The sequence below is a fragment of the Pseudomonas sp. LBUM1641 genome, assembly GCF_059716235.1.
On sequence record NZ_CP166815.1, the window covers coordinates 2,969,542 to 3,027,212 of the forward strand.

47 protein-coding genes and 4 pseudogenes (2 of these 51 only partly in view) are annotated in these 57,671 nt (G+C 60.6%); 30 read left to right on the forward strand and 21 right to left on the reverse strand.

From position 1 onward, the window contains the following. From ACA046_RS13565 to ACA046_RS13605, 9 genes and pseudogenes are all read left to right on the forward strand, one after another. A protein-coding gene (locus ACA046_RS13565; protein WP_063029368.1) for a sugar phosphate isomerase/epimerase family protein crosses the window boundary here: on the forward strand, nt 1-413 show its end. Its footprint begins 448 nt before the window's first position; the window shows 413 of its 861 coding nt (coding positions 449-861); its start codon lies beyond the left edge, outside the window; its stop codon occupies nt 411-413. Between the two features lie 67 nt (nt 414-480). Beyond that, the gene (locus ACA046_RS13570; protein ID WP_497676761.1) at nt 481-1,521 is read left to right on the forward strand and encodes a Gfo/Idh/MocA family protein; all 1,041 of its coding nucleotides are present in this window, start codon (nt 481-483) and stop codon (nt 1,519-1,521) included. 365 nt (nt 1,522-1,886) lie between these two features. Further along, complete coding sequence (locus tag ACA046_RS13575; RefSeq protein WP_010173158.1) at nt 1,887-2,822, forward strand: sugar ABC transporter substrate-binding protein; 936 nt, start codon at nt 1,887-1,889, stop codon at nt 2,820-2,822. A 63-nt stretch (nt 2,823-2,885) separates the two neighbouring features. Then, on the forward strand, nt 2,886-4,439 hold the full coding sequence (locus ACA046_RS13580; RefSeq protein WP_459028452.1) for a sugar ABC transporter ATP-binding protein: 1,554 nt from the start codon (nt 2,886-2,888) through the stop codon (nt 4,437-4,439). Between the two features lie 60 nt (nt 4,440-4,499). Then, a complete protein-coding gene (locus tag ACA046_RS13585) occupies nt 4,500-5,537 on the forward strand; it encodes an ABC transporter permease (protein ID WP_003214704.1) in 1,038 nt (345 codons plus the stop codon). An 18-nt stretch (nt 5,538-5,555) separates the two neighbouring features. Further along, a pseudogene (locus ACA046_RS13590) lies at nt 5,556-5,645 on the forward strand (outer membrane lipoprotein carrier protein LolA); the annotation flags it as partial. Between the two features lie 285 nt (nt 5,646-5,930). Then, the gene (locus ACA046_RS13595) at nt 5,931-6,335 is read left to right on the forward strand and encodes a TraR/DksA family transcriptional regulator (RefSeq protein ID WP_010173153.1); all 405 of its coding nucleotides are present in this window, start codon (nt 5,931-5,933) and stop codon (nt 6,333-6,335) included. A gap of 619 nt (nt 6,336-6,954) precedes the next feature. Next, a complete protein-coding gene (locus tag ACA046_RS13600; protein WP_497677079.1) occupies nt 6,955-8,175 on the forward strand; it encodes a methyl-accepting chemotaxis protein in 1,221 nt (406 codons plus the stop codon). 124 nt (nt 8,176-8,299) lie between these two features. Continuing rightward, nucleotides 8,300-8,503, forward strand: coding sequence for a hypothetical protein (locus tag ACA046_RS13605; RefSeq protein WP_003214710.1), 204 nt, complete (start codon nt 8,300-8,302; stop codon nt 8,501-8,503). Between the two features lie 4 nt (nt 8,504-8,507). On the opposite strand, the gene ACA046_RS13610 is transcribed toward ACA046_RS13605, so the two are convergent. The 3 genes from ACA046_RS13610 to ACA046_RS13620 form a co-directional block, all read right to left on the reverse strand. Then, nucleotides 8,508-8,744, reverse strand: a complete 237-nt coding sequence (locus ACA046_RS13610) for a DUF2789 domain-containing protein (RefSeq protein ID WP_076016222.1) — start codon at nt 8,742-8,744, stop codon at nt 8,508-8,510. A gap of 83 nt (nt 8,745-8,827) precedes the next feature. Next, the gene (locus ACA046_RS13615; RefSeq protein ID WP_076016221.1) at nt 8,828-9,058 is read right to left on the reverse strand and encodes a hypothetical protein; all 231 of its coding nucleotides are present in this window, start codon (nt 9,056-9,058) and stop codon (nt 8,828-8,830) included. A gap of 143 nt (nt 9,059-9,201) precedes the next feature. Next, nucleotides 9,202-9,405, reverse strand: coding sequence for a hypothetical protein (locus tag ACA046_RS13620; protein WP_459028459.1), 204 nt, complete (start codon nt 9,403-9,405; stop codon nt 9,202-9,204). A 465-nt stretch (nt 9,406-9,870) separates the two neighbouring features. Between ACA046_RS13620 and ACA046_RS13625 the strand changes: the two genes are divergently transcribed. The 3 genes from ACA046_RS13625 (at nt 9,871) to ACA046_RS13635 (ending at nt 11,656) form a co-directional block, all read left to right on the forward strand. Then, a complete protein-coding gene (locus ACA046_RS13625) occupies nt 9,871-10,320 on the forward strand; it encodes a hypothetical protein (protein ID WP_178124270.1) in 450 nt (149 codons plus the stop codon). Beyond that, the gene (locus ACA046_RS13630; RefSeq protein ID WP_258345193.1) at nt 10,320-10,517 is read left to right on the forward strand and encodes a hypothetical protein; all 198 of its coding nucleotides are present in this window, start codon (nt 10,320-10,322) and stop codon (nt 10,515-10,517) included. Before ACA046_RS13625 ends, ACA046_RS13630 begins: the two co-directional genes overlap by 1 nt. Before the next feature lie 122 nt (nt 10,518-10,639). Further along, entirely contained in the window at nt 10,640-11,656 is a 1,017-nt protein-coding gene (locus ACA046_RS13635; RefSeq protein WP_497676762.1) for an ABC transporter substrate-binding protein, read from the forward strand. Between the two features lie 156 nt (nt 11,657-11,812). On the opposite strand, the gene ACA046_RS13640 is transcribed toward ACA046_RS13635, so the two are convergent. Beyond that, nucleotides 11,813-13,939: a TonB-dependent receptor gene (locus ACA046_RS13640; protein WP_497676763.1), complete on the reverse strand. Its 2,127-nt coding sequence runs from the start codon at nt 13,937-13,939 to the stop codon at nt 11,813-11,815. Between the two features lie 94 nt (nt 13,940-14,033). Next, nucleotides 14,034-14,423 (reverse strand): DUF2946 domain-containing protein, encoded by a 390-nt coding sequence (locus ACA046_RS13645; RefSeq protein WP_003214719.1) that lies wholly within the window; start codon nt 14,421-14,423, stop codon nt 14,034-14,036. A gap of 93 nt (nt 14,424-14,516) precedes the next feature. On the opposite strand from ACA046_RS13645, the gene ACA046_RS13650 reads away from it, so the two are divergent. Next, nucleotides 14,517-14,954 carry a DUF3995 domain-containing protein gene (locus ACA046_RS13650; RefSeq protein WP_076016215.1) on the forward strand — a complete coding sequence of 146 codons (438 nt, stop codon included), beginning with the start codon at nt 14,517-14,519 and terminating at the stop codon, nt 14,952-14,954. A gap of 88 nt (nt 14,955-15,042) precedes the next feature. Here the strand turns inward: ACA046_RS13650 and ACA046_RS13655 are convergent, their stop codons facing one another. Together ACA046_RS13655 and ACA046_RS13660 are read right to left on the reverse strand one after the other, a co-directional pair. Continuing rightward, on the reverse strand, nt 15,043-15,453 hold the full coding sequence (locus tag ACA046_RS13655) for a DUF6896 domain-containing protein (RefSeq protein ID WP_497676764.1): 411 nt from the start codon (nt 15,451-15,453) through the stop codon (nt 15,043-15,045). Next, nucleotides 15,450-20,095: pseudogene (locus tag ACA046_RS13660) on the reverse strand (RHS repeat-associated core domain-containing protein). Before ACA046_RS13660 ends, ACA046_RS13655 begins: the two are co-directional and overlap by 4 nt. A 366-nt stretch (nt 20,096-20,461) precedes the next feature. Here ACA046_RS13660 and ACA046_RS13665 point away from each other — a divergent pair. The 7 genes from ACA046_RS13665 (at nt 20,462) to ACA046_RS13695 (ending at nt 27,905) form a co-directional block, all read left to right on the forward strand. Continuing rightward, nucleotides 20,462-21,865 carry an amidase gene (locus tag ACA046_RS13665; protein ID WP_459029274.1) on the forward strand — a complete coding sequence of 468 codons (1,404 nt, stop codon included), beginning with the start codon at nt 20,462-20,464 and terminating at the stop codon, nt 21,863-21,865. A 212-nt stretch (nt 21,866-22,077) separates the two neighbouring features. Continuing rightward, entirely contained in the window at nt 22,078-22,836 is a 759-nt protein-coding gene (locus tag ACA046_RS13670; RefSeq protein ID WP_459028468.1) for a DeoR/GlpR family DNA-binding transcription regulator, read from the forward strand. After that, on the forward strand, nt 22,814-24,094 hold the full coding sequence (locus ACA046_RS13675) for a M20 family metallo-hydrolase (protein ID WP_497676765.1): 1,281 nt from the start codon (nt 22,814-22,816) through the stop codon (nt 24,092-24,094). The genes ACA046_RS13670 and ACA046_RS13675 overlap by 23 nt, the downstream gene beginning before the upstream one ends. 8 nt (nt 24,095-24,102) lie before the next feature. Then, nucleotides 24,103-25,059 carry a phosphotransferase gene (locus ACA046_RS13680; protein WP_497676766.1) on the forward strand — a complete coding sequence of 319 codons (957 nt, stop codon included), beginning with the start codon at nt 24,103-24,105 and terminating at the stop codon, nt 25,057-25,059. Next, nucleotides 25,056-25,991, forward strand: a complete 936-nt coding sequence (locus ACA046_RS13685) for a choline kinase family protein (RefSeq protein WP_177026401.1) — start codon at nt 25,056-25,058, stop codon at nt 25,989-25,991. The genes ACA046_RS13680 and ACA046_RS13685 overlap by 4 nt, the downstream gene beginning before the upstream one ends. A gap of 130 nt (nt 25,992-26,121) precedes the next feature. Further along, nucleotides 26,122-26,376, forward strand: a complete 255-nt coding sequence (locus tag ACA046_RS13690) for a hypothetical protein (protein WP_439855303.1) — start codon at nt 26,122-26,124, stop codon at nt 26,374-26,376. Next, nucleotides 26,373-27,905 (forward strand): sodium:solute symporter family protein, encoded by a 1,533-nt coding sequence (locus tag ACA046_RS13695; protein WP_459028476.1) that lies wholly within the window; start codon nt 26,373-26,375, stop codon nt 27,903-27,905. Before ACA046_RS13690 ends, ACA046_RS13695 begins: the two co-directional genes overlap by 4 nt. Nucleotides 27,906-28,039: 134 nt before the next feature. Here the strand turns inward: ACA046_RS13695 and ACA046_RS13700 are convergent, their stop codons facing one another. After that, complete coding sequence (locus ACA046_RS13700) at nt 28,040-29,872, reverse strand: sigma-54-dependent Fis family transcriptional regulator (protein ID WP_459028478.1); 1,833 nt, start codon at nt 29,870-29,872, stop codon at nt 28,040-28,042. A gap of 338 nt (nt 29,873-30,210) precedes the next feature. On the opposite strand from ACA046_RS13700, the gene ACA046_RS13705 reads away from it, so the two are divergent. From ACA046_RS13705 to ACA046_RS13740, 8 genes and pseudogenes are all read left to right on the forward strand, one after another. Further along, a complete protein-coding gene (locus tag ACA046_RS13705) occupies nt 30,211-31,305 on the forward strand; it encodes an ABC transporter ATP-binding protein (RefSeq protein ID WP_003218524.1) in 1,095 nt (364 codons plus the stop codon). After that, nucleotides 31,305-32,402, forward strand: coding sequence for an ABC transporter ATP-binding protein (locus ACA046_RS13710; protein ID WP_167664801.1), 1,098 nt, complete (start codon nt 31,305-31,307; stop codon nt 32,400-32,402). Before ACA046_RS13705 ends, ACA046_RS13710 begins: the two co-directional genes overlap by 1 nt. Continuing rightward, the gene (locus ACA046_RS13715; RefSeq protein WP_010173085.1) at nt 32,399-33,265 is read left to right on the forward strand and encodes a carbohydrate ABC transporter permease; all 867 of its coding nucleotides are present in this window, start codon (nt 32,399-32,401) and stop codon (nt 33,263-33,265) included. Before ACA046_RS13710 ends, ACA046_RS13715 begins: the two co-directional genes overlap by 4 nt. 10 nt (nt 33,266-33,275) lie before the next feature. After that, entirely contained in the window at nt 33,276-34,076 is an 801-nt protein-coding gene (locus ACA046_RS13720; protein WP_003218530.1) for a carbohydrate ABC transporter permease, read from the forward strand. A gap of 10 nt (nt 34,077-34,086) precedes the next feature. Continuing rightward, a complete protein-coding gene (locus ACA046_RS13725; RefSeq protein WP_010173082.1) occupies nt 34,087-34,359 on the forward strand; it encodes a DUF2160 domain-containing protein in 273 nt (90 codons plus the stop codon). Between the two features lie 35 nt (nt 34,360-34,394). Next, nucleotides 34,395-36,137 (forward strand): ABC transporter substrate-binding protein, encoded by a 1,743-nt coding sequence (locus tag ACA046_RS13730; RefSeq protein WP_076014890.1) that lies wholly within the window; start codon nt 34,395-34,397, stop codon nt 36,135-36,137. 203 nt (nt 36,138-36,340) lie between these two features. Next, nucleotides 36,341-36,601, forward strand: a pseudogene (locus ACA046_RS13735) (carbohydrate ABC transporter substrate-binding protein); the annotation flags it as partial. 203 nt (nt 36,602-36,804) lie between these two features. Continuing rightward, nucleotides 36,805-37,065 (forward strand): annotated as a pseudogene (locus ACA046_RS13740) (carbohydrate ABC transporter substrate-binding protein); the annotation flags it as partial. A 174-nt stretch (nt 37,066-37,239) separates the two neighbouring features. On the opposite strand, the gene ACA046_RS13745 reads toward ACA046_RS13740, so the two are convergent. The 8 genes from ACA046_RS13745 to ACA046_RS13780 form a co-directional block, all read right to left on the reverse strand. After that, complete coding sequence (locus ACA046_RS13745) at nt 37,240-38,880, reverse strand: BatD family protein (RefSeq protein ID WP_497676767.1); 1,641 nt, start codon at nt 38,878-38,880, stop codon at nt 37,240-37,242. Continuing rightward, complete coding sequence (locus ACA046_RS13750) at nt 38,877-40,619, reverse strand: tetratricopeptide repeat protein (RefSeq protein ID WP_497676768.1); 1,743 nt, start codon at nt 40,617-40,619, stop codon at nt 38,877-38,879. The genes ACA046_RS13745 and ACA046_RS13750 overlap by 4 nt, the downstream gene beginning before the upstream one ends. Continuing rightward, nucleotides 40,616-41,704: a vWA domain-containing protein gene (locus tag ACA046_RS13755; protein WP_063029404.1), complete on the reverse strand. Its 1,089-nt coding sequence runs from the start codon at nt 41,702-41,704 to the stop codon at nt 40,616-40,618. Before ACA046_RS13755 ends, ACA046_RS13750 begins: the two co-directional genes overlap by 4 nt. Further along, complete coding sequence (locus ACA046_RS13760; RefSeq protein WP_497676769.1) at nt 41,697-42,191, reverse strand: DUF4381 domain-containing protein; 495 nt, start codon at nt 42,189-42,191, stop codon at nt 41,697-41,699. Before ACA046_RS13760 ends, ACA046_RS13755 begins: the two co-directional genes overlap by 8 nt. Continuing rightward, nucleotides 42,188-43,120, reverse strand: a complete 933-nt coding sequence (locus ACA046_RS13765) for a DUF58 domain-containing protein (protein ID WP_003218540.1) — start codon at nt 43,118-43,120, stop codon at nt 42,188-42,190. Before ACA046_RS13765 ends, ACA046_RS13760 begins: the two co-directional genes overlap by 4 nt. Before the next feature lie 5 nt (nt 43,121-43,125). Further along, entirely contained in the window at nt 43,126-44,085 is a 960-nt protein-coding gene (locus ACA046_RS13770; RefSeq protein WP_003218556.1) for an AAA family ATPase, read from the reverse strand. Between the two features lie 309 nt (nt 44,086-44,394). Further along, entirely contained in the window at nt 44,395-44,751 is a 357-nt protein-coding gene (locus ACA046_RS13775) for a hypothetical protein (RefSeq protein WP_459028492.1), read from the reverse strand. 83 nt (nt 44,752-44,834) lie between these two features. After that, nucleotides 44,835-46,556 (reverse strand): ATP-binding cassette domain-containing protein, encoded by a 1,722-nt coding sequence (locus ACA046_RS13780; RefSeq protein ID WP_497676770.1) that lies wholly within the window; start codon nt 46,554-46,556, stop codon nt 44,835-44,837. A 571-nt stretch (nt 46,557-47,127) separates the two neighbouring features. Here ACA046_RS13780 and ACA046_RS13785 point away from each other — a divergent pair. Next, complete coding sequence (locus tag ACA046_RS13785) at nt 47,128-51,987, forward strand: NAD-glutamate dehydrogenase (RefSeq protein ID WP_459028498.1); 4,860 nt, start codon at nt 47,128-47,130, stop codon at nt 51,985-51,987. Between the two features lie 87 nt (nt 51,988-52,074). Here the strand turns inward: ACA046_RS13785 and ACA046_RS13790 are convergent, their stop codons facing one another. From ACA046_RS13790 to ACA046_RS13800, 3 genes are all read right to left on the reverse strand, one after another. Further along, the gene (locus ACA046_RS13790; protein WP_459028500.1) at nt 52,075-52,758 is read right to left on the reverse strand and encodes a GntR family transcriptional regulator; all 684 of its coding nucleotides are present in this window, start codon (nt 52,756-52,758) and stop codon (nt 52,075-52,077) included. Nucleotides 52,759-52,775: 17 nt separating this feature from the next. Further along, a complete protein-coding gene (locus ACA046_RS13795; protein ID WP_003212959.1) occupies nt 52,776-53,480 on the reverse strand; it encodes a FadR/GntR family transcriptional regulator in 705 nt (234 codons plus the stop codon). Between the two features lie 145 nt (nt 53,481-53,625). After that, nucleotides 53,626-54,936, reverse strand: coding sequence for a C4-dicarboxylate transporter DctA (locus ACA046_RS13800; RefSeq protein ID WP_459028502.1), 1,311 nt, complete (start codon nt 54,934-54,936; stop codon nt 53,626-53,628). A 232-nt stretch (nt 54,937-55,168) separates the two neighbouring features. On the opposite strand from ACA046_RS13800, the gene ACA046_RS13805 reads away from it, so the two are divergent. Then, a complete protein-coding gene (locus ACA046_RS13805) occupies nt 55,169-55,798 on the forward strand; it encodes a DNA-3-methyladenine glycosylase I (RefSeq protein ID WP_497676771.1) in 630 nt (209 codons plus the stop codon). A 49-nt stretch (nt 55,799-55,847) separates the two neighbouring features. On the opposite strand, the gene ACA046_RS13810 is transcribed toward ACA046_RS13805, so the two are convergent. Together ACA046_RS13810 and pdxR are read right to left on the reverse strand one after the other, a co-directional pair. Then, nucleotides 55,848-56,249, reverse strand: coding sequence for a cupin domain-containing protein (locus ACA046_RS13810; RefSeq protein WP_076014881.1), 402 nt, complete (start codon nt 56,247-56,249; stop codon nt 55,848-55,850). An 84-nt stretch (nt 56,250-56,333) separates the two neighbouring features. Beyond that, a protein-coding gene (gene pdxR, locus ACA046_RS13815) for a MocR-like pyridoxine biosynthesis transcription factor PdxR (RefSeq protein ID WP_497676772.1) crosses the window boundary here: on the reverse strand, nt 56,334-57,671 show its 3' portion. Its footprint extends 96 nt past the window's final position; the window shows 1,338 of its 1,434 coding nt (coding positions 97-1,434); its start codon lies off the right edge, out of view — the gene reads right to left on this strand; its stop codon occupies nt 56,334-56,336.

A 57,671-nucleotide genomic window follows, 5' to 3' on the forward strand; every position in this document is an offset into this window, starting at 1 on the left:
TCTGCGAGCGCAACAACGAGTCGGTGGACATCATTCGCGGCCTCGACCGCGACTGGATCAACTACCTCTACGCCGCGCCGCACACCTTCTTCTACGACGACGGCAAGGGCGATATCGCATCAATGCTCAAGTACGCGGGTTCCAAGCTCAGCCACTTGATCATCGCCGACACCTACAACCACCGCGCTTCGTCGAACCTGCGTTACATCGTCAACCCGCCAGGCGTGACTGCCACCGTGCACCAGCACCTGGACATCGGCCAGGGCGAGGTCAACTGGGAGGCGTTTTTCGGCACCCTGCGGGAAATCAAGTTCGACGGCATCGCCACGGTGTCGGTGTTTGCCTGGGAAGACCGGCCGGATGAGTCCAACCGGATGATGCTGGAGCGGGTTACCCGCGAGTTGTGCTGTTAGACCGTTGTGGCTTGCCCTGTGGCGAGGGAGCAAGCTCCCTCGCCACAATTAACCAAGGAGTATTTGTATGCGAATCGGACTGGTTGGATACGGCAAAGGTGGCCGAGTATTTCATGCACCCCTGATTGCCAGCCTGCCGGGGGCGACCTTTGTCGGCGTGGTGACACGGTCACCCGAACGTCGCCAGCAACTGGCGACGGATCACCCCGGTGTGAAGGCCTTCGACAGTATCGGGCAGATCACTGAGGCCGGTGTCGACGTGCTGGTGATCTCCACCACCCTCAAGGGTCGCCCGGCCTTGGTGCTGGAGGCCATTGAACGCGGTGTGGCGGTGGTCAGCGACAAACCCTTCGCGAGCAATGCCGAACAGGCCCAGGCCTTGATTACCGCCGCCGAGCGTCAGGGCGTGCTGCTTAGCGTCTATCAGAACCGCCGCTGGGATTCGGACTTCCTGACCCTGCGCAAACTGATCGACGCCGGTGCCCTGGGGACCGTCACCCGCTTTGAATCCCGCGTGGAGCGCTACAACCCGGGCTCCGTGGGCAACGCCAGCGGCGGCGGATTCCTGCGGGACCTGGGCAGCCATCTGGTGGACCAGGCCATGCAGCTGTTCGGCCCGGTGGCCCGGGTGTTCGCGCAGTTGCACTACACCGCCGACGAGCCCAACGTGGATCACGGCTTCTTTGTATCGCTGACCCACGCCAACGGGGTGATTTCGCACCTGTGGGGCAGTGCCCTGCAAAACAGCCAGGCCCCGCGTTTTCGGGTGAACGGCACCGCCGGTTGTTACACCGTCGAAGGGCTGGACGGCCAGGAAGACGCGCTGCTGGCCGGCAAGACCCCGAAAACCGAAGGCGAGCACTGGGGCGCCGAAGAACACCGACGCTGGGGCTGGTTTGAGCAAGGTCCGGATCGTGAGCGGGTGCCGTCGGAAAAGGGTCGCTGGAATCAGTTCTACAGTCAGTTGCAAAGCGCCGTGCACGGTCATGGCGAGTTGCCAGTGAACGTCCTGGATGCGCTGGCAACCACCCGTGTACTGGACGCGGCACGCCTCAGTTCCGAGCGTCAGCAGGTGGTGGAAATGGCGGCTGTGGAGGCTCACAGATGAAAAATAGAATAAAATTCTAAAACAGGTTGATATGGAAATTATTTTCCAATAAAGTCATTCCAGGTTGCATAAAGTACGTTCGGACTCGATTCGGGCGACTCGACAAAAACAAGATCAAAACAACCAGGTACCGTCAGATGAAAATCTTCAACGCTGTACTGCGAGTTTTACGTCCTGCCCTCAAGTCTCGCGGTCTGCCCCGCGCCCGGCCGTTTTACTTCTCCCTCCTGAATGTCCTGTGCGTCGAAAGCAAGGGTTCCCTGGTGTGCTGCATTCCGGGGGCGCCGATCGTTCGACTGCCGACCGCTTCGCTCTGAAAAACGCAACGTCCACAAAACCAACAAGAAATTGGAGACAGACCGTTCATGAAGACCCCGATCCGTTTTACCGCGCTGGCCCTGTCCATGATGCTCGCCAGTGGTTTCGCCACGGCGGCCGATATCAAGGTGGGGGTGAGCATGTCGGCGTTCGATGACACCTTCCTGACTTACCTGCGCGAGGACATGGACAAGCAAGCCAAGTCCTACCCCAAGGGTGACGGCGTGCAGCTGCAGTTCGAAGACGCCCGCGCCGACGTGGTCAAGCAACTGAGCCAGGTCGAGAACTTTATCAGCCAGAAAGTCGACGCCATCATCGTCAATCCGGTCGACACGGCATCTACCGCCAACATCAGTAAAGCGGCGCTCGCGGCGGGCATTCCGCTGGTGTACGTCAACCGTCGTCCCGACCAGACGGATCTGCCCAAAGGCATCGTGGCCGTGACCTCCAATGACGTCGAGGCCGGTCGCCTGCAAATGCAGTACATCGCCGAAAAGCTCGGCGGCAAGGGCAAAATCGTGATCCTGCTGGGTGACCTGGCGAACAACTCCACCACCAACCGCACCAAGGGTGTTAAGGAAGTGCTGGCCAAGTACCCGGATATCAAGATCGAGCAGGAACAGACCGGCATCTGGCTGCGCGACAAGGGCATGACCCTGGTCAACGACTGGCTGACCCAGGGCCGCGAATTCAACGCAGTACTGGCCAACAACGATGAGATGGCGATTGGTGCGTCCATGGCGTTGAAATCGGCGGGGACCAAGCCGGGCACCGTGTTGATCGCGGGGGTGGATGGCACGCCGGACGGCCTGAACGCGATTACCAAGGGTGACATGGCCGCCTCGGCGTTCCAGGATGCCAATGGCCAGGCCGTGGGCTCGGTGGAAGCGGCACGCAAGATGGCCAGGCACGAGCCAGTCGAGCAGAACGTGGTGATCCCGTTCAAGCTGATCACCCCGGACAACGTCAAAGACTTCAAGTAGTCCTTAATAACAACAATAAACCGGCAGGGCAGCCACGGCGGCCCTGCTGACGGAGTACCCGATATGTTTGCTCAAGCGACTGCTTCCCAGCCTCCCGGTATCCAGCCCCTGGTACTGGAAGAACCCTATCTGCTGGAGATCTCCAACATCAGCAAAGGCTTTCCCGGCGTCGTGGCCCTGGCCGATGTGCAACTGCGGGTGCGCCCCGGTTCGGTGCTGGCGCTGATGGGAGAGAACGGCGCGGGCAAGTCGACGCTGATGAAGATCATCGCCGGCATCTATCAGCCCGACGCTGGTGAAATCCGCCTGCGGGGCAAGCCGATTGTGTTTGAGACACCGCTGGCGGCGCAGAAAGCCGGCATCGCGATGATCCACCAGGAACTCAACCTGATGCCGCACATGAGCATCGCCGAGAACATCTGGATCGGCCGCGAACAGCTCAACGGCCTGCACATGGTCAACCACCGGGAAATGCACCGCTGCACCGCCGAACTGCTGGCGCGGCTGCGGATCAACCTAGACCCGGAAGAACACGTCGGCAACCTGAGCATCGCCGAGCGGCAGATGGTCGAGATTGCCAAGGCCGTGTCCTATGACTCCGACATCCTGATCATGGATGAGCCCACCTCGGCGATTACCGACAAGGAAGTGGCCCACCTGTTTTCGATCATTGCCGACCTCAAGTCCCAGGGCAAAGGCATCATCTACATCACCCATAAAATGAACGAAGTGTTCGCCATCGCCGATGAGGTGGCGGTGTTCCGCGATGGTGCGTACATCGGCCTGCAACGGGCCGACAGCATGGACAGCGACAGCCTGATCTCGATGATGGTGGGGCGTGAGCTGAGCCAGCTGTTCCCGGTGCGCGACAAACCCATCGGTAATCTGCTGCTGTCGGTGCGCGACCTGCGCCTGGACGGGGTGTTCCAAGGCGTGTCGTTTGACCTGCACGCCGGGGAGATTCTCGGCATCGCCGGGTTGATGGGCTCCGGTCGTACCAATGTGGCCGAAACCATTTTTGGCATCACTCCAAGCTCCGGTGGCGAGATCCAGCTGGACGGCAAGACCGTGCGCATCACCGACCCACACATGGCCATTGAGAAGGGCTTCGCGCTGCTGACCGAAGACCGCAAGCTCAGTGGTCTGTTCCCGTGCCTGTCGGTCCTGGAAAACATGGAGATGGCCGTGCTGCCGCTTTACTCCGGCAACGGCTTCATCCAGCAAAAAGCCCTGCGGGCCCTGTGCGAAGACATGTGCACCAAGCTGCGGGTGAAAACCCCGTCGCTGGAGCAGTGCATCGACACCTTGTCCGGTGGCAACCAGCAAAAAGCCCTGTTGGCCCGCTGGCTGATGACCAACCCGCGGCTGCTGATCCTCGACGAACCCACTCGCGGTATCGACGTGGGGGCCAAGGCCGAGATCTACCGGCTGATTTCCTACCTGGCCAGCGAAGGCATGGCCGTGATCATGATTTCCTCGGAGCTGCCGGAGGTGCTGGGCATGAGCGACCGGGTGATGGTGATGCACGAAGGCGAACTGATGGGCACCCTGGACCGCGCCGACGCGACCCAGGAAAAAGTCATGCAACTGGCTTCCGGTATGACGGCGGTCCACTAACGAACAGACGGCGCCGGCCCGTTGCGGCCGGCGCAATGCGATAAAAAAAGGTGAGTGGTTATGAACGCGATACTGGAAAGCAAACCCGAGGAAAAGAAGCCCGCCGCGGCGCCGGTCAAGCACCGTCGACGCATGCCCACCGAGCTGAGCATCCTGCTGGTGCTGATTGGCATCGGCCTGGTGTTTGAGTTGTTCGGCTGGATCGTGCGCGACCAGAGCTTCCTGATGAACTCCCAGCGCCTGGTGTTGATGATCCTGCAAGTGTCGATCATCGGCCTGCTGGCAATTGGCGTGACCCAGGTAATCATCACCACCGGGATTGACTTGTCCTCGGGATCGGTACTGGCCCTGTCGGCGATGATCGCTGCCAGTCTGGCGCAGACTTCCGACTTTTCCCGTGCGGTGTTTCCGTCATTGACTGACCTGCCGGTGTGGATACCGGTGGCGATGGGGCTGGGTGTCGGGCTGCTGGCGGGGGCAATCAACGGCAGCATTATTGCGGTCACCGGGATTCCACCGTTTATTGCGACCCTCGGCATGATGGTCTCGGCCCGTGGCCTGGCGCGTTACTACACCGAAGGCCAGCCGGTGAGCATGCTCTCGGATTCCTACACGGCGATTGGCCATGGCGCGATGCCGGTGGTGATCTTCCTGGTGGTGGCGGTGATCTTCCATATTGCCCTGCGCTACACCAAATACGGCAAATACACCTACGCCATCGGCGGCAACATGCAGGCGGCGCGCACCTCGGGGATCAACGTCAAGCGCCACCTGATCATCGTCTACAGCATCGCCGGCTTGCTGGCCGGCCTGGCCGGTGTAGTGGCCTCGGCGCGGGCAGCCACCGGACAGGCGGGCATGGGCATGTCCTATGAGCTGGACGCGATTGCCGCCGCGGTGATCGGCGGCACCAGCCTGGCAGGCGGAGTAGGGCGCATCACCGGAACCGTGATCGGCGCGCTGATTCTCGGGGTGATGGCCAGCGGGTTTACCTTCGTCGGCGTGGATGCGTACATCCAGGACATCATCAAGGGCCTGATCATCGTGGTGGCGGTGGTGATCGACCAGTATCGCAACAAGCGCAAACTCAAGCGCTAACGCCCTGTAGGAGCGAGCTTGCTCGCGAAAGACGTCAACGATAACGCGCGTAGCCTGACGAAACGCGGTGTCTTGAAGTTCTTCGCGAGCAAGCTCGCTCCTACAGTGGTTTAACCGTTTGTCTTCTATATAGCTCCACAACACTGAATTTCTTGCTATAAACGCACTCCGATGACCGTTCGCCGAGCCCGTCCTGGTGCCTTTGCGGGTTATCTTGGAAAAAATGCCTGTCATTTCAGTTGCTGAGCCCTCAAGTCGGCCTTAGACTGCCGCCCCTCGTAAATTGAGTGCCGGGTGGCGCTTGAAATGGACGGCGCCTTTCCGAGACCTGCTGAGGTCGGCCGGAACGCTCCCTTATTCGCCTTAATGCACGTATTTTTTATAGAGAAATCAATGACAAAGGAAAAGTTGCTGGCCATGCCGGCGGATGACTACATGAATGCCGAGCAGCACGCTTTTTTCGAGCAGTTGTTGCAAGACATGAAAGTGGAACACCACGAGCGCATCGAGCAGAACCGCATCGCCATCGAAAGCCTGGACACCCCGGCTGACCCGGCTGACGCCGCTTCTGTCGAAGAAGAGCGCACCTGGCTGGTGAATGCCATCGACCGCGACCAGCGCATGCTGCCGCAACTTGAGCAGGCCCTGGGCCGTATCAAGGAAGACTCCTTCGGCTGGTGCGATGACAGCGGCGAGCCTATCGGCCTCAAGCGCCTGCTGATCAGCCCGACCACCAAGTACTGCATCGAAGCCCAAGAGCGCCACGAGCAAATCGACAAGCACCAGCGCCAAGCCTGATGCCGCCCGTGTAGGAGCGAGCTTGCTCGCGAAGGTCGTTAACGATAACGCGGGAAACCTGATACCCAACGGTGCTCTCAGGTTCTTCGCGAGCACGTTCGCTCCTGCATAGATTTCGCCCGTGTTACCCCCGTTTATTGATCTGCTGCAAGCCCCCCACTAAAGGCCCATGGATAATGGCTACATAGTGGCGTCTAATGCAGTCACAATAACGACAAGCAGCGGGGTAACGAACATGGCTGGAGACGGATCTCTCATGGGCGCAGCAGTGTCACCACCAGTGGTGGCGCGTCAGTTGCCCGGCTGGTTGACGCCGCTCCTGCAAAGTACCGCCCTGGTGCTGTTGCTGCTGGGCCTGGCGTTCGCCCAACTCTCGATTTACCTGTGCCTGCCGGTCGCCCTGCTGCTGATCTGGCTGCCCCGCCTGACACATCGCACCCCCAGCGTTGCCGCGTCCGAAGCCACCGATGCCATCGGCGAGCTGACCCGCGACCTGTCCTACACCACCAGTCATAACGCATTGTCTGCTGCCGGCGTGGCCTATTCGGTCAAGCAACTGGCGGCCAGGCTGCAATCACAATTAGGCGCGGCGCAGCAGATCGTCAGCAGTGCCGAAGTGATGATCGGCACCGAGAAAGTCACTTCGGAACTGAGCCGCCAAGCCCTCGGCGCCGCCAGCCAGGCTCATCAACGCAGTACCGAAGGGCGTGAGGTGCTGGCGCAATCCATCACCCGCATGCACCAGCTCAGCCAGCGCGCCAACGACAGCCGTCAGTTGATCGAGGCATTGAGCCAGCGCAGCGAAGAAATCCAGCGCGTCACCCTGGTGATTCAGTCGATCGCCAGTCAGACCAACCTGTTGGCCTTGAACGCGGCCATCGAAGCGGCTCGGGCCGGTGAGCATGGTCGTGGGTTTGCGGTCGTCGCCGACGAAGTGCGTGGCCTGGCCGGGCGAACCGCCACGGCTACCGATGAAGTCGGGGTGATGGTGGCGGATATCCAGCAAAGGACCGCCCAGGTGGTGGAGCAGATCCGGCAATTGTCAGCGGATTTGCAATCCGGTGTAGAACAGGTAGAGCACGCCGGGGAGCAACTGGAGAGCATCGCCACCCTTGCAGCGGATGTGGAAGGGCAGGTCAACGTGATCGCCCAAGGCACAGACACCAATCGCGCCCAACTCGACAGCCTGTTCCATGCAGTGGAGCAGATGCGCAGCGATTTGACCGTCAGTGACCAGCAGACCCAACAGCTGGCTGCCGCCGCCGTGCAAATGGAAGGGCAGGCTGAAACCATCAGCGAGCGCCTGGCCGAGGTCGGCCTGGACGACTACCACCAGCGTATCTACGACCTGGCCCGCGAGGGGGCGAGCCGGATTGCCGCGCAGTTTGAAGCCGACGTACTGCAAAACCGCATCAGCCTCGATGACCTGTTCGACCGCAGCTACACCCCCATTCCCAACACCCGGCCGAGCAAATACCACACGCGTTTTGATGGCTATACCGATCAGGTGCTGCCAGCGATCCAGGAAGCCTTGTTGCCTCGGCATGAGGGACTGGTGTTCGCGATTGCCTGCACGCCACAGGGTTACGTGCCGACTCACAACAAGGCGTTTTCCCAGACGTTGACCGGCGATGCCCAAGTGGACGCAGTACAAAACCGCACCAAGCGCAAGTTTGAAGACCGCACAGGAATCCGCTGCGGCAGCCACCAGCAGGCGGTGTTGTTGCAGACCTACACCCGCGATACTGGTGAGTTGATGCACGACCTGTCGGTGCCGGTCACGGTCAATGGCCGACATTGGGGCGGCCTGCGCCTGGGCTACAAACCCGAAGGGCGCTGATTCAGCGGGGGATTGTTGCAGGTTATGCAAGGGAGCTATTCCGGGGATAGCTTTTTCCAACTGGAGGAAAACCGTAGCATGGCGAACATTGTTAGCCAGCTAACTAATTCTCTGGAGGCGTTCCATGCAAACCAAAGTCGATGTCGCCGTGATGATTGGCAGTGGCGTACCACCCACCCTGCGCGCGCTGGGGCAAAAGGCCTGTTGGGTGGTGTTGCTTAACGGCGAGCAGCGCGGCACGGCGTTTGCCAGCCGCGATGAAGCCGAAGAGTGCAGGGCTGCCTGGGAGGCGTTGTTGCACCTGGAGCAGTCAGACAGCCTGCATTGAAAGGTTAGCGTGGCTGGTGCAGGCGCTGGTTCAGCTCATCGACCGCAATCGCCCAAACGGCGTCTTCACGCAGCTCATCCTTAAGGAATTGGGCTTGTTGCGGTGACCAGAAATCCGCGTCAATCAGCTTTACATCGTTGGGCAGGGTGTGTTCGCCGATAAAGGCGTCAATCGCCTCGGGGGACGATTCCAGTCCAAGTTGTTCAAACAAGGCTTCGAGGGTGTAAGTCGGCGCTTCCATATCGTTCTCCATGCAGGCTGATCATCGTATGCATGGGAGGTTTGAGGCGGGGCAGAGTTCGATCGGATTTTTGCGCCGGGTAATCAGGAAGTCAGCGCGCCTGAATCGACGGCGGCCTTAAGGGCTTTGGCAGCATCCTTGGCAGCCGTGTTGGCGGCGTCTACGGTTTTGAACCAGCGGTCCTTTTCCACTTGGTGGGTCGTCACGGTGGTCAGGGGAGCCTTGGCCCGCATCACAATCACGGCTTGGAACTCACCGTCTACTTCCCTGGCTTCGCCATGGATAAAAAATTCGCCAATATCAAATTCCGTCACGTATAGCCTTCCCTTGGAGGTAATTGCGCTGATGAAACCTGAACCGCAAGGGGACAAATCTCAATGGACGGACCAGTATGGCAGTTGTTACGCGCTGGCGGCGCAGTAAAGTCAACCAGATGACGAAACGCCAACCCAGGTATTCAACCTTGGGTGGCCCAGAGGATCGCTTCCAGTTGCCTGGCCAGTTCGCACGCCTCGCTATGGCCACTGCGAAAGCCCTTGATGCGGCCGCTGGGCACTTCAAGGATATGAAAGAAGTTTCTTCCGGCGGGCAACACACGGTAGAGCGCCGAATGCAGGCCACCGTCGTGGGTGTATAGGGAGTAGAATTGGCGGTCATCCATAAAAGATGAACCTGTGTTCGAGGGTGTGGCAATCGGTTGAGGTCGTTGCATAATCAGCTCCTGTCGATCGAACTTGCGGACCCGTTTGCAGTATTTCGGGTGGTTTTAACCCGTGGTGCTGTTTTAGTATTGTCGTCAGCATCTGGCGTTCGGTTCCATCCGAAGCATTAATTTCTGTGTTGGATGTCGGAAACTGCATTTTTTAAAGGGTTATTGTCTGAAGTGGGTCGGCCAGTGTTCTCTGGTCGTTAAACCTGTGATCTCCTGCAACGCCTGGCGACCTGCGTAAGGTGCGTCGGGCACGCCTGTACTAGTCTTACGGCTTGGCAGAGTGATCTTCTTCAGTTTTTATCAGTGAATTTGTTGTGTGATCGTGCCGTTTCGGCCGTTTTTTGTGCTGCCCGCTTGGGCGGACAGCACCCTTTTGATGTGGGGGGCGTTTCCTTGGCAGTCAGTAATCTGGATATGCACGCGTTATTCGTGCTGGGTGATTTGCGCGCAAAGTTGGTCAAGCAGTTTCAATCCCGTTTCGTCTACGTCACTGAACAGACACCTGAAGGTATCTACATCGCCGAGATCGACACCGAAGCGGCGCTGGTGGTGGACGATAAGCCGCGCCTGGAGCTCAAGGTCGGTGATCATTTCCGGGCGGCTGTATTGCCCAGTCGCGAAGGCGGCAAGTTCGAGCTGAAGTTTCGCGATATCAAGTTGACGGTGTATGGCCTGGGCGATTACGCCTTTGTGTCCACGACTGACGGCCAGGGCATTGTGTTCAAGGAAGGCCACAGTGTGATGTTGGTGTTTGCCGCCAATGAGCAACTGGTAGAAGGCTTGACCAAAACCCTGAAGGCCGTCACCGGCAAGGCCGCCAAATGGCGCAAGGGTGAGCTCGTGACCTTCAAGGCCAGCGAGTAATGAGCCAGGGTAGGGCGCAGTTCCATGAGCAGCACCTGCTCGATGCCCAAGCCAGGGCGGCGCAATTGTTTGCCCGCAAATCCGAGTTGCAGGGCGCCTGGTTAAACTGGGTCGCCGGCCAGTTGTATGAACTCAAGCCCGCCGAATTCGCCAGCATGGTGCGCCGCGAGTTGCAGCGGTTGACCAATCCGCCGTAAAAGCATGCGACATGCCATGTTCGCCGGAACCTCTACTACAGTTGAGTTGACTTAAGTATTCAGAGGCTTCGCGGTGTTACAGCAAAGCCGTTCGCTATTGCTGTAGGCATGAGGTGCAAAGCATGAAAGGAATTCGAGCGCTATTGGCGGCCTCGCTGACGACCCTGAGTTTGTCGGCGGCGTCGCTGCCCGTATCGGCCGCCCAGGCGCCGATTCATTTTGCAGACCTGAACTGGGAAAGCGGCAGCCTGATCACCGAGGTGCTGCGGGTGATTGTCGAAAAGGGCTATGACCTGCCCACCGACACCTTGCCCGGCACCACCATTACCCTGGAAACGGCCCTGGCGAAAAACGACATCCAGGTGATCGGCGAAGAATGGGCCGGCCGTAGCCCGGTGTGGGTCAAGGCTGAGGCCGAAGGCAAAGTGGTGGGGCTCGGGGATATCGTCAAGGGCGCCACCGAAGGCTGGTGGGTGCCGGAGTACGTGGTCAAGGGCGACCCGGCCAAGGGCATCAAGCCCCTGGCGCCGGAACTGCGCAGCGTGAAGGACCTGGCGCGCTACAAGGACGTGTTCAAGGACCCCGAAGCGCCAAGCAAGGGCCGTTTCCTCAACAGTCCGATCGGCTGGACCTCGGAAGTGGTCAACAAGCAAAAGCTCAAGGCCTATGGGCTTGATGACAGCTACGTGAATTTCCGCAGTGGCTCGGGTGCCGCGCTGGACGCCGAGATTGCCTCGTCGATCCGCCGGGGCAAACCGGTGCTGTTCTATTACTGGTCACCTACGCCGCTGATGGGGCGCTACAAACTGATCCAACTGGAAGAGCCGCCATTTGATGCCGAGGCGTGGAAGACACTGACGGATGCGGACAATCCCGATCCGAAACCCACCCGTTCGCTGGCTTCCAAGCTGAGCATTGGTGTGTCTACACCGTTCCAGAAAGAGCATCCGCAGATCGCCGAGTTCTTTGCCAAAGTCGACTTTCCGATCGAACCGTTGAACAAGGCGCTGGCCGAGATGAGCGAGAAGCACAGCCAGCCGCGTGAAGTTGCCCAGGCGTTCCTCAAGGATCATCCGGAGATCTGGAAGGCGTGGCTGACTGAGGATGTGGCGCAGAAGGTCGAAGCCAGCCTGAAATAACACCGATATAACAGCCCGATTGAGATCAAAAATGTGGGAGCGGGCTTGCTCGCGAAAGCGGTTTTTCAGCCACCATTTGTATTGACTGACTCACCGCTTTCGCGAGCAAGCCCGCTCCCACACTGACCTCATTCTTACCTTGAAATTTGCCGGGCTTTAGAACTTCGTCTGCACCGCCAGCTCAAACGTCCTCGGCGACCCGAGGTAATACGCCGGCGACACATGGGCAAACTCGGCATACACCTCATTCGTCAGGTTACGCACCCGGCCCGTCACGGAAGTGTGTTGATCGACCTTGTAAGTCAAAAACGTCCCGAACAAGGTATACGCCGGCACCGTCAGGGTGTTGGCGTTATCGGCATACGCCGACGCCACATACCGTGCATCCACACCCCCTTGCCAATCCTCCGCAAAATCATAGGTCAGCCACAAATTGCCCACCTGCTTGGGCACATTGGTCGGCGTATTGCCCTTGCGCGACACCACCGCACCGCTGGCGGTTTTCTCGTTGAAGTCCTCATATTCGGCATCGACCCAGGCATAGTTGCCCTCCACCAATAGCTTGGGCGTGACCCGCAACGAACTCGCCAGTTCGATCCCCTTGGACGACTGTGCACCCACCGGAATACTGTTGGTCGGGTCCTGCGGGTCGGTCACGGCGAAATCCTTGCGCTCGATCTTGTAGGCGGCAACGGTGGCCGAACCGCGACCGTCCAGGTAGTCGAACTTGCTGCCCACTTCCCACTGCTTGCCGGTGGACACGTCGAACACCTGAGTGGTGCTGCTCGGCTGTTCGGCGGCGGTGCTGTATTGCACGTAGACATTGGCTTGTGGAATGAACTGATACGTCAGGCCGATGCGCCCGGTGACCGGCTCCCAACTGCGCTTGACGTGCCGGGGATTGCTGGCGGTGATGGCGCGGTGGTTGGTGACCTCAAGGTCAATCGCGTCATAGCGCAGGCCGGTGAGCAGCGACAATTTATCGGTCAGCCCCAAGCGGTTTTCCACGAACAGCGCCTTGGTGGTGACGGCGTTGGTCTTGTCCGGATCGAAGCCGGGTTTGGTGCCGGGAAGGTCATAGAAATGCCCCGGATCGTAATTGTTCGGATCCACTGTGTTTTTGGCGGATACGTTCAACGGGTTGCTGGTGGTGCTGTTGACCTTGTACTCAAAGCCGCCCGACCAGGTGGTGCTCAAGCCGAAGAACGTGTCGTCATGGCGCAGCTCGAACTGGTTGCCGTTCTGTTCACCCTGATGCCGCACCTGATAGGCCGTCGAGCGATTCACCGCGCTGTTATCGGCGTTGTACTGGTAGGTTTCCAGGTTGCGATAGTCGCGTTGGCTGTCGAGGTGATAGAGCGTGTTTTTCAGGGTGGTGCTGTCGTTGATCCGGTAGTCGATGATCGAGCGCACCCAGATTGTGCGTTGCTCATAACGACCGTCAGCCACGTTGTAGTTATTGAAGCGGTTGTGCTTATCGATCTTCAACTCGCCCGACTTCGGGTTGAGCACCGGCGTGCCCCAGTAGGGGCTGTCTTCGTGTTCGTCCTGGTATTCCAGGGCCAGGGTGTGGGACAGGTTCGGGGTGAAATCACTCAGCAGGGAAAACGCCACGCTCCAGGCATCGCGCTGTTGGCGATCGATATAGGTGTGGTTGGTGTTGCGGCTCACGTCCAGGCGCGCGTAGTGCTGGACCTCAGCGCCCGGCTCGGTCAGCGCGTGGTTCAGACCGAAGGCCATCCCGGCGGTATCGTAGCTGCCATACGTCAGTTGCCCTTCGGCAGCTTGTTCCTCGCGGGTAGCCAGCTTGGTCACGTAATTCAGCGAGCCACCGACGGAACCGGCGCCATTGATCAGCGAGGAGGGGCCGCCGACCAATTCGACCCGATCATAAATCCACGCATCCACCGGGCGAGCAAGGCCGCCGGACACCGCGACGCCATTGAACATCTGGGTAATCTGGCTGCTGGTAAAACCCCGATAAGAGATAAAACCGCCAAACCCCGGCGGCGCGCTGGCGTTGACCCCAGGCAGGGTATTGGCCGCGTCCTGAAACGTCTTGGCGCCTCGGCGCTCGATGTCGTTGCGATTGGCAATGCTGATTGACGCCGGAGTTTCCCGCACGCTCAGCCCGAGGCGCGAAGCCATGCCGCTGGACTGATCCAGGGCCAGGCCGGCATCGCCGGTTTGCTCGCCATCAATGGTGGTCGGTGCCAGCTCAATCGCCCAGGTGCTGACAGGCAGGCAGCCGAACAGGCCCGCCAAAAGGGGTAAATGTTTCATGGTTGAATCCTGAAAAACATGGCTTGAAAACAACCCACAGCCGTCCGCACTCCGAAGGAGGCAGCCGCATGGGCAAATCAAAAAAGCGCAGGTATCAGGCGAAGGCGGGCGGGGCGCGCGGATTAGCCGCAGGCCAGGTGAAGCGGGCAGGAATGTCAGCGCTGGCAACGATGGCTGGCGGCGGCGCATGGGGTTGCGGCAGCACCGCCACATTGAGGCTGGAGTTGAGCGCCGGGCCCATCCCGCCGGTGGAGCACAGCGGGCAACCGAAGGCTTTCGAGAGCGTGGGCAGGGATTCATCGGTCGACTTGTAAGGTGCTGGCGCCTGGGTGCGCGGGTCCACCGTACAGAACTGGCCGCCGATGCCGTTGAGCTGCATCCCGACCATTTGCCCATGACCAATGCTGCAGGCGAACACATTGAACAGGACGCAGCAATAGAGCATCCAGGCAATGAGCGAGCGGTCGGTACGGGCGAGTTTCATGGGGCGGCACTTTACCATCAGCCGCCGACGAATTGCCTGCAAAAAATCTCAAGAGGTCTATCCTCTTTCGGACTTTTCCAAGGATATCCAGCCATGAGCTTTTTAGTCGCGCGATGGATTGTCGGGGTTTTTGGCTGTATCAGCCTGGTGCATTTGTACTGGGCAGCCGGCGGCAAATTGGGCGTTACCGCCGCCATTCCGCAGCTGCCGGGTGAATTCGCCAGCGGGCCACGCCCGGCGTTCAAGCCGTCGGCGCTGGGTACGTTGCTGGTGGGCGTGGGGTTGGTGGCGATTGCGGTGTTGGTGTGTTTGCGGGCCGGGCTGTATTTCGAGCCGGTGTCCAACCACGCGTTGCAGTGGGGCATCAGTGCGGTGGCACTGGTGATGTTTGCCCGGGCGATTGGGGATTCGGAGCTGGTGGGGTTTTTCAAGAAGGTCGGCGGGTCGCGGTTTGCGCGGCTGGATACGTTTTTTTACTCGCCGTTGTGTTTGGTGTTGGGGGCGGGGTTGTTGGTGGTGGCGTGGAGTTGAGGGCGAGTGTTTACCGCGAAAGAGTGAGTTTTGCGCTGGGTAAACTCGAATGCTCGCCTGGTGACAGCTGGTCAGGGGGCGAGCAGGGTCAAGGATTCAGGAAGTATAGGTTGGACATAGAGTCAGTGACTTTTTGTGCTTTTCCTTGCGCTACATAATTCTTGAATTCAAGTTTGAGTGTGTTCTGGTTAGTGTACTTTTTGTACCGGTGTGGTACTTCGCATGCGTATATATAAAGCCGCCACGGGTCGAAGCCGTCCACCCTTTCGTCTGGGCCGTAGTCGAAATCGATACATACTCCGGAAAAATCGACTCTGCAGCCAATTCCGTGTAGTTCGTAGGAGATGTTGTCAGTGATCCTCCCGCGTTGCGGGATTTCTTTTCTGCGCCATAGCCGGAGGATGTTTTTTGTTCCGAAAGTGCGTTCAAGTAAATCGGTCGCTTTTTTCACTTGATATAGATATTCGTGGATCAAATTCTCCAGGTTGTTCTTTTTCATCGTCTCGGCCTTTCCAATCTATCAAGTCCAACAGCATTCGAAGCGTTTATTACGTCATCTTTACTTTTGAGCGTTCCCTTATGGCTATTTAGGTTCTCGATCAATTTTACGGTGACTGGCGTATTTGTCCGTCTTGCCGCTGAGGCTCGGTGGTGCCCGTCGATAATATAGCGCTGCCCGTTCACCTCGGCCACGTCGATAGGCTCATTTGTGTCGTAACCCTTGCTCCGCATGCTGAGGGAGATTTCGTCGACTCGCTTGGTTGATCTTTTCCCCTCGATACTATGTGTTCGATTCAAGCTTTCCGCATCAACTCCTTTAATAACTGGCGCCGAAGGTACACCTTCATCGGCTTTTACTTTGCTAGCAGGATCGTTATCAACGGCTTTCGGCTTACATCCATCGCCACCCGGGCAGGTGTTCAACCCAAGTGGGTCAACCCACCCCGTCGGGTTGGGCACGTATTGGTATCCGTTCAGCCCACCCGCCAGCTTCACCGGGTCGGGCGTCAGATAGCGGCCAATGTCCGGATTGTAGTAGCGATGGCGGTTGTAGTGCAGCCCGCTTTCCGGGTCGAAGTATTGGCCCTGGAAGCGCAGCGGGTTGGTGATGGTGTTGACGTCCAGCTTGGCGATTTGGCCGTAGGCGCGGTAGTGGGCGGACCAGACGATTTCGCCGTCGGATGCGGTGAGTTCCTGTGGGGTGCCGAGGTGGTCGAGTTGGTAGTGGAAGGGTTTTACGTCTTCCGGGCCGTAGCCCTTCAGCAGCACTAACGGGCGGAAGCTGTTGGGTTCGTAGAGGTAGCTCTGGTGGTGATCGGCGCTGTGTTCGGCGATCAGGGTGTCGCCTTGCCAGAAGAATTCAGTGGTCTGGCCGTTGAGAGTTTTGGCGATACGGCGGCCAAACGGGTCGTAGCGGTAGCTGGCCTGTGTGCCGTCCGGTTGGGTGACGGCGATCAATCGGTGTTGGCAGTCGTAGCGGTATTCGGTGACCAACTGCTGGGCACGACCCCGACGTTCGCGCAGGAGATTGCCGAAGGCGTCGTAGTCGTAATGACGGTCGCCTTGCATCAACAGGCGGTTGCCTTTCACGGTGCTGGGGCCGACGCGGTCTTGCATCAGCAGGTTGCCCGCCGGGTCATGGACGAAGCGTTCCTGCAGGTCGTGCGAATGGTCGGTGCGGGTCAGGCGATCTAGCGGGTCGTAGTGGAAGGCGTGCTGGCCTTTGCGGGTGTCGAGGATGCGGGTCAAGTTGCCGCGTTTGTCGTAGTCGTATTGCCGGCGCTGGTGGCGTTGTTCCTGTTGGGTGATGGCGTGGGCGTGCAGGCGGCCCTGGTCGTCGTAGTGGTAGTGGCTGAGAAGTTGGCCTTGCTGGCGCTGGTGTTCACGGCCGGATTTGAACAGGTGCGAGGTGAGCAGGTTGCCGTTGAGTTCGACGGTGCCGAGGTCGCCGCCTTTGTCGTGGTGAAAGGTGAGGCGGTTGTTATCGGGCAGGCGCAGGTAGTTGAGTTGCCCGCATTCGTCGTAGCCATAGCGCAAGGTGCCCCAGCCCTGGTGTTCGGCGGTTAGGCGGTTTTGCAGGTCGTATTCGTAGTGGAGCGGCCAATTACCGTCGTCGACGTTGAGGAGATTGCCGAGGCGGTCGTAGGTGTAATTGACGCTGCTGCCGTCAGGCAGGTTTTTCTTACGAGGCGCCCGGCCGCATCGCGCGCATAACCGGTAACCAGCTGACTGCCATCGTCGCCGTATTCGGTCTTTTCCAGCAGGTGCCCGGCGAGATCGTAGACGTAGGCGGTGCGGCGGCCATCAAACCCGGTTTCCTGCTGGATCAGGCCGTTGGCGTGGTACTCAAGCCGGTAGGTTTCCCCAACCTCATTTTCGATCTCGGTGAGTAACAACCGAACATTGTCATAACGGTATTTGAGCTGCGTGCCGTCCGGATTAATCCGACGGCTGATCAGGTGCAGACCGTCGGCATACTCATAGCGAGTAACCCGACCCAGCTCGTCGCGCTCTGCAGTGATTTTTCCGTACGGGTTGTAGCTGAATTCGCGAGTGGCGCCGCCCGGCTGAATCACTTTCAGCAAGCGCCCCACGGCGTCCCACTGATACTGGGTCAGCGCGCCATGCTCATCCTCGCAAGCAACCTGCCGCCCCAGGTCGTCATAGCGATAACGCCGCACTCCGCCATTCGCCAGCTTCTCTTCGGTGAGCTGGCCACGCTCGTCCCAAGTCAGCCGCTGACTGCTGTTATCCGGATACCAGACGCCGCTGAGCTTTCCGTGTTGGGTGTAGGTGTATTCGGTGTAATTGCCGTCCGGATCAGTCTTACGGGTGATATCGCCTTGATCGTTACGCTGGTATTTCCACACCGCGTCACCACGGCGTACAACCCTTACGAACCCGTTGTCATGCTCGTAGGAGGTGGGTGCATCGTCACCGGGAAACAGCGCAATCAACCGACCGGCTTCGTCGTACTGATAAGCCGTCACCGCTCCCAGCGGGTCCTGCTCGACCGTCAGCCGGCCTTTTTCATCGTAGGATTTGAAGTGCTGCGCGCCGTCCGGATCGATCCGCTGCACCAGCCGTGCGCGCTGGTCATGAACGTAGACTTCCTGGCTGCCATCGGCGTTGTGCACGGTGACAGTGCCGTTGTCGTCCCACACATACCGCGTGTCCATCTGCGAAAAGCTGGCCCAGTGCCGGACACACCTTGCAGCCTTGCCAGACCTTTCCCACTCCCAGAAGAAACTCGCCCCACCGGCCAGTTCCCGTTCCAGGATCACCTGTTGATCGTCGTAGCGATAACGTTCGCTTTCGCCTACCGCGTTGGTCGCTTCGATCAACCGCCACGCATCGTCGTACTTATAGGCAACAACGTTTTGCTCGGTAACCCAGCCGAGTTCCCGCTGCACCTGATAGTCGACCGCGACGATATGCCCGCGGTCATACCGCAGCAGCAATCCTTGGCCAACGTGGTTATCGATCCGCTGAATCCGCCCGGAATAGTCGCGGGCAATGCGTAGCCGGTTGTCGTACGCATCGCTGATCGACGTCAGCACACCGTTGCGGAAGTGGTAGAAAAGCGACGCCTGAGCCAGCACCAGTTCATCGGGTAAGGAGCCCAGACAAATCGCCGCTTCCGCCAGGCTATTGGTGATGGCTGGCCGCGCAGCAGAGGGCAGGGGAAAGGTAGTGCTGCGGTTCTCGTGATCGGTCCACACCACCGATTCACCGCTCACCACCAACCGCTGCGCCAACGAATGACTCCAGCCAAACCCCAACCCGCAATCCACTTCCACGGCACTACTGCGATACAACCGCGTCCAGGCAAACGGCAGCACACCCTCCAACGAGCCGTCAGTGAGAGTCAGCAGCTCCTCACCGGTAACCATCGAAACCGGGCAGCCATCGGTACAGGTATTCGCCGAACAAACCGAAGCATCCCCATTGGGGTTTTTCGCCGAAGCAGGCACATCATCCACAGGCTCCTGCTTCACCAGCGTCGTGCGAGCCGTCGGCTCCCGCACCATCGGCGCCGGATTCGAAACCTGATCTGGACCAACCTTCAACGGCACCGCCGCAGCCTTCACCGGCACGGCATGACTCTGAAGCAATAACGGCTTAAGCACCTGCGCATGCCCATCCAGCGGGGCCGTACCCCCCAGCTTGGCAATCTGCTCCAACCACTCCCGTGCCTGCCCGGACTTGACCTTGCCCAGCACCTGTGGGCCCAAACGCACCGTCACACCCATGCCGCCGGTGGCCAACAGCAACAGCAGGTTGAGCAGCACCTCGGGAGTCATTTCCCCCAGCAGCTCGTTCATATCCGGCGGCGGAAGCAATTGCGCCCAACTGAACATCGCGGCCAAATAGATGAACAGCAGGGGTTCATCGCTCAGCACCAGAAGGCCGTTGGCAATTGCCTCTTTGCCGAGCTTCAACAGTTCGTCAAGCTCGCCCCGGGAGATGTAGTGCAGCAATTTTTCGCTGTTGGGTTTGATGTCGGCCAGCAGGTCGTACAGGTTTGGAATGCCGTCCCAAAGGCTGTACAGCGTGTTCGTTATCCCCCGCACGAACGCTTCATCCATCAACTTTCGACGGTCGAGGGCGCTGGCATTTGAATAGTGTTTCCACTGCGCTTCGAAGCTGTTCGTCCATTCGCTGCGCAAGCTGCTTTCCAGCGAACTGATCACCGACTGATAGGAGGCGTAGAGCGCCTTGACGTGATCCCTGGAAACATTGGGATAAATGCTGACCTGATACTGCTGGTCGCGGGTGCAGTCGGTGACTTCGAGAATGCCGCTGGGGCCGATGGTTTTATGGATGGGAGGACCGATCGGACTGCCGTCCTCGGCGATGGTCTGGAGCATGACCGGCGTGTTGCCGATTGGCACAAACCGTGTGCTCTCAAACATATGCACCAAGGTCAGCGCACCATTGGGTTTGCACACCGCAACGGTGCTGCTTGGGGCTTTAGAGGAAACCGGCGCGACCAAGGCAACCTCATCCCCGACCTTGAACACTTGCTCGACTTCCAGCGCCGAAAAGCTCCAGAAACTCTCAGCCCATTCGTCAAAAGTATTAAGGCACTGCCTGAAGTCGAGAAGGACTGCCTCTACATCCCTCGTCTCCGCATCCATGGGGGCCAGGGCCAGCCTGCCAATGGCGGGATTCAAGAAGCGGCCCCATCGGGCAGGGCGTTAATCGGAAAAAGCATCGGCGTTCCCTCGCGCTGTGTGATCAGGCGAGGGACTTTGCAGAGGTTCGTAAGAGAAAGAAGTCGGAGCTATCCACTACTACTGATAGGACGTTTCGCCAAACCTGCGACTAACCTGGCGAGCTTCCGTAAGCCAAATCCACTGCAAAAAATAAATCCAACAAAAACCACATACACAACAATTCCAACTTGACAGCCTTCATTCCCTTGGCGTCTATTGACGTACCCGCTGGATCATTTCGCAGATGTCCCTGGATGCTCAATGAAGACTGATACCTCACTGACTCAAATGCCCAGCGTTCTACAAGCGGCTGAAAGTATCCGCCAAGGCACACTCACCCCCGTGCAATTGGTCGAGCAAAGCCTCGAATCCATCAAAACCCACAATTCCACATTGAATGCCTTCGGCGATGTCTACACCGAGTCCGCGCTGGAACAAGCCGAGATCCTGACCGCAGAAGCACAGGCCAACCGGTTTCGCGGCCCGCTCCACGGCATCCCCTTCGGCATCAAAGACCTGTTCTCCACCGCCAATTTGCGCACCACCCGCGGTTCGCTCACCGGCCTGGACAACGTCCCCACACAAGACGCCCCGATCATCCGCCGCCTCAAAGACGCCGGCGCGATCATCCTCGGCAAGACCGCCACCACCGAATTCGGCTGGACCGGCGCCAGCACCTCCCGGGTCTTCGGCAACGGCCGCAACCCGTGGAACCCACAACTCACCAGCGGCGGCTCCAGCTCCGGCTCGGCCATCGCCGTGGCAGCACGCATGGTCCCGGCCACGCTGGGCTCCGATGGCGGCGGTTCGGTGCGTATCCCCGGTGCCTTCTGCGGTGCATTCGCCCTTAAAGGCTCCCTCGGGCGCATCCCCACTTGGCCGTGGTCGGCTACTGAAATGCTTAGCCACGCCGGCCCGATCACCCGCACCGTGCGTGACAGTGCGCTGCTCTTCGATATCCTCTCCGGGCCCGACCCGCTGGACCACCAGGCTTTGCCCGCGCCGACCGAGTCCTACCTGGCGCGCTGCGACCAGCCGCTGGGGCCATTGCGTGTGGCTTATTGCCCAACCCTGTTTGATACGCCCGTGAACCCGGTCATCGCCGCCACCGTCGAAGCCGCGGTGCATTACCTCGCAGATGAGCTGCCGGTCACCGTCACCACCTTGACCCTGGACTGGCAAGACCCGCTGGCCACCTTCGAAACCCTGTGGGTGGGCGGGCGCGGGATCGCTTACGGCAAATCCCTGGCCGATCGCCTCGACCAACTGGACCCAGGCTTCGCCGCACTGATCAAACGCTCCGCCGATTACGATTTGGCGGCCTATCTAAAAGCCGTGCAACAGCGCGCACTGTTCGCCAATCAGGTACACGCATTGTTTAACGACTACGACGTGCTGCTGATGCCGACGATGCCGATCCTGCCGTTCGCCGCCGACCGGGTTGCCCCGCAAGGCTGGCCAGGGGAGGAGGGCGCGGTGCCCTGGGCCCGGTGGACGCCGTTTACCTATCCGTTCAATATCACCGGCAACCCCGCCGCCAGCCTGCCTTGTGGCTTTAGCCCGAGCGGTTTGCCGATTGGCTTGCAGGTGATCGGCCGGCGCTTTGCCGACGCCCAGGTGCTGCAATTCTGCGCAGCCGTGGAAGCCATCGCCCCTTGGGATCAGCACCTTCCCCCGATGCTGATGCCCTGATTGATTACACCCGGAGTGGGCTCAAAAGAAGCCGGCCCGTGATAAACGCTTTGTGTTGTCCTGCCCTTTCACACCCTGATGAGTGAGAGGTACCCGTGACCCTGTCCATGGCCGTATTACGCTCTATGCTCCCTGCTGGACCGGCACGCGCCGCGTCTCGCCGTGGGCCGCGCAATACCGGCCGCCTGAACCTGCCCTGGAATACCTCTTTTATGCTCAACCAGCCACGTCTCGACGAAATAATGCTCCTGCTCACCCAACACCAGCGCGTCAAGGCGTCGGACCTGGCGCAGGCGCTGTTCGTCTCCGAAGAAACCATCCGCCGCGACTTCAAGTACCTGGAAGAAGCCGGCAAGCTGCGGCGTATCCACGGTGGCGCGATCCTGCCGCGGCTCAACGAAGAACAACCGCTGCAAGTGCGCAGCCGCATCAAGCCCCAGGCCAAGACGCGCATCGCGGTGTGTGCGGCGAAGCTGGTGAGCGAAGGCATGGTGCTGTTTCTCGACACCGGCACCTCGACCCTGGCCCTGGCCCAGCAACTGACCGCTTTCAGCCAGTTGCGCATCATCACCAACTCCCTGGACATCGCCCGCCTGATCACCGAACAAAGCGCCAATCAGGTGCTGGTGGTGCCTGGCGATGTACGCCGCAACGACAACGCGCTGATTGGCGCCCATACCCTGGAATTCGTCCGACAGTTTCACTACGACATTGCCTTCATGGGCATCGGCGCTGTCGACCTGGAGCTGGGGTTCATGGACTACCAGGAACCCGAGGCGCTGCTGCGCCGGGAGCTGACCAAACACAGCCTGCGCAGCGTGATCCTGGCCGACGACGCCAAGTTCGGCCACCGCACCTTTATCAATACGCTGCCGTTCAGCGCCGTCACGATCCTGGTCACCAATCGTGCGCCGTCCGACGATTTTGCGAGCCGCCTGGAGCAAGCCCATGTCGACATCCTTTACCCCTGAGTTGCTGTCGCCCAGTGAACAGGACCTTGCAACCTTCGAGGCGCTGTTCCGCGACACCTCAGCCATCGGCGCGACCCAGGCCGGTGGGCTGCATCGCCTGGCCGCCTCGGCCGAAGACGGCGCCGTGCGCGACGTGTTCGCGGGCTGGCTGACTGAGCGCGGCTTTGAAGTGCGCGTGGATGCAGTGGGGAATATGTTCGGTTTGATCACCTTTAATCCAGACGCGCCCTACGTGCTGTGTGGCTCGCACCTGGACAGCCAGCCGAGTGCCGGGCGCTTTGATGGCGTGTATGGCGTGCTGGCCGGCGCGGTCGCGGTGGCCAGCGTGGCCCGGCAGTTGCGCGAACGCGGTGAAGTCCCGGCGTGCAACCTGGCGGTGGTGAACTGGACCAATGAGGAGGGCGCGCGTTTCCAGCCCAGCCTGATCGGCAGCAGCGTGTTCACCGGCGACCTGGCCCTGCAAGACGCCTGGGCCTGCCGCGATGGCGATGGCATCAGCCTCAAGCATGCGCTGCAACAGATTGGTTATCTGGGGGAAGGCAAGGTCGCACTGGACGTCGCCGGTTATGTGGAAATCCACGTCGAACAAGGCGGCGGCCTTGAGCGCGACGGTCTGGCCATCGGTGTGGTCCGCGACACCTGGGCCGCCCTCAAGCAACGGATTCGTTTCATCGGCGAACAGAACCACACCGGCCCAACGCCCATGGCCGCGCGCAAGGATGCCTTGCTGGCCGCCGCCCACGCGATCACCGCTGTGCGGGCCGAGGCCGACTTGCACGGCGTGCAACTGCACAGCTCGGTGGGGCGCCTGGAGATTTACCCCAATTCTCCCAACGTTGTGCCGTCCAGCGTGACGCTGCATGTGGAATACCGTTCGCCAAACACTGAGTTGCTGGCCGCTGCGGGTGAGCGCCTGGACGCCAGCCTCCAGGCCATCGCCAGCGCCACGTCAACGGACTACACCGTCGAAAGCCGCGCCCTGCGTGAACCAACGCACCTGCACCACGGTTTTTCCGAACTGGCCTACAGCGTCGGCCAGCAACTGGGCTTGCCCATCGGAAACAGCGTCACCGTGTCAGGCCACGACGCCATCAGCCTGAGCCGGCACTACCCGGTGTGTCTGCTGTTTATCCCGAGCAGCAATGGCGTGTCCCATAACGAAGCGGAGTTCACCAGCGAGCAGGACATGCGCAACGGTTTGCACATGCTGACTGCGTTGTTGCACCGCGCCTGTTCCACCCCCAACGCCTACCGCTGAGGTCTGCCATGTCGAGTCGTTTGCAAGCAAAGTCACGGCTGCTGGGCGCCCTGGAGGCTGCCGGCTTGTCCGCCCACGTGGTGATCGAAGAGGGCACCGCCGGGATCGCCTCGCCGGTGCGGCTGGCCACCGAGTGGACCGGCTATACCGTCACCGCGCCATGGGGCCAGTGTTACGCCAAAGTCTTGCATGACGACATGCGTGCGCTGATCGACATCGAACGCACCGCCCGCGCCACCCAACTGGCGGCGGATTGCGACGTGACGCCCGGTGTGCGCCTGGTGGATGCGGCGGCCGGCGTGTTGCTGCTGGATGCCTTGCCCGCCAGCGAATGGCGCTGGGCGCGCCTCGACGAATTGATGCCACCCCAGCGCCTGCAAGCGCTCTGGGCCCTGAAGAAACAACTGCACGCCGGAACCTCGCCGGGTTTTACCCGCTCGCCGTTGCAAGATATCCAGCACCTGCGTGAGTTATGCGTGCGCTACAGCGTGGCCTTGCCCATCGACCACGTCTGGATCAGCACCTGCATTGACCTGGCGTGGACCTCGTTGCAACTGAGCGCCAGCGACTCGGTACCGCTGCACGGCGACGGCGTGGCGAGCAACGTGATGATTGGCCCGGACGGCGCCTTGCAACTGATCGACTTCGACTACGCTGGCTGCGGCGATCCCTGGTACGACGTGGCCATCAGCCTCAACGAACTGTATGTCTTCGAAAGCGATTGGCGCGAAGGCATTGTCGCCTGGGCCGGCGAATGCCGCGAAAGCGACTACGCCCGCTGCCGCTTGTACGCCTTGATCAACGATTGGTACTGGACCCTTTGGGGGCTGTGGGTCGGCGCTACTTCGGCGCGGCCGTTGGAGTTTTCCAAGGTCGGGCAGTGGACGCTGTTGCGCTGCCGCCAGGGTCTGCAAGACCCACGGTTCGAAGGTTGGCTACGTCAGGTACAGGAGGGGCAGGCATGAAAGCGTTAGGTGAGGCGTGTACGCCACAAGAGTGTCAGCTGGAAGCGGCGGTGCGCGGGGTTGCCAGTTGGGGCGGCAGCGGCATTCGTTATGAACCGGTCAGCGGCGGGATTTCCAACACCAACTGGCGGGTGGAGGTGGCCGGGATCGACACCGCGTATTTCTTCAAGGTACCGGGGGTGGGCACCGAGATGTTTATCGACCGCCGCACGGCCCACGATGCCAGCCTCAAGGCCGCGCAAACCGGTTATGGCGCGCCGGTGTTTGCCTTCCTTGAAGAGTTCGGCGTGGAAGTCTTCGAGTTCATGGAAGGCTGGCGCGCCTCGTCCAACCATGACTTTCTCGACCGCGACGTGCGCCATAACGCGCTGCATGCCCTCAAGGCCTTCAACGACCAGCCGCCGTTGGTGCAGACCAAAACCGTGTTCGACATGATCGCCGAGCACCAGCGCCAAGTGGAGCAACTCAACGGCTGCAAGCCCGCCGACGACGCCTGGCTGCGCCGCCAATGCGACCGCGCCCGGGGCGTGCTGCAAGCCTCAGGCATGGATTTGGCACCCTGCATGAACGACACCCTGGCGGGTAATTTCATGCTCAACGACCGTCGGCAGATTCGCCTGGTGGACTTTGAATACGCCTCCAACAACGACCGGCATTACGAACTGGCGTTGTGGTTCGGCGAAATGTTTTTCACCGATGAAATGGAGCTGGCCTTGATCGAAGACTACTTCGGCCAGGTCACCCCGCAGAACCTCGCGCGCATCAAGTTGCACAAGGCCCTGGCGGACATCAAATGGTCGACCTGGGCGATGGTGCAGCACGCGGTGTCGCAGCTGGATTTCGACTTCTACAAATACGGCACCTGGAAGCACATGCGGGCCCGCAGCATCATCAACGATTCGCAATGGGAAACCTGGCTAAGACAGGCTTGAGCCTGCGCCCTACAACAATAATGCATTGAATGAAGTCACTTGGGCGCCGATTGGTGCCTGCGTTTTCACTGCTTGATTTTTGTTTGATCACACAAAAAAACGATCCACAAATTCAAGGAGCACCCGACTCATGAAATCCGATAGCGCGCCACCCGGACGCCTGAAAAGCCAAATTTTCGGCGTGTATTTTTTCCTGTTGCTGATGCTCGCCTTGTTCCCGCCGTTCTATTTGAGCGTGAGCGGCAGTACCGCGTTGGTACTGGGCATTCCGTTGCCGATCTTCTACTGGATTGCCATTGCAGTCCTCGCCGGCCTGGGCCTGTGGGCGTTGTACGTCGCCGAGCTGAAGGCTGGCGAAATACCCGAAGAGGGGGATGCGCAATGATCAGCACCACCAGCGATGCCAACCTCTTTATCACTTTCGGCGTCATCGGCCTGTTTCTGGCCGGGATGATTGCCGTGCTGTACGCCACCAACCGCGAGAGCACGAGCTTTTCCGATTACGCCGTAGGCGGGCGCTCCTATGGGCCGTGGTACATCGCCATGTGTTACACCAACTCCTGGTGGCCGGGCTCGACCTTTACCGCATTTTTCGCCCTGACCATCGGCGGCGCCCTGGGCTTCTACGGCATGGTCTACGCCACCCTTGGCGTGACGGCGATGTACCTGATGGCCCGCCGCGCCTGGACCTGGGGCCAACGTTTCAACTTGCGCACCCAGCCGGACTTGCTCGGCATGCGCTTCAACAGCCCGGTGGTCAAGCGCGTCGCCTCGATCATCGGCATCATCTCGGTGTTCCCGTGGGTGGTGATGGGCATCCAGGCCTTGGCGATGCTGTTCCAGTTCGCCAGCTTCGGCCGCTGGGGCGTCACCACCTGCCTGATCGCCGGCGTGGTGGTGGTGCTGGTGCGCCAGTACTGGACCGTGAGCATGGGCATGCGCGGGCTGATCATGACCGACATGTTCCAGGGCCTGATCGCCTATGTCGTGTGCGCAGCGCTGTGTGTGTTCCTGCTGTTCGGCGACCAGGCGTCGTTCTCCAACCTGGCGCACCTGCCGGAGAAAATGCTGCTGATTCCCGGCGCCAGCGGCACCGGTTATGGCCCGCTGTATATGTTCAGCCTGATCTTCACCGGGGTGATCGGCTCGATGTGCTGGCCCATGAGCTTCCAGCGCATCTACACCGCCAGCGGCGTCAAGGCGGTGAAGAAAGGCACGCTGTACACGATCCTGCTGGTGGGTGGTTTCTACGGGATTCTGATGCTGTTCGCCGCGGCCATCAGCCAGGACCCGAACGTCATCGCGCACCCGCAACAAGGCTGGTTCCTCTCGCTGTTCGACATCGGCGGGCCATGGATGCTGGCGCTGGCAATCGTCATCGTACTGGCGGCGAGCATCGGCCACGTCGACGGCTGCGTGCAGGTATGCGGCACCCAGTTCGCCAACGACCTGGCCACCTGGAACACTCCGCGTACCGACCGGCAACTGACGCTGCTGGCCAAGTCCGGGATGGTGGTGTTTATCGTCGCCGCCTCGGTGCTGGCGTACCTGACCTTTGATTACGCGCGGCTGCAATTGCTGGCGCAGATTTCCTACCAGGGGATTATCCAATTGGCGGTGCCGCTGTTCTTCGGGATCTTCAGCCGTCGCGGCAACAAGGAAGGCGCGATTGCCGGGATGCTGGCGGGGATTGTGGTGGCGATTGTACTGACGACGCTGTACCCGGACGACATTCCCGGGCTGGGCTCGTTGACCAGCGGGATCGTCGGGCTGGTGGTCAATGCGGGGATTTTTGTGGCGTGTGCATTGGCGATCAAGCCGAGTGAGGAGGAGAGTGCGCGAGTTCAAAACTTGTTCGAGATGGCAGCACCGGGGCGCAAAGTGCCGATGGGGGTAACGCCAGTTCTGAACTGAGCCCACCTCTCAAACCCAATGGAGTTCCAATGTGGGAGCGAGCTTGCTCGCGAATGCGGAGTGTCAGTGCCAGATTTATTGGCTGACACACCGCATTCGCGAGCAAGCCCGCTCCCACATTTTTGATTGTGTTCCTAGGCGGAATCCTCGTTTTGCCGCAGTCGCTTGTATAAGGTATTGCGGCTAACCCCCAGTTCCCGAGCCAGGTGCGAGATATTGCCGCCCGCCGCCTTCAACCGTTGGACAAGGTCCATGCTGTCATCCAGCCTTTCACCGGCTGGTTCTGGCACCACCCCATTCAAATCCACAAAAAAATCATCCGGCAAATGTTCCACTCGAATCGGCTGCTCTTCCGCCATGGCCAGCGCCACCTGCAACACGCTGCTCACCTGGCGCAGGTTCCCCGGCCACGGATGCTGTTCAAACAAGGCAAGCACCTCATCACTCAAGCCCGCCCACTGGGTCGGTTCGCGATGCTGTTGCCACAGCTGCTTGAACAACGCCTGTTTATCCGTGCGCTCCCGTAGCGGCGGCAGTTCCAGGGTCAGGCCGCCGATGCGGTAATACAGGTCTTCGCGAAAGCGCCCGAGCTGTACCTGCTCCCGCAGCGCGCGGTTGGTGGCGGAGATGATCCGCAAATCCACCGGGTACAACTCGCTGCTACCCACCGGTTGCACACACCGTTCCTGCAATACCCGCAACAGACGGGCCTGGGTCGGCAGCGGCATGTCGCCGATCTCGTCGAGGAACAACGTGCCTTTGTCTGCCTTGCGGATCAGCCCGATGCTGCCTTTCTGGTTGGCGCCGGTGAACGCGCCTTTTTCGTAGCCGAACAGTTCTGATTCCACCAGTTCGGCGGGGATTGCTGCGCAGTTGACAGCGATAAACGCTTGTTGGCTGCGGGAACTGGCCTGGTGCAGGGCTTTGACGAACACTTCCTTGCCGACGCCGGTTTCGCCATGGATCAGCAACGGGATGTCCTTTTCCAGCAGGCGCTCGGCCTGACGTACCGCTTTTTCCACCCGGGCGTCGCCGAAGTGCAGGGTCTTGAGGCTGATGGCCGTGGGGGCGGGTTCGCTGGTTTTTTTGGTTTCCACAAACACACGCGCCTGGACCGGCGCCTGCCTGGGCCGTTTCAACAGGCATTGGAAACGATTGCGCCCGGCGGCTTGCAGCGAGAAGGGCAGGCCTTCGGGCTGGTTGAGCAGTTCCAGCAGCGAGACCTTGAACAGGCTGTCGATCAGCACCCGCGACAGGCTGATGCCCAGCAGGTTGTCCGCCCGGCGGTTGGCTGACAGTACCTGGCCACTTTCATCAAAGATCAGCAGACCCGCCCATTGGCTATCAAGGTTGTTCAAGCCGGTATTGAACGTCAGTTGGAAATGCTCACCGCGAAACAGGTTGAGGATCAGCCGGTTCTCCACGGTCTGGCTCATCATCTTGACCATGCCGAGGGTATGGGAGGGCGGCAGGTAACTGTCGCTGGAGACATCCAGCACCGCGATGATTTCCCGCTGCGCGTCGAAGATCGGCGCCGCCGAGCCGGTCATGAAGCGGTTGGCCTTGAGGAAGTGTTCGTCGTGTTCGATATGCACCGCCTGGGCACAGGCCAGGGCGGTGCCGATGGCGTTGGTGCCGCTGGAGCGCTCCATCCAGCTGGCGCCAGCGCTGAAGCCCCGGGCCAGCGTGGGTTCGATAAACCGTTGGGTGCCCCAGGATGTGAGCACCTGGCCCTGGTTGTCGGCGAGCATGATCAGGCAGTTGGAGTTGCTGAGGATGTTCTCGTAGTAGGGCAGCACTTCCTGGTGGGTGGTTTGCACGAGGGAATGCTGGCTTTCCAGCAACTGCCTGACGCCTTCTGCGGGCAGTTGGTCGAAGCTTGGCGTGCTCTGATGATCCAGGCCATAAGCCCGGCAGCGGCGCCAGGAGTCCTGGATGATGGCATCGTGCGCCAGCGGTGTGCTCATGGCGGTGACCCTGTCTTATTGTTGTTTTGGGCTCTATCTCTATCTATGTAGGAGCGAGCTTGCTCGCGAAAAACTTCAGGGCGCCGCGTTCATGCTGGATGAGCGCGTTATCGTTGACGTTCTTCGCGAGCAAGCTCGCTCCTGCAAAGTGTTGTTCAGAACTGTTCATTGTCAACCCGCCGATTGTTCAGTTGTTCAGCCTGACCTGTTCATTTCTGTTCAGAGGCGAATCGGCTTTTTGCCTAACCCGTTGACCGGCCTGGGTTTTGGGTTTTTGGCACGGAACTCGCTCTGTGTTGTTCCTGCCAGAACCATTCCAATAATAAAAAGGTCGTGTCATGTCATTGACCCTGGAGCACGTCACTCGCGTTGTCGAAGGCCAGACCTGGATCGACGACGCAAACCTGCGTTTCGAAGCCGGTTCCTTCAATGTCTTGCTGGGCCGCACGCTCTCCGGCAAGACCAGCCTGATGCGCCTGATGGCCGGCCTGGACAAACCCGACAGCGGGCGCATCCTGATGAACGGCGTCGATGTCACCCAGAAACCGGTGCGTTTGCGCAACGTGTCGATGGTCTATCAGCAGTTCATCAACTACCCGACCATGACCGTGTTCGAGAACATCGCCTCGCCGCTGCGCCAGGCCGGTGTGTCTGCCGAGCAGATCCAGAGCAAGGTCCTCGAAACCGCGAAAATGCTGCGTATCGAGAAATTCCTCCAGCGTCATCCCCTGGAACTCTCCGGCGGCCAGCAGCAACGCACCGCCATGGCCCGGGCGCTGGTCAAGGACGCCGAGCTGATCCTGTTCGATGAACCTTTGGTGAACCTGGACTACAAATTGCGGGAAGAGCTGCGCCAGGAAATGCGCGAGCTGTTCAAGGCGCGCCACACCATCGCGATCTACGCCACCACTGAACCCAACGAAGCCCTGGCCCTGGGCGGCACCACCACGATTCTGCATGAGGGCCGGGTGATCCAGAGCGGCAAGGCGGCCGAGGTCTATCACCAGCCGCAAACCGTGTTGGCGGCCGAGCTGTTTTCCGAGCCGCCGATCAACCTGATGCCCGGGCGTATCAGTGGCAACGAAGTGAGCTTCGCCAACTTCGTGCATTTCCCACTGAACGTTGACCTGCGGCCCATCGGCGAAGGCGAGTTTCGCTTTGGCGTGCGCCCCAGCCATATCAGCCTGGTGCCGAGCAACGACGATGACCTGGAGCTGGCGGTGACCGTGGAGGTCGCCGAGATCAGCGGCTCGGAAACCTTCCTGCACGTGCGCAGCGAACACTTCCTGCTGGTGCTGCATTTGCCCGGCGTGCACGAGTACGACGTCGACGCGCCGATCCGCATCTATATCCCTACCCACAAATTGTTTGTGTTCGATGGCCAGGGACGTTTGGTCCAGGCTCCGGGCCGACGTGTCGCGAGGGTTGCCTGATGGCCGAGATCCATTTGCAGAACCTGGCCCACAGCTACAGCTCAAAGCCAAACGGCCCCGAGGACTACGCGATTCGCGAAATGAACCACGTCTGGGAGCAGGGCGGCGCCTATGCGTTGCTCGGGCCGTCGGGCTGCGGCAAGTCGACCCTGCTCAACATCATCTCCGGCCTGCTCAGCCCGTCCGAAGGCCAGGTGCTGTTCGACACCAAGGTGGTGAACGAGCTGACCCCGGAAAAACGCAACATTGCCCAAGTGTTCCAGTTCCCGGTGGTGTACGACACCATGACCGTGTTCGACAACCTGGCCTTTCCCCTGCGAAACCAGGGCATGGCCGAGGCGAAGATTCACAGCAAGGTGCAGGAAATTGCCGAGGTACTCGACCTGCAAAACCTGCTGGGCAAAAAAGCCCGCAACCTCACCGCCGATGAAAAACAGAAAGTCTCCATGGGCCGCGGGCTGGTGCGGGATGACGTGTCGGCGATCCTGTTCGACGAACCGCTGACGGTGATCGACCCGCACCTGAAGTGGAAGCTGCGGCGTAAGCTCAAGCAGATCCACGAGCAATTCAACATCACCATGGTCTACGTGACCCACGACCAACTGGAAGCCTCGACCTTCGCCGACAAGATCGCGGTGATGTACGGCGGCCAGATCGTGCAGTTCGGTACGCCCCGGGAGTTGTTCGAGCGGCCGAGCCACACCTTTGTCGGCTATTTCATCGGCAGCCCGGGGATGAATCTGATTGAAGTGCAGGCAGAGGCGGGTGGCGTGCGCTTTGCCGGGACACATCTGGCGTTGCCCGAGGCGTTGCAGCAGCGCATTGGCGAAAAACCCTATAAGAAGCTGCAGGTCGGCATCCGCCCGGAATTTATCCATGTGTGGGATGAGCACAATCCCGACGCGCTACAGGCACAAGTCACGCATGTCGAAGACCTGGGCACCTACAAGATCATGACCCTCAACCTCGATGGCGCACCGTTGAAGGTGCGCCTGGCCGAAGACAAGCCGGTGCCCGAGGGCCAGGCGTCCATCAGCTTTCCTGGGCAATGGTTGATGGTGTATGCCGATGACTACTTGCTGGAGGTGCAGCCATGAACAAGGTGCAGAACAACAAGGCCTGGTGGCTGGTATTGCCGGTGTTCCTGCTGGTGGCTTTCAGCGCGGTGATCCCGATGATGACCGTGGTCAACTACTCGGTGCAGGACATCTTCGACCAGTCCAGCCGCTACTTCGTCGGCGCCGACTGGTACAAACAGGTACTGCTGGACCCGCGCCTGCATGACTCGCTGCTGCGCCAATTCATCTATTCCGCGTGTGTGTTGCTGATCGAGATACCGCTGGGCATCGCCATCGCCCTGACCATGCCCACCAAGGGTCGCTGGTCCTCGCTGGTGTTGATCGTGATGGCGATCCCGCTGCTGATTCCGTGGAACGTGGTCGGCACCATCTGGCAGATTTTCGGCCGCGCCGATATCGGCCTGCTGGGTTCAACGCTCAACGCCATGGGCATCAGCTACAACTACGCGGCCAACACCATGGACGCCTGGGTCACGGTGCTGGTGATGGACGTGTGGCACTGGACGTCCCTGGTGGCGTTGCTGTGTTTTTCGGGGCTGCGGGCGATCCCCGATGTGTACTACCAGGCGGCGCGGATTGATCGGGCGTCGAGCTGGGCGGTATTCCGACATATCCAGCTGCCAAAGCTGAAAAGCGTGCTGCTGATCGCGGTGATGCTGCGCTTCATGGACAGCTTCATGATCTACACCGAGCCGTTTGTGCTGACGGGCGGCGGGCCGGGGAATGCCACCACCTTCCTCAGTCAGACCCTTACCCAGATGGCTGTCGGGCAATTCGACCTGGGCCCGGCGGCAGCGTTTTCCCTGGTGTACTTCCTGATCATCCTGTTGGTGTCCTGGCTGTTCTATACCGCCATGACCCACTCCGACGCCAACCGCTGAGGCCGCCAACATGAGCAAGCGCAAGCTGATCCCGCTGCTGGTCTACATCCTGTTCCTGCTGGTGCCGATCTACTGGCTGCTGAACATGTCCTTCAAGAGCAACACCGAAATCCTCGGCGGCCTGACCCTGTTTCCTCAGGATTTTACCTTTGCCAACTACAAGGTGATTTTCACTGACCCGAGCTGGTACACCGGCTACCTCAACTCGCTGTACTACGTCAGCCTCAACACGGTGATTTCCCTGAGTGTGGCGCTGCCGGCGGCCTATGCGTTCTCGCGTTACCGCTTCCTGGGCGACAAGCACCTGTTCTTCTGGCTGCTGACCAACCGCATGGCGCCACCAGCGGTGTTTTTGCTGCCGTTCTTCCAGCTGTATTCCTCCATTGGCTTGTTCGATACGCATATCGCGGTGGCCCTGGCTCATTGCCTGTTCAACGTGCCGCTGGCGGTGTGGATTCTCGAAGGCTTCATGTCCGGCGTACCGAAGGAAATCGACGAAACGGCCTACATCGATGGGTACAGCTTCCCCAAGTTTTTCGTAAAGATCTTCATCCCGCTGATTGGCTCGGGAATCGGCGTCACCGCATTTTTCTGCTTCATGTTTTCCTGGGTCGAACTCTTGCTGGCGCGCACGCTGACATCGGTGAACGCCAAGCCGATTGCGGCAGTGATGACTCGCACGGTGTCGGCGTCCGGCATCGACTGGGGCGTGCTGGCAGCGGCGGGGGTGTTGACCATCCTGCCGGGCATGCTGGTGATCTGGTTTGTTCGCAACCACGTGGCCAAGGGCTTTGCCCTGGGCCGGGTCTGAGGAGTCGATGATGGAATGGATGGCCTGGACTACCCCGACGGCACTGTTCTTTGCCGCGATTGGCCTGCTGCTGGTGGGCATGACGACCTGGGAATTGCGCTCGCCGAGTATCCCCCGGCGCGGTTTGTTACCGATCAGCACCACCCGTGGTGATCGCTTGTTTATCGGTCTTCTCGGCAGCGCCTACCTGCATTTGTTGGTGATCGGCGTAACCGGCTGGAGCATCTGGGTGGCGTCCGCGCTGTCTCTGGTGTGGCTGTTGTCTGTGATGCGTTGGGGCTAGCTGCCCCTTTTGAACCCCAAAACCAGGAGGTCTCTATGTTCGATAAAAACAATAAGCTGCGACATAGCATTTCATTGGCGGCCGTGCTGGCGCTCAGCGGGCTCAGTGCTGCGGCCTGGGCGGATGCTTATGAAGACGCTGCGAAAAAATGGATCGGCAGTGAGTTCAAACCGTCGACCCTCACCGAAGCCCAGCAACTCGAAGAGCTGAAGTGGTTTATCAAGGCCGCGGAGCCGTTTCGTGGGATGAAGATCAACGTGGTGTCGGAAACCCTCACCACCCACGAGTACGAATCCAAGGTGCTGGCCAAGGCCTTCAGCGAAATCACCGGGATCAAGCTGACCCACGACCTGCTGCAGGAAGGCGACGTGGTGGAGAAGCTGCAAACCCAGATGCAGTCCGACAAGAATATCTATGACGGCTGGGTCAACGATTCCGACTTGATCGGTACGCACTTTCGCTATGGCAAGACAGAATCCATCACCGACCTGATGGCCAACGAAGGCAAGAACTTCACTTCGCCCACCCTGGACATCAAGGACTTCATCGGTATCTCGTTCACCACCGCGCCGGACGGCAAGATTTACCAATTGCCCGACCAGCAGTTCGCCAACCTGTACTGGTTCCGTGCCGACTGGTTTGAGCGGGCGGACCTGAAAGCCAAGTTCAAGGAAAAGTACGGCTATGAACTGGGCGTACCGGTGAACTGGTCGGCCTACGAAGACATCGCCAAATTCTTCAGCGAAGATGTCAAGGAAATCGACGGCAAGCGCGTCTACGGGCACATGGACTACGGCAAAAAAGACCCGTCCCTCGGCTGGCGCTTCACCGATGCCTGGTTCTCCATGGCCGGTGGCGGCGACAAAGGCCTGCCCAACGGTTTGCCGGTGGACGAGTGGGGCATTCGCGTGGAGGACTGCCACCCGGTGGGCTCCAGTGTGACCCGTGGCGGCGACACCAACGGCCCGGCGGCGGTCTTTGCCACGCAGAAATACGTGGACTGGATGAAGGCCTACGCGCCACCGGAAGCGGCGGGCATGACCTTCTCCGAATCTGGCCCGGTGCCATCCCAGGGCAACATCGCCCAGCAGATTTTCTGGTACACCGCGTTTACCGCCGACATGACCAAGCCGGGCTTGCCGGTGGTGAACGCCGATGGCACGCCGAAGTGGCGCATGGCGCCATCACCCGTCGGGCCTTATTGGGAAAAGGGCATGAAGAAAGGGTATCAGGACGTGGGTTCCTGGACCTTCCTCAAGTCGACACCCGAGAAGCAGAAACTGGCGGCCTGGCTTTACGCGCAATTCGTGACCTCGAAAACCGTTTCGCTGAAGAAAACCATCGTTGGCCTGACACCGATTCGTGAGTCCGACATCAACTCCCAGGCCATGACCGACCTGGCGCCGAAACTCGGCGGGTTGGTGGAGTTCTACCGCAGCCCGGCCCGCGTGGAGTGGACCCCGACCGGCACCAACGTGCCGGACTATCCACGGTTGGCGCAATTGTGGTGGAGCCACATTTCGGAAGCGGCCAGCGGAGAGAAGACGCCGCAGCAGGCGCTGGATGGGTTGGCCAAGGATCAGGACGCGATCATGACGCGCCTGGAACGCTCCAAGGTGCAGCCGATTTGCGGGCCGAAAATGAACGAAGAACGGGATGCGCAGTACTGGTTCGACCAGCCGGGTGCGCCGAAGCCTAAGTTGGCGAATGAGAAGCCGCAGGGCGAGACGGTTAGCTATAACGAGTTGCTCAAGTCGTGGGAGGCGGCGCGCAAGTAACCCAGACGCAGCAGATCAAAAATGTGGGAGCGGGCTTGCTCGCGAATGCGGTGGATCAGTCAGCAGATAGGTGACTGACAGATCGCTTTCGCGAGCAAGCCCGCTCCCACATTGGGTTTGTGGTGTTTTCGAATTTAGTGTGGTTTTAGACAATCCAGCGCCTGATCAGCCAAGGTTCGGGCCATCTCGATGAGGTGCACGGTATTTCGGAAGCGGCCAGCGGAGAGAAGACGCCGCAGCAGGCGCTGGATGGGTCGGCCAAGGATCAGGACGCGATCATGACGCGCCTGGAACGCTCCAAGGTGCAGCCGATTTGCGGGCCGAAAATGAACGAAGAACTGGATGCGCAGTACTGGTTCGACCAGCCGGGTGCGCCGAAGCCTAAGTTGGCGAATGAGAAGCCGCAGGGCGAGACGGTTAGCTATAACGAGTTGCTCAAGTCGTGGGAGGCGGCGCGCAAGTAACCCAGACGCAGGAGATCAAAAATGTGGGAGCGGGCTTGCTCGCGAATGCGGTGGATCAGTCAGCAGATATGTGACTGACAGATCGCTTTCGCGAGCAAGTCCGCTCCCACATTGGGTTTGCGGTGTTTTCGAATTTAGTGTGGTTTCAGACAATCCAGCGCCTGATCAGCCAAGGTTCGGGCCATCTCGATGAGGTGCACGGTATTTCGGAAGCGGCCAGCGGAGAGAAGACGCCGCAGCAGGCGCTGGATGGGTTGGCCAAGGATCAGGACGCGATCATGACGCGCCTGGAACGCTCCAAGGTGCAGCCGATTTGCGGGCCGAAAATGAACGAGGAACGGGATGCGCAGTACTGGTTCGACCAGCCGGGCGCGCCGAAGCCTAAGTTGGCGAATGAGAAGCCACAGGGTGAAACGGTTAGCTATAACGAGTTGCTGAAGTCGTGGGAGGCGGCGCGCAAGTAACCCAGACGCAGCAGATCAAAAATGTGGGAACCCGGTTTGTGTGGGAGCCGGGCTTGCCCGCGATGCAGGCACCTCGGTCTGTCAGTCAGACCGCGGTGATGCCATCGCAGGCAAGCCAGCTCCCACATAAGCCTGGTTCCCACATTTGCTTCGTGGTGTTTCTGCAAAGTGGGGCTACTTGGGATACAACGGCGGCAAGCTGGTGCTATCCCCCGCAGGGTCCTGCTCACGCTCCGCCATCGGAATGGCCTTCACCGCCCGCCACAATTCCTCACCCTGCCAATACTGCCCACTCTCGCTGTACAGCGCGCCGTTCAACCCGTCCAACGCATCCGACAACGGTACAAACCGCGCCGCCATATCCGCCAGGGTTTCCGGTTGTTGCCGTGCCCAGGCATCCAGTGCCTGACGCGTGGCCTGTGGGTCATTGGCTTGGCTCGCCCGCTTGAGGTCATCCAGCAACGTCCGTGGGCTTGGGCCGGTTTGCGCGGCACGCAGGATTGCCGGCTGCCAGCGCGCACGCCACCACAAACCGAAGCCCAGCAGGGTGGTGCAGGCCAGGATCAGGCTGGTCAGTTGCCAGATCCATAGGCTGTCATTGTCCGGCGCGGTGATCACCGTCGGGCTGGCCGGCGTATCGACGATCAGGCTCGGGTTGGTCGCCACTTGCAGGGTGCGCGCCGGCAGGCTGGTGCGTTCCAGGTGGTCTTCGTGGGTGTTCCACCACACCACTTCCACCGCGGGCAGTTCGAGTGCGCCGACACGGTTGGGCACCAGCGCTTCGCGGTCTTCACGGCTGCCGATCAGGCCACGGTCGTTATTCTGGTTGCTCAGCACCGGCTGGTCCGGGTAGCGGCGCAGGCCGGGGATGTCGCTCAGCGCCAGCGGCGGCAGTTGCGCGCCGGCCAGGCCTTCGGCTTTCAAGGTGAGGCTGCGGGTCAGGGAGTCGCCGACCTGTACGTGATCGGGCTCGGGGTTCCAGCTTTCCGTCAGCGTCAGGCTGCGTGCCGGCAGCCAGGGAGCGTCGGCCGGGTACATTGCCGGCTTGGCCTTGACGGTCAGCGACAACTCCGGCGAGCTGACGTGGATCAGTTTGCCGGGCTTGGAGCCTTGGGGGTTGTTGTCCTGGGCGGGCCGTGGCTCTACCAGGGTGGCGCTGAACGTCTGCGTCGGAATGGTCAGCGTGCCGCTGTGCTGCGGGTAGATGGCATAGCGGGTTTCGATCACGCCATGGCGTATGCCGTTGATGACTTTCTCGTAGGTGCGCGACTCGCCCAATTGTTCGATGCGCGTATCGGCAACCTGCAACGGCGTGAGGCTGCTGTCGTCGTACAGCGACACCGAGTGGTAGACGCGCACGGTCAACAGCGCCTGGGCCTGGACGTAGACGCTGTCCTGATCGAGGTTGGTTTCGATGAACACCGGGGCCAGTTGGGCCTCGGGGTTCTGGCTGACAGTTTCCACCACTTGAAGGGTGATCGGCTGGGTCTTGAGCTCGCCGATCTGCAAGGGCGGAATCACCACGGTGCCGTTCTGCCTGGGCAGCAGGGTGATGATCCAGCGGGTGGTGGCGTGGTTGTCGCCGGCCAAGGTGGTGAGCTGGTTGATCTGGCGGGTGCCGCTGACTTCAAACAGCGGGTCGAGTGGCGCCAGGTCCGGTTTGCCGAACAGCGTGACATCGTTGGACTCCACCGTAAGCTCCACCGTCTCCCCGGAATTGATGCGGCTGCGGTCGACACTGGCCACCAGGCCGGCTGCCTGGGCCTGGCTGGCCCACAACGCGAGGGTGAGAAGAAGGGTGGTGCAGCGGTTCATCGAGTCTTGTCCTGATGTTGTTGCTGTTCATACCAGAATTTACGTCGCAGCAGCTCGCCGGGGTTGTCCGGGATCTGCCGCAGCCATTGTTCCAGGGCCTGGCGCTGTTCGCCTTCAATGATGCCGTTTGCGGGGCGCAGGGGCGGGGTGGTGGTTTGCTCATCACCCAACTCGCTGCCGGGTACCTCGTTGCTGCCGGCGTGGGGCGTGGCCCCGGTTTGCGTGTCGGTCGCGCCGGGCTGGCCCTGGCCTTGAGACGTCTGCTCGCCACCGGTGGCGGTCTGGCTGCTGGCGCCCGGTTGCGCAGTCTGGCCGGGTTGCGTGGTTTCGTCATCCTCGTTTTTTGCCGGTTTGGCCGGCTCGGTTTTTTCCGGTTCCTGCTGCATCAGGCTTTCCACCAGCGCTTTGTTCTTCAGCGCCGGCTGCAAGTCAGGCTGGGCTTCGAGGGCTTGTTCGTAGGCGTCGATCGCCGCTTCCAGCTCGCCGCTTTTGGCCAGGGCATTGCCTCGATTGTAGTGGGAATAGGCGTCGCTGCCCTCGGCAAACCGCTTGGCAGCTTCGGCATAGTTGCCAGATTCATACAGCGCGACGCCTTGCCATTGCGGGTCTTCGAAATGCTCGGCGGCTTCGGCCGGGCGTTTTTTCTTCAGCAGCAGTTGGCCCTGTTGATCGGGGCGCAACCACAGGTCCTGGAAGTCGAAGGCATAGCTGGGCTGCGGCGCGCCCAACAGCAGCAGCGGCAGGAAGAACAGCCAGCCACGGCGCCCGGCGCAGGCGGCCAGCAGCAACAGCGGCAAGAGTAGCCAGTAACCCTGGTCGGCCCAGGTGTCGAGGTGCAGCAGTTGGCCGTCATTGCGCAGACTTTGCGGGCCGTCCAGCAGGCCGAGATGGCGCAGGTCCTTGTCGTCCAGACGGGCCTGGCGGTAGCGACCGCCCATTTCGCTGGCGAAGGCCTTGAGGGTCGGGCTGTCGAGACGCGGTACGAGGATTGCGCCCTGGGCGTCCTTGAGGAATTCGCCGCTTTCCTGGGTCACCGGCGTGCCTTCACGGCTGCCGATGCCGAGGATCGACAAGCTCGGCGCCTGGTTGCTTTGCAATTGCAGGCGGATGCCCTGGCGCTCCTGCTTGGACAACGACGAGCCGATCAGCAGCAGCCGGCCCTGGCCGAGACCGCCATGCTTGAGCAGGCTCAGGGCTTTTTCCACCGCCAAATCGGCGCGGTGGCCGGGCTCGGGCATGATCGAGGGGCGCAGGGCTTCCAGCAGGTTATGGCTGGTGGCCAGGTCGTCCGAAAGCGGCACCAGGGTGTGGGCGCTGCCGGCGTAGACCACGATGGCGGTTTGCGCATCGCTGCGGGCCTGGAGCAAGTCGAACAGCTTGCGCCGCGCCTGTTCGAGGCGGCTGGGCGGGCTGTCGGTGGCGAGCATTTCCGGGGTCAGTTCCAGCAACACCACCAGCGGGTCGGAGGGTTTCTGGCTGGGCTGCTCGACGCGCTCCCAGCTCGGGCCGAGCAACGCCAGCACGGCCAGCAGCCAGGCGATGCCGAGCACCACCCACGGTGATTTGCTTTCGCGGCCACTGCCGCCGCTGAGCAAGGCGGCATGGAACGCCGGCGGCAGAATCATCTGCCAGCGCCCGGCGCGTTTCTGCCGGTGCCACAACTGCCACAGCAACCAGCCGAGCAGCGGCAACAGCAACAGCCACCAGGGGCGGAACCAGTGGGGCCACAGGGCGATCATCGACGCCTCCGCAAACGCAGGCGTTTGAGGCGTTCGCGCCATTCAGGATTGGGTTGCAGGAAACGGCCCTTGCTCGAGAGTTTGTTGAACAGCCGTTGCAGGGCGTTATCCGGCCAGCGCTCCTGGATTACCAGCAGCATGCTGAGGATCAGCGCCAACGCCAGCGGCGCGCTGTACAGCGCTTGCGCAGGGCGCGCCTGAGTCGGTTGCTGGGCCACGGGTTCAAGCTGGTCGAGGGTTTCCTTGACCTTCAACAGTTCATTGCCGTCGCGGGCGCGGAAGTAGCGGCCGCCGGTGGCCTCGGCGATGGCCTTGAGGGCCGGTTCGTCAAGATCCAGGCTCGGGTTGACGCCAAGGACGCCCAGGGAGCCGGTTTCCTCAGGGTCTGCGCCGATGCCGATCGGGTAGATTTTCACGCCTTCTTCAGCAGCCAGGCGGGCGGCGGTCAGCGGGTCGATTTCGCCGGCATTGTTGGCGCCGTCGGTGACCAGGATCAGCACCCGGCTTTGGGCCGGACGCTGGCGCAGGCGCTTGAGGGCCAGGCCGATGGCGTCGCCAATTGCAGTGTTTTTACCGGCGATGCCAATCCGTGCTTCATCCAGCCAGGTGCGCACGGTGCGTCGGTCAAAGGTCAACGGTGCTTGCAGATAAGCCTGGCTGCCGAACAGGATCAATCCCACCCGGTCACCCTCGCGGCCCTCCAGGAAATCCCCCAGCAGGTGCTTGACCAGGCTCAGGCGGCTGACGTCCTCGTCCTGCCATTGCATATCGGGGAAGTCCATCGAACCGGAAACGTCCACCGCCACCAGCAAGTCGCGGCCGCTGGCTGCAATCGGCAAGGGTTCGCCGAGCCATTCCGGGCGGGCGGCGGCGGTCAACAGCAGCAGCCACAGGAACACGAACGGTGCTTGCTGGCGCCAGCCCGGCAGGTTGACCCGCGCACGGCGGCGGGCCAGGCCTTCGAGGTCGCTGAGGAAGCTGACTTTCAACGCTGGCTCGCCACTGTCGGCCACCGGCAGGATGAGGCGCAGCAACCACGGCAGTGGCAACAGGGCAAAGATCCACGGCCAGGCGAACTCAAACATGTTTGCGAATCCAGGTGTCGACGGCTTGGGTCAGGCCGGCGATGGCCTTGTCGTCGAGTTTGCATTCGGGCTTGTAGGCACCTTCCACCAGCACCATCCAGCGAGTCAGGCCGGCAGCGGGGCAACGGTTGTCGAGGAATGCCAACCACTTTCGGCCGTTGAGGGTGTGGCTCTGGCTGTAGGGATAGTCATTGCGGCACAGGCGTTTGAGCAGGCCGTTGAGTTGTTGCAGCCAGGCACCGGCCGGCGCACCGTCGTAGGGTTTGGGCATCAGGGCCAGCTCGGCGAGGGCGGCGATGCGCAATGGGTCCAGGGGTTGTTCGGCACGGGCCAGCGGGCGCTTGGCCGGCAGGAAACGCAGCAGCGACCACAAGCCCCAGCCCGCCAGCGGGAGGATCAGCAGCAACAGCCACCAGCCCGGCGCCGGCGGCCAGAAGCCGATCACCGGCGGGGCGATCAGGGGTTGCAGTTGGTCGAGGCTGCTCATTGCTTTTTAACCGGGCGTTGCGGGTTCAGGTATTCGCGCAGTTGCTCGACCATTTCACCCTGGGTACTCAAGGGCATCAACAGCACCCGCAGTTTTTGCGCGAGCAGCTCCCAGCGAGCGCTGCGGGCTTCGGCTTGGGCTTTGTAGGCCTGGCGCAGATCAAAATTCAGGGTGTCCAGTTCCAGCTGGGCGCCACGTTCCGCGAAGCGAAGCAGGCCGGCAGCGGGCAGGGCGTGGTCCAGCGGATCGGAAACCGGCAACAGCAGCAGGTCGCAATGCCGTGATAGCAGGCTCAGCTGTTGCTCGGCGCCTTCGGTCAGGGCGCGCTCGTCACAGATCACAATCACCAGGCTCCCCGGGCGCAATACTTCCCGGGCCCGGCGCAAGGCCATGCCGAGGGCATCGGCTTCCGGGCGGCGTTCGGTGTTGAGGCTCTGGTTGACCCGCACCAGACGGTTCAGCAGTTGCAGCAGGCTTTGCTTGCTGCGCCGGGGTTTGATTTCGTAGTGCTCGCTGTCGCCGAATACCAGCCCGCCGACCCGGTCGTTATGGCCCAGTGCCGCCCAGCCGATCAGGCTCGCCGCCTGGGCCGCCAGCACCGACTTGAACATCTGCCCCGAGCCGAAAAACAGCCGGCAGCTTTGTTCCACCATGATGAAGATCGGCCGTTCGCGCTCTTCATGGAACAATTTGGTATGGGGCTCCTGGGTACGTGCGGTGACGCGCCAGTCGATGGTGCGTACGTCGTCGCCAGCCTGATACACCCGCACCTGATCGAAGTCGACCCCGCGCCCGCGCAGTTTCGAGTGGTGCAGGCCGATCAGCGGGCTGCGCTGGCTCGGCGTGGAAAACAACTGCACTTCCCGGACGCGATGGCGCATCTCGATCAATTCGCTCAAGGTGACACGGGTTCCATCGCCAGCGTTCATGGGCGTCAAGCGACGGCAACGACGTCGAGAATGCGTTGCACCACACGGTCCTGGTCGATACCGGCCGCTTCAGCTTCGAACGACAGAATGATCCGGTGACGCAGTACGTCGAACAGCACCGCCTGGATGTCTTCCGGGCTGACGAAATCGCGGCCTGCCAGCCAGGCATGCGCCCGGGCGCAGCGGTCCAGGGCAATCGAGCCCCGCGGGCTGGCGCCGTAGGCAATCCACTCGGCCATCTCCGGGTCGAACTTGGCCGGGGTACGGGTGGCCATGACCAGTTGCACCAGGTATTCCTCCACCGCGTCGGCCATGTACAGGCCGAGGATTTCCTTGCGCGCGGCAAAGATCGCCTGCTGGCTGACCCGGCGCTCGGGCTTGGTTTCGCCATTGAGCGCTTCGCCACGGGCTTGCTGCAAGATGCGGCGCTCGACAGCGGCGTCCGGGAAGCCGATTTTCACGTGCATCAGGAAACGGTCGAGCTGGGCTTCCGGCAGCGGGTAGGTGCCTTCCTGCTCGATCGGGTTTTGCGTGGCCATTACCAGAAACAGTGGCGACAGCTCATAGGTACTGCGCCCGACACTGACCTGGCGCTCGGCCATGGCTTCGAGCAATGCCGACTGCACCTTGGCCGGGGCCCGGTTGATTTCGTCCGCCAGCACCAGATTGTGGAAGATCGGACCTTGCTGGAACACGAAACTGCCGGTTTCCGGACGATAGATCTCGGTGCCGGTGATGTCGGCGGGCAGCAGGTCGGGGGTGAACTGGATCCGATGGAACTGTGCCTCGATCCCTTCGGCGAGCTCCTTGATGGCCTTGGTCTTGGCCAGGCCGGGAGCGCCTTCAACCAGCATATGGCCATCGGCAAGCAGGGCAATGAGCAAGCGCTCGATGAGTTTTTCCTGGCCGAGAATCTGCGTTGAAAGAAAGGTTCGCAGCGCAAGCAGCGCTTCACGATGTTCCATCGATGACGGTTCCTGGAGAGGTGAGACTGGGCATTGCGAAAAATGCCAGGCCTGGGGGCGTTACTTTAATGCATCGCAGGGGCTGGCGACTAACGGCGTGGGGGGTATTTTTGGGAAATGTGGGAAATTTCCGAAGATTTTGCCGACGGGCACCTGCCGTTGTGGCGAGGGAGCTTGCTCCCGCTGGGCTGCGCAGCAGCCCCAATAAGGCTGTCGAGTTTTTCCAGGCAGAACGCAGTAGGCTGGTTTGGGGCCGCTTTGCAGCCCAGCGGGAGCAAGCTCCCTCGCCACATTGTGCGGGTTTGGCCGCTAGGCCCGGATATAGGTCCCGGTGCCCTTGAGAATGTTCTGCAAGGTTTCCTCCACTTCGGCCAGGTCCGACTCGGCGGTGCCGTGGGTGATTTCCAGATGATCGCTGCCGCCCAACGCATCGGCATCCGCTGCGCCAATCTCCACCACCAGCGTCGTAGCACTCAGGGTGATCTTCAGCCCGTCCAGGGTCGACGGCTCGTAATCCCAGGTGATCTCCACCTCGTCCTCATCCGGATAACGGGTCACCATGAACATCTCGCCCTTGTCGCCGTGGCAGCAGAGCATGGCCATGTTGTCTTCTTCGTCATCGCACGGGTTGACGATCAGGTGGGCGGTGGTGAGTTGCAATGGCATGGTTAATCCTGTCTGGGGGAGGGCGAAGCAGGGCAATTGTGCCATTGCGGCGAATTTTGTGCTGCATCGTGTATGAGGGGCTCTTAGCTGTTCCCGGTTTGATTTTCCGGATCAAAGTCACTTAACAGCGCCAAGATCGACGTTTTGTTAGCCAACTCGCTCCAAGGGCCTTGATCAATGATTGCTCCGTTTGACATGACAATAACCTGATCAAAACGATACAGGTGACGGACATCATGTGTGACGCATATCAATCCGCGTTTGCCGAAGGTATCGAACAGCAGATCCCACACAGGCGTAGCCAGTTTTTGTTCGACGGACGCGCTGGGTTCATCGAATAAATTGAATTCCCCTGGCCTGTTGACGAGGCGCAGCAAGGACAGGCGCTTCGCTTCGCCTCCTGAGATATTGGATGCGTTTTCGCTGAGGCTGCGGTTTAAAACGATTTCTTCTAGGTTCAGTTGCTCAATTGCGTGGTTCAAGTGTGGCGAGGGGGGGATTCCAAACAGTACGGAGTGATCAAACGAGCCTTCCAGGAACTGGGGTGACTGGGGGCAATACCTCAGGTACATCAAGTGTGCTTGGGCGCTCAGCTCGGAAATGGGCGTGTCGTCGATAAGTAACCTGCTTTTCAGCGAGGGGGTTAAGCCTGCCAGCACTTCCAGCAAGGTAGATTTCCCCGCTCCACTTGGCCCAGTGATGGCAACTGACTGACTTTGGGTAAATTCGATGGCTGTCTTGATGGTCAAGCGGATGGAATTGTCATCAGTCACGGTGCAGGGTTTGAGCTTCAACGTTGCTTCGGGCTTCAGGGGTATTTCACTTTTGCCGTTATCGTCGCCAAAATTTGGTAGGGAAAGTAAGCGGAGGAGGCGGCGCTGGTCTGCGAGAAACTGATCCAGTACTCGGTAGCCTTCGCTCAGTGCAGTGATGTTGAGTAAAAAATTCCCGGCGATGGCGACTATGGCAACCAATTGGCCGACGCTAATGCCGGGCTGCCCTGAAAGTTGATCCAGGACTCCCCAGCCAAGTAATGAGCCTGTGGCGAGGCTGACAAACAAAATTTTTGCCGCGCTTAAGAAACCGCCTGAACAGGTGACTGTGATAGCCGCATGAGCATATCGGACGAAGGCTATGTTCAGGGGCTGTGTAGCAGTGCCTTCAGCGCTTTCCAGCTTTATCGATTTCCCGGCACTCAGGGTATTGAACAAGATAGCGCCTAGTTCATCCTCTTGTTCGTTGACGGTATCGATGTGCGTTCTGCGCCACTTGATAATTTTGTGAGTAGCGAACAGATAGACAACCCCCAGGCAGGTGACCGCCAGGAAAATCTCGCCGCCTGCCGTATAAAAAAAGGCCCCGCTGACGATCAAAATCTCCAGACAGACAGGGAGTCCGATAGTCACAAAAAACGTTAGTAGTTTTTCATGCGCTGTGATTCCTCGCTCTACGGATTTGATGAAGTGGCCCATGCGCCACGAGCAAAAATGATAAAACTCTTTGCGCATCAATCGCTCTATCCAATCAATGGACGCGTCCATAACGCTATGTTGTACAAGTCGGGACAGCAGGAATATTTGTACGGGGTTTATGAGGGCCTGGATGCATCCGGCCAAAATGAAACAGCCGATAAGTATCAGAAATATATTTATCGTTGGTGGGCTGATGTCGTTAAGTGAGTCAATGACTTTTCCCAGCAATAACGGCGGTGCTAACGCTATCAGTTTCAATACGATAGTCGTGGCAATGGTAGAGATGAGTAGGGATCTATGGTGCTTGCATGCACTTTTAATGAGCGTTTGCATTGGGGATCTATCGACTGTAGGCAAATGTTCCACCTGCGTTGAGGTCGCTAATTAGTAGCAGCGGCCTTGCTCTGATTCAATGGATGCGGAGGGATGGGCTTCCTCTATTTGTGTAGGGCATTTCTTTCGAATCGAGCCAGCGGCATGTCGCGGCGAATTTTGTGCTGCATCATGTGTCAGACCTTGTGGCATGACCTGACGAGCAATATCAGTCATTTCCGATACTCGGCACCCCGGGATTTCTCCGAAAACACCCGGTTGCCCAAGTCGCAACCCGTCAGCAGCGTGCCGATGACCGAATATGTCGCAGCGTCGCAAGCAGCCTGCTTCCTACACTCGTTAAGCTGCGCAACGGATGTGCCCTGCCGGGAGTCTGACCTGCCCGTCGTACCGTCACCTGGCAAGGTGCGCATCTTATGGAAGTTGAATGTGACCTCATTGTCTTGTCCAGCTTCACCCACCTGTCACTCTGAATTCGTTACTGTAGACCGCGAACAGAGCTGACGGTCTCCCCGCAAGGGGATAACACGCGACGCTTCCATCAATAACAAGCCCAAGCGGAGTACCACAGATGGCGTTCTTCACCGCAGCCAGCAAAGCCGACTTCCAGCACCAACTGCAAGCGGCACTGGCGCAGCACATCAGTGAACAGGCACTGCCACAAGTGGCGCTGTTCGCTGAACAATTTTTCGGCATTATTTCCCTGGATGAACTGACCCAGCGTCGCTTGTCCGACCTGGCCGGTTGCACCCTGTCTGCCTGGCGCCTGCTTGAGCGCTTTGATCACAACCAACCGCAAGTGCGGGTCTACAACCCCGATTACGAACGTCATGGCTGGCAATCGACCCACACCGCGGTCGAAGTGCTGCACCACGACCTGCCATTCCTGGTGGACTCGGTACGCACCGAGCTGAACCGCCGTGGCTACAGCATCCATACCCTGCAAACCACCGTGCTCAGCGTGCGTCGTGGCAAGAAGGGCGAGTTGCTGGAAATCCTGCCAAAAGGCACCCAGGGCGAAGACGTTCAGCAAGAATCGCTGATGTACCTGGAAATCGACCGCTGCGCCAACGCGGCCGAGCTGAGTGTCCTGAGCAAGGAACTTGAGCAGGTGCTGGGCGAAGTGCGCGTTGCTGTCGCCGATTTCGAACCGATGAAGGCCAAGGTCCAGGAACTGCTGGCCGGTATCGACGCCAGCTCGTACGTGATCGACGGCGAAGAAAAAGCCGAGATCAAGAGCTTCCTGGAATGGCTGGTGGGCAACCACTTCACCTTCCTCGGCTATGAAGAGTTTGTGGTACGTGACGAGGCGGATGGCGGTCATATCGAATATGACACTCACTCGTTCCTCGGTCTGACCAAGCTGCTGCGCCCGGGCCTGACGGCCGATGACCTGCGCATCGAAGACTACGCAGTGAACTACCTGCGTGAGCCGGCTGTGCTGTCGTTCGCCAAGGCTGCTCACCCAAGCCGCGTCCACCGCCCGGCCTACCCGGACTACGTGTCGATCCGCCAGATCGATGCCACCGGCAAGGTCGTCAAGGAATGCCGCTTCATGGGCCTCTACACCTCCTCGGTGTACGGCGAAAGCGTGCGAGTGATTCCTTACATCCGTCGCAAGGTTGCGGAAATCGAACGTCGTTCGGGCTTCCAGGCCAAGGCGCACTTGGGCAAGGAATTGGCCCAGGTGGTCGAAGTGCTGCCCCGTGATGACCTGTTCCAGACCCCGGTGGACGAGCTGTTCAGCACCGTGATGTCGATCGTGCAGATCCAGGAACGCAACAAGATCCGCGTGTTCCTGCGCAAAGACCCGTACGGTCGCTTCTGCTACTGCCTGGCCTATGTGCCGCGCGACATCTATTCCACCGAAGTGCGCCAGAAGATCCAGCAAGTCCTGATGGATCGCCTGAAAGCCTCGGACTGCGAGTTCTGGACCTTCTTCTCCGAATCCGTACTGGCTCGTGTACAGCTGATCCTGCGGGTAGACCCGAAGAACCGCCTGGACATCGACCCGCTGCAACTGGAAAAAGAAGTGGTGCAGGCCTGCCGCAGCTGGCAGGACGACTACTCCAGCCTGGTGGTGGAAAGCTTCGGTGAAGCCCACGGCACCAACGTGCTGGCGGACTTCCCGAAAGGCTTCCCGGCCGGCTACCGTGAGCGCTTCGCGGCGCATTCGGCCGTGGTCGACATGCAGCACTTGCTCAGCCTCACCGAAGCCAACCCGCTGGTAATGAGCTTCTACCAGCCATTGGGCCAGGTTTCCGGTCAGCGCGAGCTGCACTGCAAGCTGTATCACGCCGACACCCCGCTGGCACTGTCCGACGTGCTGCCGATCCTGGAAAACCTCGGCCTGCGCGTACTGGGTGAATTCCCGTACCGCCTGCGTCATGCCAATGGCCGCGAGTTCTGGATTCACGATTTCGCGTTCACCGCCGCCGAAGGCCTGAACCTTGACATCCAGCAGCTCAACGACACCCTGCAGGACGCGTTCGTGCACATCGTCAATGGCGATGCCGAGAACGATGCGTTCAACCGCCTGGTACTGACCGCCGGCCTGCCTTGGCGCGATGTGGCGCTGCTGCGTGCCTACGCCCGTTACCTGAAGCAGATTCGCCTGGGCTTCGACCTGGGTTACATCGCCAGCACCCTGAACAACCACACCGACATCGCCCGCGAGTTGACCCGGTTGTTCAAGACCCGCTTCTACCTGGCGCGCAAGCTCACCGCCGAAGACCTGGAAGACAAGCAGCAACGTCTGGAGCAAGCGATCCTCACGGCCCTGGACGACGTTCAGGTGCTCAACGAAGACCGTATCCTGCGTCGCTACCTGGACCTGATCAAGGCCACCCTGCGGACCAACTTCTACCAGGCGGATGCCAACGGTCAGAACAAGTCGTACTTCAGCTTCAAGTTCAACCCGCACGCGATTCCAGAATTGCCCAAGCCGGTGCCGAAGTTTGAAATCTTCGTTTACTCGCCACGGGTTGAAGGCGTGCACCTGCGCTTTGGTAACGTCGCGCGCGGCGGCCTGCGCTGGTCTGACCGTGAAGAAGACTTCCGCACCGAAGTGCTGGGCCTGGTAAAAGCCCAGCAAGTGAAGAACTCGGTGATCGTGCCAGTGGGCGCCAAGGGCGGTTTCCTGCCGCGTCGCCTGCCACTGGGCGGCGGTCGGGACGAGATCGCGGCCGAGGGCATCGCCTGCTACCGCATCTTCATTTCCGGCCTGCTGGACATCACCGACAACCTGAAAGACGGCGCCCTGGTGCCTCCGTTGAACGTGGTGCGCCACGACAACGATGACCCGTACCTGGTGGTGGCGGCGGACAAGGGCACTGCGACCTTCTCCGACATCGCCAACGGCATCGCCATCGACTATGGCTTCTGGCTGGGTGACGCGTTCGCTTCCGGCGGTTCTGCCGGTTACGACCACAAGAAAATGGGCATCACCGCCAAGGGTGCGTGGGTGGGTGTGCAGCGTCACTTCCGTGAGCGCGGCATCAACGTCCAGCAAGACAGCATCACCGTGGTGGGCGTGGGCGACATGGCCGGCGACGTGTTCGGCAACGGCCTGTTGATGTCCGACAAGCTGCAACTGGTCGCGGCCTTCAACCACCTGCACATCTTCATCGATCCAAACCCGACCCCGGCCAACAGCTTCGCTGAACGTCAGCGCCTGTTCGACTTGCCGCGCTCGGCCTGGACCGACTACGACACCAGCATCATGTCGGAAGGCGGCGGTATCTTCTCGCGCAGCGCGAAGAGCATTGCCATCTCGCCGCAGATGAAAGAACGCTTCGACATCCAGGCCGACAAGCTGACCCCGACCGAACTGCTGAACGCCTTGCTCAAGGCGCCGGTGGACCTGTTGTGGAACGGCGGTATCGGTACTTACGTCAAGGCCAGCACCGAAAGCCACGCCGACGTGGGCGACAAGGCCAACGACGCCCTGCGCGTCAACGGCAACGAGTTGCGCTGCAAGGTGGTGGGCGAGGGCGGTAACCTCGGCATGACCCAATTGGGTCGTGTGGAATTCGGCCTCAATGGCGGCGGTTCCAACACCGACTTCATCGACAACGCCGGTGGTGTGGATTGCTCCGACCACGAAGTGAACATCAAGATCCTGCTCAACGAAGTGGTGCAGGCCGGTGACATGACCGACAAGCAACGCAACCAGTTGCTGGCGAGCATGACCGACGAAGTCGGCAGCCTGGTGTTGGGCAACAACTACAAGCAAACCCAGGCCCTGTCCCTGGCCGCCCGCAAAGCGTTCGAGCGTGCAGCCGAGTACAAGCGCCTGATGAGCGACCTGGAAGGCCGTGGCAAGCTGGACCGCGCCATCGAGTACCTGCCTTCCGAAGACCAGCTCACCGAGCGTGCGGCCACCGGTAAGGGTCTGACCCGTCCGGAGCTGTCGGTACTGATCTCCTACAGCAAGATCGACCTCAAGGAAGCGCTGCTCAAGTCCTTGGTGCCGGATGACGATTACCTGACCCGTGACATGGAGACCGCGTTCCCGCCGAGCCTGGTGGCGAAGTTCTCCGAAGCCATGCGTCGCCATCGTCTGAAGCGCGAGATCGTCAGCACCCAGATCGCCAACGACCTGGTCAACCACATGGGCATCACCTTTGTTCAGCGGTTGAAAGAGTCCACCGGCATGAGCCCGGCGAACGTGGCCGGTGCTTACGTGATCGTGCGTGACATCTTCCACCTCCCGCATTGGTTCCGTCAGATCGAAGCCCTGGACCACCAGGTTTCTGCTGAAGTGCAACTGGCGTTGATGGACGAACTGATGCGCCTGGGCCGCCGTGCCACACGCTGGTTCCTGCGCAGCCGTCGCAACGAGCAGGATGCTGCCCGTGACGTCGCGCACTTCGGTCCGCACCTGGCGGCGTTGGGCCTCAAGCTCGACGAACTGCTGGAAGGTCCGACCCGCGAAGGCTGGCAGAACCGTTACCAGGCCTATGTCGAAGCCGGTGTGCCGGAGTTGTTGGCGCGCATGGTTGCAGGTACTACCCACCTGTACACCTTGCTGCCGATCATTGAAGCCGCTGATGTTACCGGTCAGAGCGCTGCGGATGTGGCCAAGGCGTACTTCGCCGTGGGCAGCGCCCTGGACTTGCCGTGGTACCTGCAGCAGATCAGCGATCTGCCGGTGGGCAACAACTGGCAGGCCCAGGCTCGTGAAGCCTTCCGCGACGACGTGGATTGGCAGCAACGAGCGATCACCATCAAGGTTCTGCAAATGGCCGAAGCGCCGGAAGACATGGAAGCCCGCGTGGCCCTGTGGCTTGAGCAGAACGCGAGCATGGTGGAGCGCTGGCGCGCGATGATGGTGGAGATTCGTGCTGCGGTTGGTACGGACTACGCCATGTACGCGGTGGCCAACCGTGAGTTGCTGGACCTGGCGATGAGCGGTCAGTCGGTGCTGTAACTGGCTTGACTGAGCGGTAAATCAAAAAGCCCGGTATCGAAAGATGCCGGGCTTTTTTGTGTGCGCCATTTACAGGCTCGACAGCTGCTACGTGATAAGTAGCTTGGCTTCCAGATGGTCCAGATGTTGGGTCATCAAGGTGACGGCTTTGCCGGCATCGCCTTGCTCCACCGCATCCACAATCGCCCTGTGCTCCTGCCACGCGCAATACGTGCAGGCCTTGGCCTCAAATTGCGCAATCGCCAACGAGGTCAACGGCACCAGGCTGTTGAGAAACTGCGCCAACGGCGCGTTACCCGCTATCGCCGCCAGTTGCAGGTGAAACTCCCCGGAAAGCCGAATCGCTGGCCCGCGTTGGTCGCGCTCGATGCATTCCCGTTCCCGCGCAATCAACTCACGCAACTGTCGTACCTGCGCTGGCTCCGCATTGGCACACGCCAACTGCACCACGGTGATTTCCGTCAGGCGCCGCGCCTCAAGAATCTGCTGGGTTTGTTGGGCATCGGGTGCCGCCACCTGGGCCCGGTGGTTGGGACGCAGGATGATCACTTGTTGGTGCGACAGCCGCGCCAGCACCCGACGAATGACGCTGCGGCTGACACCAAAACTTTGCCCGAGGCTCTCCTCGGTAAAACGGCTGGCGGGGGCGATGCGTTGCTCGAGAATGGCGTCGAACAGTGCCGGGTAGATGTCGTCCACCGAGAGTTTCGGCTTGCCCACCAGGCGCAACGGCGTAAAGGGGAAAGGGGTGTGCAGGGCGTGAGCGGTCATGCGCGGTCTCCTGGAAGTCAGCTACCCAGATGGTCATCCGGGATGTTCAAGCGAATGCCCATGCGCAAGCCTTCCTGCAGGATATGCCGGCGCATTTCGGCGCTGGCCAGGGCGCTGTTTTTGTTGCGGATCGCCCGCACCACGGCGTCGTTTTCCTGCAAGCGTTCCGCCAAGTGTTCGGGGGAGTTGCGCAGCACCTGGGCGCTTTGCTTGAGGGCATTGCTGGTCTGTTGCACCACGTTCTGGAAGATCGGGTTGGAGGTCAGGGCGAACAGTTCTTCGTGGAACGCGATGTAGGCGTTCATCCCGGCTTCGCTGTCGCCGGCGTCGAGGGCTTCGCGCATGTCCATCAGGGTCAGGCGCAGTTGCCCGACTTCCTTGCTGCTGATGGATTGCGCCACTAACCCTACGATAAACGGCTCGAGGGTGTAGCGCAGTTGCAGGATGTCTTCGAGGCTGGCGTCGGCCACGCCGCTGTCCTGGGCCTGGGATTCGCTGAGGGTGGTTTCCAGCACCACCACGCCCTTGCCGGGCATGGAACGCACCAGGCCGAGGGTTTCGAGCACGATCACCGCTTCGCGCAGGCTTGGGCGGCTGATGCCCATTTGCTCGGCCAGTTCACGCTGGCCGGGCAGCATCTCGCCGCGCCGCCACTGACCCCTCGCCAGGGCGGCGCGCAGTTTTTCTACCACTGAATTGACGACGGTTGACGAGGTGATCACGTGTGGCTCCCTTTAAATTGGACTGTCTGCTTTGTGTGGCGAGGGAGCTTGCTCCCGCTGGACTGCGCAGCAGGCCCATTTTTTGGGGCCGCTTCGCGCCCCAGCGGGAGCAAGCTCCCTCGCCACAGGGGATGAGTCAGTCTCATCAGAACTCTTGGTGGGCTGGCAGTACCGGCTTCTTGGCCTGGAATGCATACCCTTGTTGCCCGTCCAGCACCTTGTTGGCGCGCTGGATATCGATGTCTTTTTCCCATCGGGCGATGGCCACGGTGGCGACGCAGTTGCCGATCAGGTTGGTCAGCGCCCGGCCAATGCCCATGAACCAGTCCACCGCCAACACCAGCACCAGGCCCACCACCGGAATCGCTGGAATGGCCGTGAGTGTGGCCGCCAGAATCACCAGCGCCGAGCCCGGAATCCCGTGGGCGCCCTTGGAGGTGATCAGCGACACCAGCAGGATGGTCAGCAGGTCGGTCATCGACAGCGGTGTGCCGGTGGCGTTGGCGATAAACACGATGGCCAGGGTCAGGTAGATCGAAAAACCGTCGAGGTTGAACGAGTACCCGGTCGGAATCACCAGGCCGACGGTGGAGCTGCCAATCCCGAGGTGCTCCAGTTTACGCATGATTTGGGGCAGCACTGCGTCGGAGGAGGCGGTGCCCATCACGATCAACAGTTCTTCCCGCAGGTACTTGAGCAGCGGCATCATCCGCAGGCCCGACAGGCGCATCACCAGGCCGAGAATCACCGCGACGAACAGGAAGCAGGTGAGGTAGAACAGGCCCACCAGGCTGCCCAGGTGTTGCAGGGAATCCAGGCCATAAGTACTGGTGGTGAAGGCGATGGCGCCGAACACGCCGATGGGCGCCAGGCGCACGATCATGCCCATGATGCGGAAGATCACGTGGCTCAGTTCGTTGATCAACCGCGAGATGCCGGAGGCAGCTTCGCCCACCAGGTTCAGCGCGCTGCCGAACAGCACCGAGAACAACAGCACTTGCAACACGTTGTTGTCAGCGAAGGCGCCGATCACCGAGTTGGGGATCAGGTCCATCAGGAATTGGCTGGTGCCCTTGATGTGCTGGCCTTTGTCGGCCAGTTCATTCAGGCCGGCGGACGACAGCTGTTCCAGGTGGATATTGGCGCCCGTGCCGATTCCGGTGCTGAACGCCATGATCAGGCCGATCACCAGGGCCACGGTGGTCAGTGCTTCGAAGTAGATCACCGACTTGAGGCCGATGCGTCCGACTTTCTTCAAGTCGCCGGCACCGGAAATACCGCTGACCACCACGCAGAATACGATCAGGCCAATCAGCATTTTGATCAGCTTGATAAAGCCGTCACCCAGGGGTTTGAGTTGCGAGGAGAATTCGGGGAGGGCGAGGCCGCAGATTATGCCGATCACCAGGCCAATCACGACTTGCAGGAAAATCGAACGCGAGCACCATCTGAGCATGGGAAGGATCTCTATTCGGTGCCCTGGTGGGTCCAGGGCTTAATTGTTGTGGTCTGACCGGTATGTCCAGTGCGGGGCCAGTCTACGCTCGGGTTTTTTCAAGTCGCAAGTAAATATTACGTGGATGGCCGGTCCCGGTCTGACCAGTGGGTGCGTAAGGTCTGTGCTTGAGCGGTTGGCGGCGGGAATTTTTTTTCGCTTATCATCCGCAGCTTGGCCAAACAGGTGAGCTATGGATATTCCGGGACTGACGACGGATGAGAATGGCCTGACGCGCTGCACATGGCGCACGGCTGCAGTGGAATACCCGGATTACCACGACCATGAATGGGGCGTGCCGGTGGCTGATGATATTGCGCTGTACGAGAAGATTTGCCTGGAGGGTTTTCAGGCGGGCATGGCGTGGATCACCATCCTGCGCAAGCGCGAGGCGTTTCGACGGGCGTTCGAGGGCTTTGATTTTCGCCGGGTGGCGCAGTACACCGAGCAGGATATCGAGCGGCTGATGGCCGACCCGGGCATCGTGCGCAATCGCGCCAAGATCGTGTCCACCATCAACAACGGCCGGCGCGCTTGTGAGCTGGTGGATGAGACCGGTTCGCTGGCGGCGTGGCTGTGGTCGTTTGAACCGTCCGCCGATGAGCGACCGGCGCAGGTCGACCTGGCGTACTGGACGGCCAACCCGACTTCAGCCGCTTCAACACGCTTGTCCAAGGCCCTGAAAAAGCGCGGCTGGAGCTACGTGGGGCCGACCACGATGTATGCGTTCATGCAGGCGATGGGCATGGTCAACGACCACCTTGAAGGCTGTGCCTGCCGGCCTCGAATCGAACACCTGCGCCACCACTTCAAACGACCCTGAGCCACTGACTGTGCGCGGTTAAAACTGTGGGAGCTGGCGGTGGCGCGGGTTAGTGTGGCAGCGGCGTGAGTACGTCAGCCTTGTCGTCCATCACCATCACCACCAGCAGTTTTGCCGGTTGGGTCTGGCTGGCATTGCTCGATTCAAAGTGCCGCGAGCCAGCCGGTTCGTAGAACGATTGGCCGACCTTGTAGGTGATCGCCTTCTCATCGTTGACCCGCGAGGTGATTTCACCCTCCAGCACGTAGGCCACGGCAGTGCCGGTGTGGCTGTGGGGCACGGTGGCCTGGCCCGGGGCGTAGTCTACGGTGAGCATGACGGTTTTCTTGCCGGGGACGTTGGTCAGGGCGTGTTCCTGCAAGACGTTGATCTTTTCCTGGTTGTACACCGGGTCGTGGGCAAAGGCGCTTAACGAGGCCAGCAGCAGGGTGGTGCCGAGCAGTACTTTCATGGTGAGGCTTCCGAGTGAGTCGAGACCCCTTCACCCTAGGCCCCGATCCGGAATTGACCAATAGCCAATCCGGCGGAAATTCCCTCAGCCAATCTGTTGCAGGATGTCCCGCACCACGTCCAGCGCCGGGTCGATGTCCAGGGTTTCGATCGCGCCAAACCCGATCTTCAGCCCCTCGCGCACCGGTGTGTCGTGAAAAAACACGCTCAGCGGATAGAGTCCCACGTCCGCCTCCCGTGCCAGTCGGGTGAGCTGCGGGATATTCACCGGCACCTTGCACAGTGCGGCCAGATGGAACCCTGCCACGGTGGGCACCACTTCGAACCACGGCGAGAGGTCCCGCGCCAGGCGCTGCAGAATCCGTTCCCGGCGCCCGGCATACACCCCATGGCAGCGCCGAATGTGCTTGAGCAGGTAGCCTTCGCTGATGAACTTGGCCAGGGCCCATTGCGGCAGGGTGGAGCTGTGCTGGTCGGTGAGTTGCTTGGCCTTGAGCACCGCGCCAAAAATCGCCGGCGGCAACACCGTATAGCCCAGGCGCAACTCCGGCAGCAGGGTTTTCGAGAAGGTCCCGACATAGGCGACCACGCCGCGGGTGTCCATGCTTTGCAGGGAGTCGGTGGGGCGGCCCTCGTAGCGGAATTCGCTGTCGTAGTCATCCTCGATCACGATGGCGCCCAGCGCCAGCGCACGTGCCAGCAACGCCTCACGGCGCGGCACGCTCATGGGCATGCCCAGGGGGAACTGATGGGACGGTGTCACATAGATCAGCCGCGTGCCGTCGGGAATCAAATCGACCCGCAGGCCGTGCTCGTCCACCGGCACGCCCACCACGGTCGCCCCCATGGCGTCGAACATCAGTCGCACCGGGGGGTAGCCGGGGTCTTCCATGGCGACGACGCTGCCCGGCTCCAGCACCACGCGGGCGATCAGGTCGAGCGCCTGCTGGGCGCCGTTGGTGACTACGATGTCGTCTTCGCTGCACCTGACCCCGCGGGAAAACGCGATATGCCCGGCGATTGCACTGCGCAGGGCCGGCAAACCTTCTGGCCGGCTGTAGAAGCCGCTGTCCTGTGAAATACGGCGCAAGGCATCGAGGGTGCAGCGCCGCCATTCATCCTGGGGGAACTGGCTGCGGGCCGTGGCGCCGCCGATAAAGTCCCGGCTCGGGCGGGTCTCACGGCTGGGGTGGCCCATGGGCGCGGGAAGGGCCTGCCACTTGGCCAGGTTGGCGGCGCAGGCGAGGTCGGCGGCACTTTGCAGGTGTTCGCGGCGCGTGGCCCAGGCGTTGACGAACGTGCCACGGCCGATCTTGCCGACCAACAACCCTTCGTAGGTCAGCGCCGCGTAGGTGTCTGAGACCGTCTTGCGCGACACGCCCAGTTGCAGGGCCAGCAAGCGGCTGGGAGGCAATTGCGACCC

Coding starts and splice junctions, on each gene's coding strand:
- ACA046_RS13720 (WP_003218530.1), top strand. CDS start 33,276: ATGAGCAAGCGCAAGCTGATCCCGCTGCTGGTCTACATCCTGTTCCTG.
- ACA046_RS13750 (WP_497676768.1), bottom strand. CDS start 40,619: ATGATCGCCCTGTGGCCCCACTGGTTCCGCCCCTGGTGGCTGTTGCTG.
- ACA046_RS13730 (WP_076014890.1), top strand. CDS start 34,395: ATGTTCGATAAAAACAATAAGCTGCGACATAGCATTTCATTGGCGGCC.
- ACA046_RS13690 (WP_439855303.1), top strand. CDS start 26,122: ATGAAATCCGATAGCGCGCCACCCGGACGCCTGAAAAGCCAAATTTTC.
- ACA046_RS13695 (WP_459028476.1), top strand. CDS start 26,373: ATGATCAGCACCACCAGCGATGCCAACCTCTTTATCACTTTCGGCGTC.
- ACA046_RS13620 (WP_459028459.1), bottom strand. CDS start 9,405: ATGGATGACCGCCAATTCTACTCCCTATACACCCACGACGGTGGCCTG.
- ACA046_RS13610 (WP_076016222.1), bottom strand. CDS start 8,744: ATGGAAGCGCCGACTTACACCCTCGAAGCCTTGTTTGAACAACTTGGA.
- ACA046_RS13670 (WP_459028468.1), top strand. CDS start 22,078: ATGCTCAACCAGCCACGTCTCGACGAAATAATGCTCCTGCTCACCCAA.
- ACA046_RS13665 (WP_459029274.1), top strand. CDS start 20,462: ATGCCCAGCGTTCTACAAGCGGCTGAAAGTATCCGCCAAGGCACACTC.
- ACA046_RS13650 (WP_076016215.1), top strand. CDS start 14,517: ATGAGCTTTTTAGTCGCGCGATGGATTGTCGGGGTTTTTGGCTGTATC.
- ACA046_RS13585 (WP_003214704.1), top strand. CDS start 4,500: ATGAACGCGATACTGGAAAGCAAACCCGAGGAAAAGAAGCCCGCCGCG.
- ACA046_RS13570 (WP_497676761.1), top strand. CDS start 481: ATGCGAATCGGACTGGTTGGATACGGCAAAGGTGGCCGAGTATTTCAT.
- ACA046_RS13770 (WP_003218556.1), bottom strand. CDS start 44,085: ATGGAACATCGTGAAGCGCTGCTTGCGCTGCGAACCTTTCTTTCAACG.
- ACA046_RS13780 (WP_497676770.1), bottom strand. CDS start 46,556: ATGCAAACGCTCATTAAAAGTGCATGCAAGCACCATAGATCCCTACTC.
- ACA046_RS13700 (WP_459028478.1), bottom strand. CDS start 29,872: ATGAGCACACCGCTGGCGCACGATGCCATCATCCAGGACTCCTGGCGC.
- ACA046_RS13765 (WP_003218540.1), bottom strand. CDS start 43,120: ATGAACGCTGGCGATGGAACCCGTGTCACCTTGAGCGAATTGATCGAG.
- ACA046_RS13785 (WP_459028498.1), top strand. CDS start 47,128: ATGGCGTTCTTCACCGCAGCCAGCAAAGCCGACTTCCAGCACCAACTG.
- ACA046_RS13725 (WP_010173082.1), top strand. CDS start 34,087: ATGGAATGGATGGCCTGGACTACCCCGACGGCACTGTTCTTTGCCGCG.
- ACA046_RS13625 (WP_178124270.1), top strand. CDS start 9,871: ATGCACGCGTTATTCGTGCTGGGTGATTTGCGCGCAAAGTTGGTCAAG.
- ACA046_RS13800 (WP_459028502.1), bottom strand. CDS start 54,936: ATGCTCAGATGGTGCTCGCGTTCGATTTTCCTGCAAGTCGTGATTGGC.
- ACA046_RS13630 (WP_258345193.1), top strand. CDS start 10,320: ATGAGCCAGGGTAGGGCGCAGTTCCATGAGCAGCACCTGCTCGATGCC.
- ACA046_RS13745 (WP_497676767.1), bottom strand. CDS start 38,880: ATGAACCGCTGCACCACCCTTCTTCTCACCCTCGCGTTGTGGGCCAGC.
- ACA046_RS13805 (WP_497676771.1), top strand. CDS start 55,169: ATGGATATTCCGGGACTGACGACGGATGAGAATGGCCTGACGCGCTGC.
- ACA046_RS13790 (WP_459028500.1), bottom strand. CDS start 52,758: ATGACCGCTCACGCCCTGCACACCCCTTTCCCCTTTACGCCGTTGCGC.
- ACA046_RS13645 (WP_003214719.1), bottom strand. CDS start 14,423: ATGAAACTCGCCCGTACCGACCGCTCGCTCATTGCCTGGATGCTCTAT.
- ACA046_RS13760 (WP_497676769.1), bottom strand. CDS start 42,191: ATGAGCAGCCTCGACCAACTGCAACCCCTGATCGCCCCGCCGGTGATC.
- ACA046_RS13685 (WP_177026401.1), top strand. CDS start 25,056: ATGAAAGCGTTAGGTGAGGCGTGTACGCCACAAGAGTGTCAGCTGGAA.
- ACA046_RS13600 (WP_497677079.1), top strand. CDS start 6,955: ATGATCGGCACCGAGAAAGTCACTTCGGAACTGAGCCGCCAAGCCCTC.
- ACA046_RS13810 (WP_076014881.1), bottom strand. CDS start 56,249: ATGAAAGTACTGCTCGGCACCACCCTGCTGCTGGCCTCGTTAAGCGCC.
- ACA046_RS13595 (WP_010173153.1), top strand. CDS start 5,931: ATGACAAAGGAAAAGTTGCTGGCCATGCCGGCGGATGACTACATGAAT.
- ACA046_RS13580 (WP_459028452.1), top strand. CDS start 2,886: ATGTTTGCTCAAGCGACTGCTTCCCAGCCTCCCGGTATCCAGCCCCTG.
- ACA046_RS13675 (WP_497676765.1), top strand. CDS start 22,814: ATGTCGACATCCTTTACCCCTGAGTTGCTGTCGCCCAGTGAACAGGAC.
- ACA046_RS13605 (WP_003214710.1), top strand. CDS start 8,300: ATGCAAACCAAAGTCGATGTCGCCGTGATGATTGGCAGTGGCGTACCA.
- ACA046_RS13710 (WP_167664801.1), top strand. CDS start 31,305: ATGGCCGAGATCCATTTGCAGAACCTGGCCCACAGCTACAGCTCAAAG.
- ACA046_RS13705 (WP_003218524.1), top strand. CDS start 30,211: ATGTCATTGACCCTGGAGCACGTCACTCGCGTTGTCGAAGGCCAGACC.
- ACA046_RS13575 (WP_010173158.1), top strand. CDS start 1,887: ATGAAGACCCCGATCCGTTTTACCGCGCTGGCCCTGTCCATGATGCTC.
- ACA046_RS13680 (WP_497676766.1), top strand. CDS start 24,103: ATGTCGAGTCGTTTGCAAGCAAAGTCACGGCTGCTGGGCGCCCTGGAG.
- ACA046_RS13635 (WP_497676762.1), top strand. CDS start 10,640: ATGAAAGGAATTCGAGCGCTATTGGCGGCCTCGCTGACGACCCTGAGT.
- ACA046_RS13715 (WP_010173085.1), top strand. CDS start 32,399: ATGAACAAGGTGCAGAACAACAAGGCCTGGTGGCTGGTATTGCCGGTG.
- ACA046_RS13775 (WP_459028492.1), bottom strand. CDS start 44,751: ATGCCATTGCAACTCACCACCGCCCACCTGATCGTCAACCCGTGCGAT.
- ACA046_RS13640 (WP_497676763.1), bottom strand. CDS start 13,939: ATGAAACATTTACCCCTTTTGGCGGGCCTGTTCGGCTGCCTGCCTGTC.
- ACA046_RS13655 (WP_497676764.1), bottom strand. CDS start 15,453: ATGAAAAAGAACAACCTGGAGAATTTGATCCACGAATATCTATATCAA.
- ACA046_RS13755 (WP_063029404.1), bottom strand. CDS start 41,704: ATGTTTGAGTTCGCCTGGCCGTGGATCTTTGCCCTGTTGCCACTGCCG.